The organism is Streptomyces sp. NBC_00620, assembly GCF_026341825.1.
In the GTDB taxonomy this organism is placed as follows: Bacteria; Actinomycetota; Actinomycetes; order Streptomycetales; family Streptomycetaceae; genus Streptomyces.
On the sequence record NZ_JAPENY010000003.1, the window covers coordinates 1,313,801 to 1,371,471 of the forward strand.

A 57,671-nucleotide genomic window follows, 5' to 3' on the forward strand; every position below is an offset into this window, starting at 1 on the left:
TGCGGTAGCCGCCCTCCTCGGTCATGTCGCTGGGCTCGACGATCGCTCCGTCCGCGAGCCCGTGCGCCCGCATCGTCGCCTCGAAGCTGGCCCGGCGCAGCTCGCCGACGGCGCCGTAGCCCGCGATGTGCGCGATCCGGCGGTGGCCGAGGCCGATGAGGTGCTCGGTGATCAGCCGTGCGCCCCGCTCGTCGTCACCCGCCACGACGTCGACGCCGGGCGGTACCGGCTCGCGGGCGCCCGCGACGACGACCGGGATGCTCTCGGCGACCCTGCCGAGCGCGGCCGGGTCGGGCAGGGTGCCGACCACGACCAGGCCGTCGACCCCGAGGTCGAGCAGTGGTCCGGCCGGGTCCTGGCCGGTGCGGCGGTTGAGGCGGGCGTCGGCCAGGAGCATGTGCAGGCCGTTGTCGTGCAGCAGCGGGTTCAGGCCGTCGAGGAGGTCCACGAACCACGGGTTGCGCAGGTCGTTCAGGAGGACGCCGACCGTGCGGGTGCGCTGTTCGCTGAGGCTGCGCGCGGCGGCGTTCGGCCGGTAGCCCAGTTCCCGTACGGCCCGCAGCACGGCCTCGCGCTTCTCGGGGCGCACCTGGTCGGAGCCGCGCAGCACCAGGGAGACCAGCGACTTGGAGACACCGGCCTGGTCGGCCACATCGCGGATCGTCGGCGGTCTGGTGTCCGGACTCGTCGGCGGTCGCATCTCTGGACCGTTCCATGCGTCACTCGCGCTTGTCAAAGGGTTGACACCAGGTAGAACCCCGCTCAGGGTGGCCTGGACAGATTATGGACCGGTCCAAAGAAGGGCTGTCATGGTGGATGCGCTCGGTGTCGCCGTCGTCGGATTCGGCTGGATGGGCCGGGTGCACACCCAGGCCTACTCCCGTGTCCGGCACCACTATCCGCAGTTGGCCCTGCGCCCGGAGCTGGTGACGGTCGCCGAGGAGGTCCCGGGCAGGGCCGAGGAGGCCGCCGCGCAGTTCGGGTTCGCCACCGCGGTCCGCGACTGGCGCGAGGTGGCCGCCGACCCGCGCATCGGGGCGGTGAGCATCACCGCCCCGAACTTCCTGCACCGCGAGATCGGCGTCGCGATGGCCGAGGCCGGCAAGCACATCTGGATCGAGAAGCCGGTGGGCCTGACGGCGGCGGACGCGGGCGCGGTGGCCGACGCGGTCGCCAAGGCCGGCGTCCAGGGGACGGTCGGTTTCAACTACCGCAACGCACCCGCCGTGGAGGCGGCCCGCGAGCTGATCGCCTCCGGTGAACTGGGCGCGGTCACGCATGTCCGCGTCCGCCTGTTCAGCGACTACGCGGCGCACCCCGAGGGCGCGCTGACCTGGCGGTACGAGCGGGAGCGCGGCGGCAGCGGAGTGCTGGGCGACCTGGCCTCGCACGGCGCGGACCTGGCCCGCTATCTGCTCGGCGACATCGAGTCGCTCACCGCCGACACCGCGATCTTCGTACCCGAGCGGGCCCGCCCGACCGGCGCGACCGCCGGCCACACCCGGGCCTCCGGCGGCGAACTGGGCCCGGTCGAGAACGAGGACTACGTCAACTGCCTGCTGCGCTTCGCCACCGGGGCCCGCGGTGTCCTGGAGGCCTGCCGGGTCTCGGTCGGCGAGCAGAACAACTACGGCTTCGAGGTGCACGGCACCAAGGGCGCGGTGTTCTGGGACTTCCGCCGGATGAACGAGCTGGGCGTCAGCCGCGGCACCGCGTACCAGGACCAGCCCGTCAGCACGGTGTATGTCGGCCCGGGCGACGGGGAGTTCGGCGCCTTCCAGCCGGGCGCCGCCAACGCCATGGGCTACGACGATCTGAAGGTGATCGAGGCGTACCGCTTCCTGCGTTCCGTCGCCGAGGGGAAACCGCACGGGGCCACCCTCCAGGACGCCGTGCACAGTGCGGCCGTACTCGATGCCATGGCGCGGTCGGCGGAGAGCGGCACGTGGGTCAACTTGGCGGTGTCGTAGGCGTGTTGTTCAACGCCGCGGTGTCGTAGGCATGTTGTAGGGCGTGACGATCTGGATCGCGGACGGCAGTGCCGGACCGGCGGGCGGCAGGGCGTCGTGGGCCCGCATGACAAGGCGGCAGGCTTCACGCATGTCCTGGCGCAGGTCGTGGTGGAGCACGGCCGACAGGCGCTGTTCGCGCAGCAGCCGGGTGTTGTCGTGGTCGAGGTCGTGGGCGATGAACACGGCGCACTCGCGGCCCAGGTCCGCGAAGGCGCGCAAGGTCGCGATGTTGCCGCCGCCGATCGAGTAGACCGCTCTGATGTCCGGGTCGCGCTTGAGCGCGGCCCGGACGAGGTCGTACTCGGTGGCGTCCAGGCCCTGTCCCTCGGCGATCTCGACGAGGGTCCGCTCCGGGTGCCGGGCGCGCATCGCGCCCCGGAAGCCCATCTCGCGCTCCTCCTCGTTGCGGAAGAAGCCGCTGCTGAGGCTGGTCAGCACATTGCCGGGCCGGTCGCCGAGCCACTGGCCCATGAGGTAGGCGGCCGTCGCGCCCGCCGCCCGGTTGTCTATACCGACGTAGGCGAGCCGGGCGCTGGCGGGCAGGTCGGTCACCAGGGTGACGACGGGTATGCCGGCGGCGACGAGCCTGCCGACGGCGGCGGTCACCTCGGGCACGTCCGGGGCCTTGAGGATCACGCCCTGCGAGCCGCGCCGGGCTATCCGGTCCAGTATCCCGACCAGCTCCTCCCCCTGCCCGGTCTCACGGAAGTGGAAGCGTGAGCGCACGACGGCCGGGTGCAGGTCGGGCAGCTCGGCCTCCAGCGCGGCCCGCACGGCGGTGGTGAACCTCTCCGGTGCCTGCATCACGATGTCGATCATGAACGTACGGCCGACCAGCCGGACCTGGGTGCGCTGCCGGTCCAGATCGGCGATGGCCAGGCGGACCTCACGCACGGTGCTGTCACGCACCCCGCCCCGGCCGTTCAGGACCCGGTCCACGGTGGCCTCGCTGAGACCCGCCTGACGTGCTATTTCCCGGATCGGGAAAGGGTGACCCATGCGGCGGCTCCCTGAGGGGTTTTTGATGGGTTGCTGCTGGTTGTTCGAAGGGTTTGTCATGACAAGAATGACAGAGCCGCACCACACCGTGATCCGAGGGGACGACGATGTCCTTCACTTCCGCAGAACGCCGCGCCTGGCTCTCCGAGCAGGACTGCGACCTCAGCGCCTTCCGTGCGCTGGTCGAGCGGCCGACCGACCTCTCCGAGTTCCCGTACGCCTCCTCCGTGGAGCGGAACGTCCTCGTCTACGACAGTGACCGGCTCCGCAAGGCCGTGGCCGCCGGAGAGCGCCGTGAGGTCCAGGCCGAGCTGGTCCGGGCGTTCGCCGAGGGGCCCGGCATCGCGGTCCTCCAGGGCGCCTTCCCGGACACGTCGGTCGTCGACCGTACGACCGCGGTGTTCGACGCCCTGATCGCCGAGCAGCGTGCCTCGGGCGCGGGCGCCGGGGACCACTTCGCCAAGCCGGGGGCCAACGACCGGGTGTGGAACGCCCTGGAGAAGGCCGCGCTCTACGACCCGGAGACGTTCGCCGACTACTACGCGAACGACATCCTGGCGCTGGTGTCGGCCGCCTGGCTCGGCCCCGGCTACCAGGTCACCTCGCAGATCAACGTGGTCCACCCGGGCGGCGCGGCCCAGACCGTGCACCGCGACTACCACCTAGGCTTCCTCAGCAACGAGGCCGCCGCCGGCTACCCCGCCCATGTGCACCGCCTCTCCCCCGTGCTCACGCTGCAGGGCGCGGTCGCGCACTGCGACATGCCGGTCGAGTCGGGGCCAACGATGTATCTGCCGCACTCGCAGAAGTACGAGCCTGGCTATCTGGCCTGGCGACTGCCCGCGTTCCAGGCCTACTTCGAGGCGCACCACATCCAGCTCCCCCTCGCCAAGGGCGATGCCGCCTTCTTCAACCCCGCGCTCTTCCACGCGGCCGGCACCAACCGCACGGCGGACGTCCGGCGCATGGCCAACCTGCTCCAGGTGTCCTCCGCGTTCGGGCGGGCGATGGAGACGGTCGACCGCGAGGCGGTGAGCAACGCGGTCTTCCCCGTGCTGCTCAAGCGCAAGTCCGAGGGCGCGGGCGAGGAGTGGCTGGACACGGTCGTCGCCGCCTGCGCCGAGGGCTACCCCTTCCCCACCAACCTCGACAGCGACCCGCCGCTCGACGGTCTGGCACCGCTCTCGCAGGCGGCTGTCGTACGCCGGGCGGTGCGCGAGGAATGGACCCCGGAGGCGCTCCGCGAGGAGCTGCGGGCCGGTACCGAACGACGCGAAAGCTGAGGAACAACATGGGACTTCTCGACGACAAGGTCGTCCTCGTCAATGGCGGCAGCCAGGGCGTGGGCGCCGCCATCGCTCGCGCCGCGGTGCGCGAGGGCGCGGTGGTGGCCGTCAGCGGCCGCCGACCCGAGCCCGGTGAGGCCCTGGTGGCCGAGCTGACCGGGGCGGGCGGCAAGGCGATGTTCGTACGCGCCGACCTGTCGGACGCCGAGCAGGCGAAGGCGGCCGTGGCCGAGGTGATCGCCGCGCACGGCCGCGTCGACTGCCTGGTGAACTCCGCCGGGCTCACCACCCGCGGCACCCTGCTCGCCACCACGCCGGAACTGTTCGACCAGCACATCGCGATCAACCTGAAGGCGCCGTTCTTCGCGATGCAGGCTGCGGTGGCCGACATGGTGGCGCGCAAGGCGCCGGGCACCATCGTCAACATCGGCTCCAACTGCGCACACGGCGGGCCGCCCCACCTGGCGGCGTACTCCGCGGCCAAGGCCGGTCTGGCGGGCCTGACGCGCAACGCCGCGCACGCCCACCGCTTCGACCGGGTCCGGATCAACGACCTGAACATCGGCTGGACCGCGACCGAGGGCGAGGACGCGACCCAGAAGGCCTTCCACGGCGCCGGGGACGACTGGCGGGAGGAAGCCGCCGCGAAGCTGCCGATGGGCAAGCTCGGCCAGCCGGACGAGATCGCCGACTTCGTCGTGTTCCTGCTGTCCGACCGGTCCGGGGTGGTCACCGGTTCGGTGATCGACTGGGACCAGAACGTCCTCGGCGCCCTCGGCTGACTCCCCCTCGCAAGACACCCGCACCTCCCAAGGAGCAACACCCTCATGCGTATCGGAATCCTCGGCCTCGGCCGCATCGGCGCCTTTCACGCCGAGACCCTCTCCGGACTCGACGTCGTCGAGTCGCTCGTCCTCACCGACCCCTTCGCTGACGCCGCCAAGACCGCCGCGGAGCGGTTCGGCGGCGAGGTCGTGGACTCGCCCGAGGCCCTGCTGGCCGCCGGCGTGGACGGCATCGTGATCGCCGCCGCCACGGACGCCCACCCCGGGCTGATCCTGGCCGGGGTCGAGGCCGGCATCCCCGTCTTCTGCGAGAAGCCCGTCGCCAAGACCATGAGCGAGGGCGTCCAGGTCCTCAAGGCCGTCCAGGGCAGCGACGTGCCGATCCAGATCGGCTACAACCGCCGCTTCGACGCCGGCTTCGTCGCCGCGCGCGCCGCCGTGCACTCCGGTGAGCTGGGCAAGCTGCACACCGTACGGTCGACCACGCTGGACCCGGCGCCGCCGCCCGCCGCGTACATCGCCGCCTCCGGAGGCATCTTCCGGGACTGCTCCGTGCACGACTTCGACATCATCCGCTGGGTGACCGGCCACGAGGTGACCGAGGTGTACGCGGTCGGCGGCAACCGGGGCGCCGACTACATCAAGGCGGCGGGCGACGCCGACACCACCGGCGCGATCCTCACCCTCGACGACGGCACCATCGCGGTGGTCTCCAACTCCCGCCACAACGCCCGGGGTTACGACGTCCGCATGGAGATCCACGGCTTCACGGACTCCATCGCGGTGGGCCTGGAGGACAAGCTGCCGCTGCGTTCCGTCGAGCCCGGCGTGACCTTCCCCGCGGGTACCCCGCACGACTTCTTCATGGACCGCTTCACGGCCGCCTACCAGGCCGAACTCACCGCGTTCACCGAGGTCGTGGCCGGCACCCGGCCCTCCCCGTGCACGGTCGCCGACGCCCTGGAGGCCGGCTGGATCGCCGATGCCTGCACACTGTCCCTGCACGAGCACCGCCCCGTCACGATCCAGGAGGTACGGGAAGCATGAGCGAACAGGGCCGGGAACCACTGCGCATCGGAGTGCTGGGAGCAGCACGGATCACCGAGAACTCGCTGATCGGCCCGGCCCGGTCGACCGGCCACCGCGTCGTCGCGGTGGCCGCGCGCGACCGCTCTCGCGCGCAGGCGTACGCCGCCGCGCACGGCGTCGAGCGGGTGGCGGACTCCTACGCCGACCTGCTCGCCGACCCGGAGGTGGAGGTCGTCTACAACCCCCTTGCGAACGGCCTGCACGGACCGTGGAACCTCGCCGCCCTGGCGGCGGGCAAGCACGTCCTGTCGGAGAAGCCCTCGGCGAGCAACGCCGAGGAGGCGGCCGAGGTACGGGAAGCGGCAGCCAAGGCCGGCACGGTCTTCATGGAGGCCTTCCACTACCTCTTCCACCCGGTCACCCGGCGCCTGCACGAAATCCTCGAGAGTGGTGAACTCGGCGAACTGCGGCGCGTGGAGACCGTGGTCGCGATCCCCGCCCCGCCGGACACCGACCCGCGCTGGTCGCTGGAACTGGCGGGCGGCGCCGTGATGGACCTGGGCTGCTACAGCCTGCACGCGGTGCGGATGCTGGCCCCCTGGGCGGGCGGCGCGCCACGGCTCGTATCCGCCCGGGGCGGCGAACGCGCCGGCGCGCCGGGTGTCGACGAGTGGCTGGACGCCGACCTGGCCTTCCCCGGCGGCGCCACCGGCTCCGCCCGCTGTCACATGGCGTACGACGAGCTGGAGATGAGCTGCCGGATCGTCGGCTCGCGGGGCGAGGCGACCGCGCCGAACTTCGTACTGCCGCACCGGGACGACCGGGTCGTCGTCCGCACCGGCGACGGCGAACGCACCGAGCGCCTGGGCACCCGCTCCTCGTACACCTACCAGTTGGATGCTTTCGCCGCCCGGGTGCGCGGGGGCGCCCCGCTGCCGCTGGACGCGGACGACGCGCTGGCGACGATGACGCTGATCGACGAGTGCTACCGCGCGGCGGGCTTGGAGCCCAGGCCGCGTGTTTCAGGGCTGCGGTAGACGAACGACGGACGGCTCCCTGGTCGCCTGCTGCCACGCCCGGACGGTCTCGTCCGGGCGTTCGGCATGGGCTTGAGCGAAGGCTCACGTCGGCCGGCAGCGGCCGGGCGAGTTGCGGTTCATGGGGCTCGGGATCGCGGGCCGCCAGGCGCCGGAGGACCGCCGGGCTGCGCTCCGTGGCCATCACGGCCTCGGGTCCGTCTCCGGCTCGCTGGTGGCAGCGGGCCCGGTCGTCCACGGCGTCGGCGAGAAGGACGTCGTAGGCCCCGGGTCGGTCGGCCGCGAGGTCGAAGCTCAGGCCCGCCGGTTTCCGCCTGGCTCTCAACTCCCCGTCCAGCGCCTCGATTTCGTCGAGGACGGAAGCCAGGCGGACCAGGGCCACGATCAGCCGACGCACCCCTTGGCACGGGTCTCGCTCGACCAGCCCACGGGCCTCGTCGGCCGCCGCTTCCCCGCGGGCCAGCCAGCCCGTGACAGTGGCCCAGGGACGCTCAACGCCGACGCCGAGGCCACATCCCCGGGTGAGCGGCCTTCCGCAGGATCAGGAGGCCGCACTCGAAGGCCGTGAAGAGGGCAGCCCCGGCCTTCCGGGTCCTCTCACGCGCCGCAGGACCGGAGGAACTTGCGGGTGCGCACTGCGATCGGCAGCGGCTTGTCCGGCTCGCACGGGTACATGTCCTGCTCGACGATCGCGAACAGCTCGACGCCCAGCCGCTGCGCCGCGACCAGCACCGGCTCCAACTCCGGTACGCCGGAAGGCGGTTCGCACATCACTCCGCGCTGTACGGCCGGACCGAAGGGAACCTCGTTCTTGACCACGTCGGCGAGGATCTCCGGGTCGACCTGCTTGAGGTGCAGATAGCCGATGCGTTCGCCGTACGTCTCGATCAGCTTGACGCTGTCGCCGCCGCAGTAGGCGTAGTGCCCCGTGTCCAGGCAGAGGTTGACGAGTTCGGAGTCGGTCGAGTCGAGGAAGCGCTCGACGTGATCCTCCGTGTCGATGTGGGTGTCCGCGTGCGGGTGGACGACGATGTCGAGACCGTACGTCTCCTTGACCTCGTGCCCGAGACGCTCCATGCCCTTGGTGAGGTGGGCCCACTGCTCGCCGGTCAGCTCCGGCGGCTCCAGGATCTCCGCGGTCTTGTCGTCCCGCCAGAAGGACGGGATGACGACCAGGTGCTTCGCGCCCATCGCCTGGGTGAGGGCGGCGACCTGGCTGACGTGCTCCCAGGTGGAGTCCCAGACGGAGTGGCCCCGGTGCAGGCCGGTGAAGACCGTGCCCGCGGAGACCTTCAGATCGCGCTTGCCGATCTCCTCGGTGAGCCGGGCCGGGTCGGTCGGCAGATAGCCGTACGGACCCAGCTCGATCCAGGGGTAGCCGGCCTCGGCAACCTCGTCCAAGAAGCGCTGCCACGGCACCTGTTGGGGATCGTCGGGGAACCAGACACCCCAGGAGTCCGGGGCGGAGCCGACCCGGATGCGGTCCAGAGAGGGACGGTCGGACATGTCAGGAGGTCCCTTCGGGGGAAGCGGTCGCCGGAGCCTTGAGGTCCTTCACCTCGGGCAGCTCCTCGACATCGACGCCGCGGACTTGGGCCAACTCGTGCTTGAGTGCGGCGAGTTCGGTGCCGCCGGCCATGTGGTTGGTGAGTTCTTCGAGGGTGATTTCGCTGCGTTCGGCGGAGAGTTCGAGGGTGCCCAGGCGCAGGACGCTGAAGTGGTCGCCGACCATGTAGGCGTGGTGGGGGTTGTGGGTGATGAAGATGACGCCGAGGCCGCGGTCGCGGGCGGCGGCGACGTACTTGAGGACCACGCCGGACTGCTTGACACCCAGCGCCGCGGTCGGCTCGTCGAGGATCAGCACGCGGGCGCCGAAGTAGACGGCGCGGGCGATGGCGACGCACTGGCGCTGGCCGCCGGAGAGGGTGCCGATGGGCTGTTCCAGGTTGTCCAGGATGATGCCCATGTTGCGGAGCTCCTGGTCCGCGGTCTTCTTCATCTTCTCGATGTCGAGACGGCGGACGGGCCAGGGGCCCTTGGTCATCTCGGAGCCGAGGAAGAAGTTCCGCCATACCGGCATCAGCGGGACGGTCGCGAGGTCCTGGTAGACGGTGGCGATGCCCTTGTCGAGGGCCTGGCGGGGGGTGGTGAAGTGCACCGGTTGGCCGTCGACGAGGAACTCGCCCTCGGTGTGCTGGTGCAGCCCGGAGATGATTTTGATCAGGGTGGACTTGCCGGCGCCGTTGTCGCCGAGCACGCAGGTGACCTGGCTGGGGCGGACGGCGAGGTCCACGCCGTGCAGGGCGCGGACGTTGCCGTAGGACTTGCCGGCGTTGCGCAGCTGGACGAGGGGGGCATCCCCGTCCTGGTCCTGGGGCGCGGTGTCCTGGAGGATGGCGCCGTGGGTGCCGGATCCGTTGGAGTTCGTCATTGCGGTTACCTCCGGGTCGCGGTGCGCTGGACCCACAAGTTGATGAGGACGGCGCCCAGCAGCATCACGCCGAGGAAGGCCTTGAACCAGTCGGGGTTCCAGCCGGCGTAGACGATGCCCTGCTGCACCATGCCGAACATGAAGGCGCCGAAGACCGGGCCGATCGCACTGCCCGCGCCGCCGGTCAGCAGGCAGCCGCCGATCACGGCCGCGGAGATGTAGATCAGCTCCTGGCCCACGCCCTCGCCGGACTGCACGGTGTTGAAGGAGAACAGTTGGTGCATGCCGATGAACCAGGCACCGAAGCCGACCAGCATGAACAGCGAGATCTTGGTGAAGGCGACCGGGACACCCACCGCGCGGGCGGAGTCCTTGTTGCCGCCGACCGCGAAGACCCAGTTGCCGTACTTGGTGCGCAGCAGCACCCAGGTCGCGATCGCGGCGAAGACCAGCCACCAGATGATGGTGATCTTCACCTGCACGCCGCCGACGTCGAAGGACGAGGCGAAGACCTTCTTGGCCTGGTCGAAGCCGTCCATGCTGCTGATGTCGTCGGTCGCCACGTTGCCGGTGACCAGCTTGGTGACGGCGAGGTTGACGCCCTGGAGGATCAGGAAGCTGCCCAGGGTGACCAGGAAGGACGGCAGGCCGGTCTTGACCACCAGCCAGCCGTTGAGGAACCCGATCCCCAGCGACACCACCAGGGCGGCGATCACACCGACCCACACGTTCATGCTCAGCTGGTAGGCAAGCATGCTCGCGGTGAGCGCCGAGGTGATCACCGCGACACCGGCGGACAGGTCGAACTCCCCGCCGATCATGAGCAGCGCGACGGGCAGGGCCATGATGCCGATGGTCGAGGACCCGTACAGGACGTTCGCCATCGAGCTGGCCTCACGCACCGGCGGCGCCGAGATCAGGAAGAACACATAGACCGCGGCCGCACCGAGGAAGACACCTATCTCGGGCCGCGCCAACAGCCGTATCGCCAGGGGACGTTCAGCGGTCCGGCCGTCGGTCTGCTTCGGGCCGGAGGCCGGCGGTGTGGTCACCGCCGGCTCGGCATGCTGGGTCATGCTCATCACCGGGTTCCGTTGGCCGCGAACTTGGCGACGCTTTCGACGTTGGTCTTGTCGACGAAGGCCGGTCCGGTCAGCACGGGCTGCTCACCGCCGCCGCTGTAGTTGCCGTTGTTCTTGTAGAGCCACAGCGAGTCGACCGCCAAGTAGCCCTGGAGGTAGGGCTGCTGGTCCACGGCGAAGTCGATGGTGCCCTTGCTGATGGCTCCCGTCAGGTCCTTGTTGAGGTCGAAGGTGGCGATCTTCGCGCTGCTGCCCGCGTCGGACACCGACTGCACGGCGGTCAGTGCGAACGGGGCGCCCAGGGTGACCACGTAGTCGATGGCCTTGTCCTGCGTGAGCTTGGCGGTGATCGTCGACTTCACGGACGGCATGTCGGTGCCGTTGACGTTCAGCGTCTCGACGGTGCCGTTGAACGTCTTCTTCACGCCGTCGCAACGCTGGGTCAGGCCGATGTTGCCCTGCTCCTGGATGACACAGACGGCCTTCTTGGAGCCGAGCGTGTTCAGCCTGTTGCCGAGCGCCTCGCCGGCGACGGTCTCGTCCTGGCCGAAGAACTCCAGCAGGCCGAGGCTCTTCCAGTCACTGAGACCGGAGTTGAGGCCGACCACGGGTATGTTCGCGGCCTTCGCCTTGCTCACGACGTCCTTCAGGGCGTCCGGCTTGGCGAGGGTGATCGCGATGCCGTCGACCTTCTGGTCGATCGCGTTCTGCACCAGGTTGGCCTGGTTGCCCGCGTTCGGGTCGGCGGAGTAGATGAGCTTGATGTTGTCCTTGGCCGCTGCGGCCTCGGCGCCCTTGCGGACGATGTCCCAGAACGTGTCGCCGGGCGCCTGGTGCGTGACCAGGGCGACCGTCATACGCGGGGTGGTGGCCTTGCCCGCGGAGGCGCCGTCGGCGCTTTCCTCGGACTTCTTGCCGCCCGAGCTGCTGGAGCAGCCAGCGAGGGTCAGGGCCGCTGCCGCGGCCACGGCTACGAAGGGGGCCATTCTGCGGGAGCGGGTCTGAGAAGAGCGGTCCATCTTTCCTGCACCTCACTGTGCTACGGGGGAAATGGAGCACGGATCACGAGGATCCGGGGGCCCGGGATCTGCGGAGATTCGGGTCGTGTGCGGCGAAAAAGAAGCTGTTGCGCTGGGACGGAATCCAATCCCTGGGCGCGCCCGCTGTCAATACTTTGTTAAGACATCATTTCACAAGCAGGTCCGAATGTAAGTACAAACTATTGACATCGTCGCCCTCCGAGACCTACACCTGAGAGGCGGCAAGCCCCCTGGGACCCGCACACCCCCAGCAGCCCGAGGAGCGTCGCGCATGGCCGAGTCAGCCCAGTCCTTCGATCTGATCACTATGGGCCGCATCGGGGTCGATCTCTACCCCCTCCAGGCCGGCGTGCCCCTGGAGCGGGTGGAGACCTTCGGTAAATTCCTCGGAGGTTCGGCCACCAACGTGGCGGTCGCGGCCGCCCGGCTCGGCCGCAGCACCGCGGTGATCACCCGCACCGGCGACGACCCCTTCGGCGTCTATCTGCACCAGGCGCTCAGGGAGTTCGGCGTGGACGACCGCTGGGTCACGCCGGTCGCCGAGTACCCGACCCCGGTCACGTTCTGCGAGATCTTCCCGCCGGACGACTTCCCGCTGTACTTCTACCGGCAGCCCAAGGCGCCCGACCTGGAGATCCGCACCGAGGAGCTGGACTACTTCGCGATCCGCACGGCCCGGGTCTTCTGGATCACCGGCACCGGCCTGAGCGAGGAGCCGAGCCGCTCCGCGACGCTCGCCGCCCTCAAGGCGCGCGACAAGGCAGGCATCACGGTCTTCGACCTCGACTGGCGCCCGATGTTCTGGAAGGACCCGGAGGAGGCCCGCCCGTACTACGCCGAAGCGCTGCGTCACGCGACAGTCGCGGTGGGCAACCTCGACGAGTGCGAGATCGCCACCGGCGTCCGCGAGCCCCGCGCCTGCGCCGAGGCGCTCCTTGACGCGGGCGTGGAACTCGCCGTCGTCAAACAGGGCCCCAAGGGCGTCCTGGCCATGCACCGCGACGGCAGGACCGCCGAGGTGCCGCCGGTCCCGGTCGAGGTGCTCAACGGCCTCGGTGCGGGCGACGCGTTCGGCGGCTCGCTGTGCCACGGACTGCTGTCCGGCTGGGAGTTGGAGAAAACCATGCGCTACGCCAACGCGGCCGGCGCCCTCGTCGCCTCCAGGCTCGCCTGCTCCTCCGCGATGCCGACCGAGTCCGAGGTCGAGGACCTGCTCGCAGGCGCCGCGGTGGGCGCCCGAGCGGCCGGCTGAGCACGCCGTGGAGTACGCGGCCGAACGAGCCACCCCTGAACGGAGTTTCTCTTGAGCATCAGCATCCCCGACCTGGTCACGGTCAGAGCCCGGCATCCGGAGGCCGTCGCCGAGGCGGCCGCCCGCCGGGTGCGCCGCCCGCTGCTCGGTGACAGCGGCCGGCTGATGATCGTGGCCGCCGACCATCCGGCGCGCGGCGCCCTCGGCGTCGGCGACCGCCGCACCGCCATGGCGAACCGGGCCGACCTGCTGGAGCGCCTGTGCATCGCGCTGTCCCGGCCGGGCGTCGACGGGGTGCTGGCGACCGCCGACATCCTGGAGGATCTTCTCCTGCTCGGGGTCCTCGACGGCAAGGTCGTGATGGGCTCGATGAACCGTGGCGGCCTGGCCGGCGCGTCCTTCGAGATGGACGACCGGTTCACCGGCCACCGCGCCGAGGACATCGCCCGGCTCCGCTTCGACGCGGGCAAGCTGCTGCTCCGTATCGACTACGACGACCCGGGCTCGCTGACCACCCTGGAGTCCACCGCCCGGGCCATCGACGACATGGCGGCACGCCAACTCCCGCTGTTCGTCGAACCGTTCATCTCCCGCCGGGTCGACGGCGCGGTCCGCAACGACCTGTCCGCCGAGGCCGTGATCCGCTCCATCGCCATCTCCTCGGGCCTGGGCGGCACCTCCGCCTACACCTGGCTGAAACTCCCCGTCACCCACGACCCGGACGACATGGCCGAGGTACTGGAGACGTCGACTCTGCCCACCGTCCTCCTCGGCGGCGAGGTCGGGGACGACCAGGAGGGCGCGTACGAGAAGTGGCGCAAGGCGCTGCGCCTGCCCACCGTCCAGGGCCTGGTCGTCGGCCGCTCCCTGCTGTACCCCGCCGAGGGCAGCGTGGCGACGGCGGTGGACACGGCCGTGGGTCTGTTGTGAACCGGAGGCACACGATGACCAGTGCGTATCACCTTCCCGCCGGCAAGGCCCTGGGCGGCCCCTACGTCGTGGACGTCACCCCCGAGTCCGCCGTCTGGGGCTACTCCAGCCTGCGGATCCTGGAGCTGCCGCCCGGCGGCGGGCACACCTTCGACACGGACGACAGCGAGTGGATCGTGCTGCCGCTGAGCGGTTCCTGCACCGTCGCCGCCGACGACGACCTCGGTCACGAGACCTTCCAACTGCGGGGCCGCGACAGCGTGTTCACCGGCGTCAGCGACTTCGCGTACGTCCCACGGGATTCCCGTACGACGATCTCGTCGACCGGCGGCGGACGCTTCGCCCTCACCGGCGCGCGCTGCACCCGCCGGCTGCCCGCCCGCTACGGCCCGGCCTCGTCGGTGCCGGTGGAGCTGCGCGGCACCGGCAACAGCTCCCGCCAGGTCAACAACTTCGGCGCGGCCGGGGTCTTCGAGTGCGACAAGCTCATCGCCGTCGAGGTGATCACCCCGGGCGGCAACTGGTCGTCCTTCCCGCCGCACAAGCACGACGAGCACCGGCCCGGCGAGGAGTCCGTCCTCGAGGAGATCTACTACTTCGAGTTCGCCGACCACGAGGGCACACCCGGCCTCGGCTATCAGCGCGTCTCCCCGTCCGGGCAGGGCCGTAACACCGATGTCCTGGCCGAAGTGCGGGGCGGCGACGTCGTGTTGATCCCCGACGGCTGGCACGGGCCCTCGATGGCCGTGCCGGGCCACCACATGTACTACCTCAACGTCATGGCGGGTCCCGAGGACGAACGCTCCTGGCTGATCTGCGACCACCCGGATCACGCCTGGGTCCGCGACACCTGGCCCGAGCAGCCCGTCGACCCCCGCCTCCCCCTCTACACGGCACCGGAGAAGTCCTGATGAGCACCCCCACCCGCCGTCTGACCGTCGCCCAAGCCCTGGTGCGCTTCCTGTCGGCGCAGTACAGCGAGCGCGACGGCGTGCGGCACCGGCTGATCGCCGGTACCTGGGGCATCTTCGGCCACGGCAATGTGGCGGGCATCGGCCAGGCGCTCCTGGAAGCGGGCGAGGAGACGATGCCGTTCCACCAAGGCCGCAACGAACAGGCCATGGTGCACGCGGCGGTCGGCTACGCCCGCCACCTCGACCGGCTGTCCGCGCAGGCGGTCACCACGTCCATCGGACCGGGCGCCACCAACCTCGTCACGGGGGCCGCGCTCGCCACGGTCAACCGGCTACCGGTGCTCCTGCTGCCCGGCGACTACTTCGCCACGCGCGCCGCCGACCCGCTCCTCCAGCAGCTGGAGCACCCGGTCGAGGCGGACCTGTCGGTCAACGACACGCTGCGTCCGGTGTCCCGCTACTACGACCGGATCACGCGCCCCGAGGCCCTGATCCCGTCCGCCCTGAACGCCATGCGCGTGCTGGCCGACCCCGTCGAGACCGGAGCCGTGACTCTCGCTCTGCCGCAGGACGTTCAGGCCGAGGCGTACGACTGGCCGGAGGAGTTCTTCGCCGACCGCGTGTGGCACGTACGACGTCCCGCGGCCGACCCGTTCGAGCTGGCGGAGGCGGTGGCGGCGATCCGGGCCGCCGAGCGCCCGCTGATCGTCGCGGGCGGCGGGATCCACCACAGCCGTGCCGAGGAGGCGCTGAAGGCCCTGGTGGACGCCACCGGCATCCCGGTCGCGTCGACCCAGGCGGGCAAGGGCTCACTGCGGTACGACGATCCGGCGGATCTGGGCGGTATCGGCCACACCGGTACGGCCGTCAGCGACGACATCGCGCGCACCGCGGACCTGGTCATCGGCGTCGGCACCCGCTACACGGACTTCACCACCGCGTCCAACACCCTCTTCCAGAGCCCGGACGCCCGGTTCGTCAACCTCAACATCGCCGCGTTCGACGCCCACAAGCTGTCGGCGCGTCCGCTCGTCTGCGACGCGAGGGCGGGGCTCACAGCGTTGACGGAGGCGCTGACCGGCCACCGTGTGAACTCGGCTTACGAGGCCGAGTACCGCACCGGCAAGGAACGTTGGGAGCAGGTTGTCGACGCCGCTTTCACCGCCGACGACGAGAACGCCGTACCGACCCAGACCCAGCTGCTCGGCGCCCTCGACTCGGTCGTGGGCGACGACGACGTGGTGATCAACGCCGCCGGTTCGCTCCCGGGCGACCTGCACAAGCTGTGGCGGGCGCGCAGCCGTCGCCAGTACCACCTGGAGTACGGCTACTCCTGCATGGGCTACGAGATCCCGGCCGGCATCGGCGTCCAGCAGGCCGCCCCGGGCACACCTGTCTGGTCGCTGGTCGGCGACGGCACCTACCTGATGATGCCGACCGAGATCGTCACCGCCGTCCAGGAGGGCCTGCCCGTCAACCTGGTGCTGATCCAGAACCATGGCTACGCCTCCATCGGCGGCCTCTCCGAGTCGGTCGGCGGCGAACGCTTCGGCACCGCCTACCGCTACCGCGCCGCCGACGGCACCTTCTCCGGCGCGCCGCTTCCGGTCGACCTCGCCGCCAACGCGGCCAGCCTCGGCATGGACGTCCTGCGCGCCAAGACCGTGCGCGAACTGCGCGAGGCGCTCGCCACGGCCCGCGCCTCCGACCGGCCGACCTGTGTCTACGTCGAGACCGACACCGTCACCCCGACCGCTCCCCCGGCCGAGGCCTGGTGGGACGTCCCGGTGGCCGAGGTGGCGTCCCGCGAGGCCGCGACGACCGCCCGCGAGACCTACGACCGCCAAGTGGCCGACCGCCGCCGGCACCTCTGAACTCCCCCTCCAGGAAGGCCCGCACCATGAAGACCATCACACACTGGATCGACGGCAAGCCCGTCGAAGGCACGTCCGGCCGCTTCGGACCCGTATACAACCCGGCCACCGGCGCGCAGGAGAAGCAGGCCGCCTTCGCTACCGTCGAGGACGTGGACGCCGCCGTGGCCTCCGCCAAGGCCGCGTTCGAGAGCTGGGGCACGGCCTCCCTCGCCAAGCGCACGGCGATCCTCTTCAAGTACCGCGAGCTGCTGGACGCGCACCGCGACGAGATCGCCGAGCTGATCACCGCCGAGCACGGCAAGGTGCACTCGGACGCGCTCGGCGAGGTCGCGCGCGGCATGGAGATCGTCGAGCTGGCCTGCGGGATCAGCGTCCAGCTGAAGGGCGAGCTGTCCACGCAGGTGTCGACCCGTGTCGATGTGGCCTCGATCCGCCAGCCGCTCGGCGTTGTCGCGGGCATCACGCCGTTCAACTTCCCGGCCATGGTGCCGATGTGGATGTTCCCGCTCGCCGTCGCGTGCGGCAACACCTTCATCCTCAAGCCCAGCGAGAAGGACCCGTCGGCCTCCTTCCGCCTCGCCGAACTGGCCACCGAGGCGGGTCTGCCCAACGGCGTGCTGAACGTCGTACAGGGCGACAAGGTGGCCGTCGACCGCCTCCTGGAGCACCCGGACATCGAGGCCGTCTCCTTCGTCGGCTCGACGCCGATCGCCAAGTACATCCAGCTCAAGGCAGTTGAGCACGGCAAGCGCGTGCAGGCCCTGGGCGGCGCCAAGAACCACATGCTCGTGCTGCCGGACGCGGACCTGGACTTCGCCGCCGACCAGGCGATCAACGCGGCGTACGGCTCGGCGGGCGAGCGCTGCATGGCCGTCTCCGTCGTGGTCGCGGTCGGTGACACCGGCGACGAGCTGGTCGCCAAGATCGCCGAGCGCGCCGGGAAGCTGCGCATCGGCCCCGGCAACGACCCGGCCTCCGAGATGGGCCCGCTGATCACGCGCGAGCACCGCGACAAGGTCGCCTCGTACGTCGCTTCGGCTGCCGAGCAGGGCGCGCAGGTCGTGGTCGACGGCACCGGCTTCTCGGTCGACGGCCACGAGGACGGCTTCTTCCTCGGCGTCTCCCTGCTCGACAAGGTGCCGCTGACGGCGGACGCCTACCGCGACGAGATCTTCGGCCCGGTCCTTGTCGTCGTCCGCGCGGAGTCGTACGACGAGGCCATCAAGCTGATCAACGACTCCCGTTGGGGCAACGGAACGGCGATCTTCACCCGGGACGGCGGCGCGGCCCGTCGCTTCCAGATGGAGGTCAAGGCGGGCATGGTCGGCGTGAACGTGCCGATCCCGGTCCCCGTCGGCTACCACTCGTTCGGTGGCTGGAAGGACTCCCTCTTCGGCGACCTGCATGTGTACGGCAACGACGGCGTCGCCTTCTACACCCAGGGCAAGGTGATCACCACGCGCTGGCCGGACCCGTCGGACGCCGGTATCAACCTCGGCTTCCCCAGCCACTCCTGACCCCTGCCGACGATCCGAGAGGAGGTGCCTCCGTGGCCGCGACCCGTGACCGCTCTCGCGCCGTGTCCGTCTCCGCGCTCGACGCCCTGAACTTCGCGCTGAACCGCAGCAGTCCGGTGCCGTTGTACTACCAGCTCGCGCAGCAATTGGAGGCGGCGATAGAGCACGGGTCGCTCGCCCCGGGGAACCTCCTGGGCAACGAGGTCGACCTGTCCGTGCGGCTCGGCCTGTCCCGGCCCACGGTCCGTCAGGCGATCCAGTCGCTCGTCGAGAAGGGCCTGTTGGTGCGCCGGCGCGGGGTCGGTACGCAAGTGGTACACAGCCAGGTCAAGCGGCCGCTGGAGCTCAGCAGTCTCTACGACGACCTGGAGTCGGCCGGACAGGGCCCCACCACGCAAGTGGTGCGCAACGAGGGCGTGCCCGCGACCCCCGATGTCGCGGCCGCCCTCGGCGTCGCGGAGGGCAGCGAGGTCACGCTCCTGGAGCGGCTGCGCTGCACGCACGGCCAGCCCGTGGCCTTCCTCTGCAACTACCTGCCCGCGAATCTGCTCGAACTCGACACCACCCAGCTGGAGTCGACCGGCCTGTACCGGATGATGCGCACCGCCGGCATCACCCTGCACAGTGCCCGCCAGACCATCGGCGCCCGCTCGGCCACCGCCGAGGAGGCCGCCCGCCTCGACGAGAACGAGGGGACGGCGCTGCTCACCATGCAGCGCACGGCGTACGACGACACGGGCCGTGCGGTCGAGTACGGGACGCACATCTACCGTGCGTCCCGATACGCCTTCGACTTCCAGTTGCTGGTCAGGCCCTGAGTCCCCGTCGGGAGGACGTCGAGGCTGCGCCGCTCCGCAGCCCGGCACTCCAGCCCCGTAAGTCCGAAAGGCGGACATTCCGGACGGGAATTCGACGGGCATCGATTTTGACAGGCCCTTGACAAATTCCGCGCGCTTCGCGAGCATGCAAAACATCTGCAGATGGCTGCAAATATTGATGTGCAGCATGCAATTACTGCTCGCGACCTCCACTTCGCATCCGAGTACCGCTGATGCACGCGGCAAGCGCGGCCGGCGCGCGCCTTTGCCTGACAACCCGCACCGTCAGGAAGGAAGCCCCCCATGTCTCGGCGCCCTCGCGCAGGGCTGAGAATGCTCACTGCGCTCGCGCTCATCCTGGCCGGAGCCGCCACGGCGACGCCCGCGGCCACCGCGTTACCGGCGGATCTGCCGCCGGCCGACTACCAGCAGGTCCAACTCGCCTCGGGAGCGGCCGAGATGGGCGAGCCGATGTCACTGACCGTGCTGCCCGACCGGTCGGTCCTGCACACCGCGCGCGACGGCACGATCCGCTACACCGACGCCGCGGGCAACACCAAGCAGGCCGCCAAGCTGAACGTCTACACGCATGACGAGGAAGGTCTGCAGGGCATCGCGGCCGACCCCGGATTCGCCTCCAACCGGTACGTCTACGTGTACTACTCGCCCGCGCTCAACACCCCGGCGGGCGACGCCCCGGCCACCGGAACCGCCGCCGACTTCGAGCCCTGGAAGGGGCACCTGAACCTGTCGCGGTTCACGCTGAAGACCGACGGCACCCTCGACACGGCCAGCGAGAAGGTCGTCCTGGAAGTCCCCAACGACCGCGGCCAGTGCTGCCACGTCGGCGGCGACATCGACTTCGACGCGGCCGGGAACCTCTACCTGACCACGGGCGACGACACCAACCCGTTCGACTCCTCCGGCTACGCGCCGCTCGACGAACGCACCGACCGCAACCCGCAGTTCGACGCGCAGCGCAGCTCCGGCAACACCAACGACCTGCGCGGCAAGCTGCTCCGTATCAAGCCGACCGCCGCCGGCGGCTACACCGTCCCGGCCGGCAACCTCTTCGCACCCGGCGCCTCGAACACCCGCCCCGAGATCTACGCGATGGGCTTCCGCAACCCGTTCCGGATGTCCGTCGACCGCGCCACCGGAGTCGTCTACCTCGGCGACTACGGCCCCGACGCGGGCGCCACCGACGCGAGCCGCGGCCCGGGCGGCCAGGTCGAGTTCGACCGCGTCACCGCGCCCGGCAACTTCGGCTGGCCGTACTGCACCGGCACCAACACCACCGGTGAGACGTACAACGAGTACACCTTCCCCAGCGGCCCCTCCGGCGCCAAGTACGACTGCGCAGGCGGTCCGGCCAACAACTCCTTCCGCAACACCGGGCAGTCCACGCTGCCCCCGGCGAAGCCGAGTTGGATCAAGTACGGTCTCGACGGCTCGCCTCCGGAGTTCGGCGGCGGCTCCGAGTCCCCGATGGGCGGCGAGGTCTACCGCTACGACCCGAACCTCAACTCATCGGTCAAGTTCCCGCAGTCCCTGGACGGCCGGTATTTCGCCGCTGAGTTCGGACGCCAGTGGATCAAGGCCATCGAGGTCAAGAGCGACGGTTCGTACGGCACGATCGAGGACGTTCCCTGGGACGGCACCCAGGTCATCGACACCGACTTCGGACCCGACGGCGCGCTGTACGTCCTGGACTACGGGAGCGGGAGCGACAACCAAGGCCTGTACCGCATCGAGTACATCGCGGGCAGCAACCGCAACCCGGTCGCCCAGGCGTCCGCCGACAAGACCTCCGGCGGGCTGCCGCTGACCGTGCAGTTCTCCTCGCAGGGCAGCTCCGACCCCGAGGGCCAACAGCTCACCTACTCCTGGGACTTCGGCGACGGCTCGACGTCCACCCAGGCCAACCCCGGTCACACGTACACCGCCGCGGGCACCTACCACCCCACCCTCACCGTCAAGGATCCCGAGGGTCTCACCGGCACCGCCAGCCTGGTGGTGACCGCCGGCAACACCGCCCCGAGCGTCACGCTGCAACAGCCCCTGGACGGGCAGCTGTTCTCCTTCGGTGACAGCGTCCCCTTCACCATCCAGGCCGCCGACCCCGAGGACGGCACGATCGACTGCTCCAAGGTGAAGCTCACCTATCTCCTCGGCCACGACAGCCACACCCACGCCATCACCTCCACCACCGGCTGCAGCGGCACCCTCACCGTCCCCGCCGACGGCGAACACGACAGCGCCGCCAACCTGTACGGCGTCTTCGACGCGGAGTACACCGACTCCGGCGGTCTGACCACCCACTCCGCGCACACCCTGCAACCCCGCCATCGCCAGGCGGAGCACTTCTCCGCCCAGTCGGGCATCCAGATCGCCGGGCACGGCGCGGCCGAGGGCGGCAACACGGTCGGCTTCACCGACGACGGCGACTGGATCTCCTTCGAGCCGTACGCACTCACCGGGGCCAACCGCTTCTCCGCCCGCGTCGCCTCCGGCGGGACCGGCGGCACCGTGGAGATCCGCGCCGGGTCCACGACCGGGACACTGCTCGGCAGCGTGACCGTGCCGGTGACCGGCGGCTGGGACACGTACACGGACGTCTCGACCTCGCTGTCCGCGGTCCCGTCCGGCAGCACCGAACTGTTCCTCGTCTTCCACGGTCCCACCGGCCAGGGAAACCTCTTCGACGTCGACGCGTTCACCTTCAGCGGCAGCACCCCCACCAACACGACGTGGGAGGGCGAGTCCTACAGCTCCGGCTCCGGCGTACAGGCCGCGGAGCACGGGACGGCCAGCGGCGGGCAGACGCTCGGCTACATCGAGAACGGCGACTGGGCCGGATACGCGTCCGTGCCCACCGCGGGCGCCACGTCCTTCGCCGCCAAGGTCTCCTCGGCGGGCGCGGGCGGCACCATCCAGGTCCGCTCCGGCTCTGCCACCGGCGCCCTGCTGGGCTCGGTGACGGTACCCGTGACCGGCGGCTGGGAGACCTTCAGCTCCGTGACCACCACGCTCAACGGCACCGGGTCAGGTCCGCTGTTCCTCACCTTCACCGGAAGCGGCGGATACCTCTTCGACATCGACACCTTCACACTCGGCGCCTCGGCGCTGAAGGGGCGCTGACCATGACCACCCTGATGCGGCGACTGCGCCGCGGCCCGGCCATCCTCGCCATGGCACTGACCTGCGCACTGCTGACCCCCTTCGGCCAGGCCGAGGCAGCCCCCGACCGGCAGGCCGCGGCCTTCGACGTCCTCGTGTTCTCCAAGACCGCCGGCTTCCGGCACGACGCGATCCCGGCCGGCATCAGCGCCCTGCAAACCCTGGGCCAGCAGAACGACTTCACCGTCACCGCCACCGAGGACGCCGCCGCCTTCACCACCGCCAACCTGTCCGGCTACGAGGCGGTGGTCTTCCTCAACACCACCGGCGACGTCCTCAACGCCTCCCAGCAGACCGCCTTCCAGACGTACGTCGACTCCGGCGGCGGCTACTTCGGCGTGCACGCGGCCGCCGACACCGAGTACGACTGGCCCTACTACGGCCAGCTCGTCGGCGCCTACTTCCAGAGTCACCCCGCGATCCAACAGGCCACGGTCAAGAACGAGGACCGCACCCATCCGGCGACCGCGCATCTGGGCGCCACCTGGACGCGCACCGACGAGTTGTACAACTACCGCACGAATCCACGCGCAGGCGTCCGCGTCCTGCAGACCCTGGACGAGACGACATACACCGGCGGCGAGATGGGCGCCGACCACCCCATCACCTGGTGCCACGGCCAGGGCGCGGGCCGCTCCTTCTACACCGGCCTCGGCCACACGATCGAGTCCTACAGCGACCCGGCCTTCCGTTCCCTGCTGCTCGGCGCCGTGCGCTACGCGGCCGGTCAGGTCTCGGCCGACTGCTCTCCGGCGGCCAGTACCGGACCGGTCGAGGCCGAGTCCTACACATCGGGCTCCGGCGTACAGGCCGCGGGCCACGCACCGGCCAGTGGTGGCCTGACCCTGGGCTACATCGACAACGGCGACTGGGCCGGGTATGCCTCCGTGTCCACCGCGGGTGCCTCGTCCTTCTCCGCCAAGGTCTCCTCGGCGGGCGCGGGCGGCACCATCGAGATCCGCTCGGGCTCGGCCACCGGCACCCTGCTCGGCTCGGTGGCGGTACCGGTGACCGGCGGCTGGGAGACCTTCACGACGGTCTCGACGACACTGACCGCCACCGCCTCCGGCCCGCTGTTCCTGAGATTCACCGGCGGGAGCGGATCCCTGTTCGACATCGACACCTTCACCCTCGGCACCGAGCCTCCTGCCTCCAGCGACCTGTCCCCGAACGTGCACCTCTTCTATTACCCCTGGTACGGCAGCCCGGCGGTCAACGGCAGTTGGCGGCACTGGCAGCAGGGCGGCCGCACACCGCCCGAGGACATCGGCGCCGACCTCTACCCGGCACTGGGCACCTACGACTCCGCCGACTACGCGGGCGCCGTCGCTCAGCACATGAAGTGGGTCGCCCGGTCCGGCGCCGGAGTCATCGTCTACAGCTGGTGGGGCCAGGGCGGTTACGAGGACCAGCTCGCCCGGGGTGTGCTCGACGCGGCGCAGAAGGAAGGCGTCAAGGTCGCCTGGCACCTGGAGCCGTACACCGGCCGCACCGCCGCCTCGACCGTCGCCGACATCCAGTACATCAACAGCACCTACGGGGGCCATCCGGCCTTCTACCGGGACGCCGAACACGCCGAAAAGGGCGCGTTCTACGTCTTCGAGAGCCTGAAGATCACCGACTGGGCGGCCCTCGACCAGGTGACCGGCACCAGCATCGTGCTCGCGCAGACCACCGACACCACCAAGATCGCGCACTTCTCCGGCCTGTACACCTACGACGGAATCGCGGGCGCCACCGCTCCCGGCTGGAAGCAGGCGGGCGACTACGCCCGCGCCAACAACCTGATCTGGGCCCCGTCCGTCGCTCCCGGCTACCTCGACGACCGTGCGGTGCCGGGCAATACGACACCCACCGTCGACCGGGCCGGCGGCGCGGCCTACGACAGGCAGTGGAACAACGCCCTCGACCCCGCGATCGGCGGCTCGCCGACCTGGGTGTCGGTCACGTCCTTCAACGAATGGCACGAAGGGAGTTCGATCGAACCGGCCGACTCCACCCCGCCCGCGGGCCACGGCTACCTGACGTACGAAGGCGCCTACGGCCTGACCGGTGAGGCGGCACAGACGGCCTACCTGGACCGCACCGCGTACTGGGTCGGCCTCTTCCGGACGGCGCTGCGCGACTGAGACGGAACGCCTCCGACAGAGGCGTTCGGAGAAGGGCGCCCGACCCCGGCACAGTCCGGGATCGGGCGTCCTTCGACATGTGTGGCGGCCATCCTGTTCGACGCCGGCACCATCGTGTTCGGCGGCCCGCTGTGGCCGCCGATGGCTGAGCCGTTCCTCGCCGTGATCGGGCGGATGGTCGCCTCCTCCCCCTTCGTGAAGGCAGGTCGCAGCGGTCGGCGCCACCTGCCGCGTACTGCACCGAGTCCCCCGGTCGAGCCGTTCGGATCCGGTGGCCTCTGGCCTGGTCAGCGGCCGACGGCGGCGTCCCCGCTGAAGGCCCCGGCCACCACGGAGACCAGCTGCCGCTCGATCTGCTCGGCGGACAGGGCGGCCAGCTCGGCGCCGATGGGGGCCAGCGCGAGCCAGTTCAGCAGGCCGGCTGCGCATCGCGTACGGAAGATCAGTTCCTGCTCGTCGACTCCGGGAAGGTTCGCCGTCAGCACCCGGAGGGCCTCCCGGCGACTCTGGTCGAACTTGCCGGTCAGCCGCTCCCACCCCTGGGGCGGATCGATGCTGACGCGCGCCACAGTCCGCATCACGGCCAGGTCCTGTCCACCGGCCGCCAGTGCGCGCACCATCGGCCGGGCGAAGGCTGCCGCCACCTCGTGGAGTGTGGAAGTGGAGCCAAGGGAGCCGAGTGCCAGGATCTGCGCGTCCAGATACCGTTCCAACGCGTGCTCGATCGCCGAGTCGCACAGCGCTTTCAGCGACCCGAAGTGGTAACTCACCGCGGCGACGTTGGCTCCGGCGCGAGCTGTGATCTCGCGGAGTGTCACGCCCTCCTGGCCTCGTTGCGCGAGCAGCTCCAGGGCGGCCGTCTGCAGGCCGTCCCTCGTGCGCTGACCGGCCTCTCGGCGCAGGTCCGTCTTTTCCTCCCGGGTCACAGCATGAACTCAAGCAGATGCTTGAGTTCATTGTCAAACAGTCGCCTCGCGGATCGAGGCGGAACTCGAGCGGAACCGGACCAGCACCCAGCTGAGCCGCGCCCACGCGGCCACCCTCGCGGCGACGCCGGCCGCGCGACCAAACAACTCAAACATCTGCTTGACAGGTCGCCATCGGCGTCCATAAATTAAAGCGAGCGTTTGATTTATCAAGAACGCACGAGAGACCGGCGACCGATCTCGGATCCCGAGAATCAATCTGGAGGAACACGCCATGAAGTTGCTCAGCCGGAAGACGATCACCGCCACGGCCGCGATAGCGATCCTGGGTGGTCTTTCCATCGCCGCTGCACCGACACAGGCCGCAAGCCCTGTCGCCGGCAGCGTGGCGGACCGCGCGGACCTGAGTCCTGGCGCGCTGTCGAAGCTGCCGCTCACGGACCGCCACCTGACCAAGCACGAGAGGGCCAATCTCGCGGTCGTCCTGCGCGCGTACCACGTGGCCGAGGGCGACAGCCTGGACGTCAACGCCTTCGTCAACAGCTTCACCAAGGACGGCGTCTTCAACGACGTGGTCGCCGGCCAGTCCTATCAGGGCGAGGCGCTCGGGGGCGTTCCGACCTACATGGCCAACCTCTTCCCCGATGTCCACCGCGAACTCAAGCGCATCACCGTGAACGGCGACGTGGTCAGCATCGAGCTGGCGATCCAGGGCACGTTCAAGGGACCGCTGCAGTCACCCGCAGGCACCGTCAAGCCGACCGGCGCGAAGGTCGACGTGCCGACCGCCGACTTCTGGTACCTGCACAACGGCAAGGTCGAGAAGTTCAACTGCTTCGTCGGGTACTCGAAGATGTACTCCGACATGGGCGTGAACTTCGACTGGGCCTCGGCGGTCAACAAGCCCTGAGCTGTTCCCCGGCGGGTGACGCCCGGCGCTACGGGCCGCGCATCACCCGCCGACCGCTACGGGCCGGGCCGCGCATCACGCGACCGAGCCTGACTGCCGGCACGCCGTTGCCGACAACACCGCAAGCCAGTACACACCCACAGGTTCATCCTGTGGCTACGAGCATTCGCTGCCCTACTCCGGCAAAGTGACCGCGCCCAGCTCGATCAGGGCCTCCGCGGTTGCCACGATGGTGTCCCTGACGTCCAAAGGCTCCCAGCCAAGGACGGAACTGGCCTTCTCGTGGCTGATGTCGGGGATCCGGCCCTCCAGAACGGCGGCGTCCTTCAGCGCGGGCTCGGTCTTCGCACCCTCGCGCACCTGCTCGATGGTCAGTTCCGTCGCGGGCAGCCGGTCGGCCACGGCGGGGAATTGCTCACGAAGGGTGTTCGCGATCTTGAACAGGCTCGATGATCCGCTGTTGGCGAGGAATCGCTCGCCCGCCGCCTTCGGGTGCAGCATCGCGCGCAGATGCAGGTCCACGACGTCACGCACGTCGACGACGCCGAAGTTCCAGACGGGCACCACGGACAGCGCGCCGGCCATGAGGGCCTTGACCAGTCCGATGGAGCCCGAGGGCCGGTCCACGAGCTGGGGGCCGAAGATGCCCGTGGGATTGACGACCGCCAGCTCAATGCCCCCGTTGGTCTTGACGTAGTCCCACGCGGCAGTCTCGGCCAGCACCTTCGACTTGTGGTAGGCGGGCAGCCCGGGGGTGTCCGGGTCGGTCCAGTTCTCCTCCGTGTAGTGGTTGTCGGGCGTCAGGGTGTACCCGACCGCGGCGAAGGAGGACGTCATCACGACCCGAGGGATCCCGGCGTCGCGGGCGGCGGCGATCACCCGCAGTGCGCCGTCGCGGGCGGGGAGGATGACCTCGTCCTCCGTCTCGGGCGGAGTGGGCGGGAAGGGCGACGCGTGGTGCAGGACGTGCGCGATCCCGTCCATGGCCTGCGCCCAGCCGTCGTCGGCGCTGAGGTCCGCGACCGCGAACTCCAGCAGGTCCGACCGATCGACTCCGGCCTGCCGGAGCGCCTCCAGCACTTGAGCCTCCTGCGCTGGCCCCCGGACCGCCGCCCGGATGCGATGCCCCTCGCGCAACAGGCGGACGACCGTGTGGGAGCCGACGAAACCGCTGCCGCCGGTGACCAGCACCTTCTCGTCTTCGGGGAATGAGAGGTCTTCTGTGTTCATTGCGCTCAGTCCTTCACAGTGGAGTGGTGCCCGCCCGCGCCGGACGGCTGCTGGTTCAGCCTTGCCCGTCGGGCGTCAGAAGGTTGTTTTCGGGGTTCGGCTCCGCCTCGGCGGACAGTCGGCGCACCACGGCGAACAGCCACGGGGTGCCCTGGAAGCTGTCGCGGGGCCATATCGTTATCCGGAATACGTTCCGGTAAGACCAAGTTAACCGGAATGCGTTCCGGATGCAAGCGGGACTCGACAGGGCCGCGAATGGAAGTCCGGGCGCGGGCAGGGCACACCCCGCACCGCGGGAGCCGACACCCGGCCGCCCGACCTGCGGCCCTGGCCCACGCCCGTCCGCCTGGGAGTTAGCATGCAAATGGAATAGATTCCGCTTCCTAGGGGTGACTGTGACCGGAACCGAGACGACGCAGCGCAGACCTCGCGCGGACGGGCAGCGCAATCGCGCCCGCATCCTCGATGCGGCACTGCGCCTGTTCGTCGAGCGGGGTCCCGACGTCCCCTTCACCGAGATCGCCAAGCAGGCAGGCGTCGGTGTCGGCACCGTCTACCGCCACTTCCCGGCCCGCGAAGACCTCATCGAGGCGGCCTACCGCTCGGAACTGGATGCCGTCTGCGCCGGGGCCGCGGAACTGCTGGAACAGGTGCCGCCCCAAGACGCCCTGCGGATCTGGATGGACCGATTCGTCGACTACTGGGCCACCAAGATCGGCCTGACGGAGGCGCTCGAAGCCGTCGTGGCCGCGGGCAGGGACCCGTTCGCACAGAGCCGCGGGCTGGTCGACGAAGCCGTCAGCACGCTGCTGGCGGCAACCGCGGCGGCGGGGGCCACGCGTCCCGAGATCGAAGCGGACGATGTGGTGGTGGCCCTCAGCGGTATCGCCATGGTCGCGCCTGTGCTCGAGGACCACGATCAGGTGAGCCGGGTGCTAGACCTCCTTTACGAGGGAATCCGCGCCCGGCCCTGAGCGGCAGGGGTGAGGATCGGTGAAGTCCAGGGATCCTCACTGCGGTTGTCGTCCTCGTCCAGGCCGGGCGCGTCCGGGTGGTCAGCGTGGCGGCGGCGAAGTCGCCCCAGTCGAAGTCGTCCTGGTGGGTGAGGGCGTGGACGCCGCCGCTGAGGACGGTTCCGATGCCTGTGCCGATGCACATCGGACAGTTGCCGGAGAGGTTGGTGGGGTCGTACCTTCACAGCAGTCGGACGCGCAGTACGCCGGTCAGCACCGGGAGAGTGAACGCACCGGCGGCGGTCTCAGGTCTGCTCGCGAGGAAAGCGCGGATCCGGCCCAGTGTGGCTTCTTGTTCCTGTTCTGGCATGACCAGTACCCCCGCACGCGTTGCGATGGTCGCGACGAGAGAGTCGGCGGTGCGGCGCTGCCCGTGCGCGAACTCGGCCTGCTCCGGCGAGCCGAACCGGGCGGCCACGCCAGTCTTTGGAAGGTGCATGTCCGCCGTCTCGGCGCGCCAACTGGTGGGCGTGTCACGCGGGCCGATGGCCGCGCTCCCGCTGACCCGCGCGAGCCCGGCAACCCACTCAACCCCGTCGTCCATGACGTTCCACAGTCCGGCCAGGATCCCGCCGGGGGCGAGGACCCTGGCGATCTCGGGTCCCGCGACGGCCATGTCGAACCAATGCATGGCGTTGCCGGCCAGCACGGCATCGACGGAGGCGTCCGGCAGCGGTATCTCCTCGGCGCTACCCGGCAGGGCACGGACAGCCGGCAGCGAGCGGCGCAGCTCGGTCAGCATCGCCGGGTCGGGCTCGACCGCGATGACTTCGGCACCAAGCGCGACCAGCGTGGCGGTTAGCTTGCCGGTTCCGGCGCCGAGGTCGAGCACGCGCGGGCCGGGCGCGGGCTCCAGCACCCAACGCACCGCGGCCTGCGCGTAGTCCGGACGATGCTCGGCGTATTCGACTGCCGCTGCGCCGAACGACGAAGCGTGAAGAAGCCGTTCGTCCTGATCCATCCGGATACGCTATCGGCGCTGTTGACGGTCGACCAGCCCTCCTCACCACGTAGGCGGCGGCCACCCGATAGCGCTGCTAAAGGGTGTGTTGCATGGGCGGAGACCACAAGGACCTGCTGGACCGTGCCCGACAGCGTCGCCGCTCTGAGTACCTGCTGTCTCTCCGCTTCCCCCGGTCAGGCATGAACTCCGCGGCGTCGAGGAGGAGTTGGACCGTCGCCTGGGTCCGGGATAACACGGAGGTGGTCGGTGGCGCCGGTCATGGGCTTGCCGAAGGCTCGGGAGGCAGCCGCGCAGGTGCGGATCGTCGATCTGAACGGGGAGGCGGAGGCCGAGGCGACGCTCGCCAGCCCCCCCTCGCCTGACAGCCTTCCCCTCAGGCGCAGCCCCCGCACGGTCCGAGCATCCCGCCCAGACGCTGTCCGGCCCGCTGCGGGGCGCCGCCGCCTGGGGGCCGCCGTCTTCTCCCCAGTTGGCGCGGCGCCATTCGCCGCCTCTCGTAGTGGGGCAGAGACCCTCAGGGAGCAATTCCGACGCCGTCGATGCGGCTCCAGTTTTTCTCCTGGGCCGCGGTCATGGCCGGCCAGACGAGCCCGCCCGGCCGTGCGTTGACGCGTGAGGCGTACGAGCCCGGGTGGAAGCCCGGATCGTAGAAGCAGCCGGTGCCGTACGTATCGTCGAATGCCGCGCAGGATGCCGCGATCGACTGGGGCGTCGGCTTCTTTCCGGTGCGCACCCACGTGTTCAGGGCGGAGATGGAGTTGGCGTACTCGGAGTTGCTCAGCCCGCTGTGCTCGCTCTCTCCGGTGAACGTCTGCACCAAGTACCTTTCCCGGTGCGCGCCTTGGAGGGCGGCTCGGTAGGCCGCCTCGTGTTCGACGAATGCCGTTGGGTCGTCGATGGCGTGGAGGGTGAGGACCGGGATGGAGACCTTGCCGGTGAGGTCGCTGTCGTAGGACAGGTCCCGTACGGCGGTCGGGTCGGCGGAGAACCGCTCTACGCCGGCGTTGAGCGCCTTGTCGTCATGTGAACCGGAGTACCGCACACCCTGGTTGCTGAACGGATTGCGGTCGCCCAGCCGGTTGTGCACGATGTCGCGGAAGGTGAAGGTCGCGAACCGCAGGTGCGACTCCAGGGTGCGCTCGGGGATCTTTGTGACGGCGAGGATGTCGTCGAGGTTCCGCTGCTGCAGCGCGGTCCGCTCCTGTGGGGCGGAAGCGAATCCCGTGCATTCCTGCAGGCGGGCGCGGAGCCCGGCGGCTGTCATGGTCGAGTCGGCGCGCAGCCCTTGCCACAGCGGGTACTGAGGCTCGCTGGGACGTGGGTGGTTCTGGCAGTAGTACTGGTAGACCACGCGCAGGTCGACCCGGTAGTCGTATCCGCGTGAGCCGCCGCCCAGGACGCCGTTGGTGAGCAGGGCTCCGTCGTACGGGCCGTTCTTCTTGCCGTAGGTCTCCACGACCTTGGCGGCTACGTTCCCGCCCCAGGACTGGCCGTGCACGTAGGTCCGCTTCGGTTTGCCGAACTCCTGGACGAACAGGCGGCGCAGATTCTCGGTGTCGGCGGCCGCCATCCGGGTGCCGTAGCCACCGCGACGATAGGACGAGCCGGCCCAGGCGTAGCCCTCGTCCACCATGACCGACCAGCGGTCCAGATCGTCGACGCTGCGGCCGGGGTCAGAGCCTTCACCGAGGTCGGGACCGCCGTGGGCGTGCACGACGAGCGAGCCGTTCCATGTCTTGGGGATGGCTATCGCGTAGTAGGCCCCGTTGGCATCCTGGCCGGTGTAGCACGTTGCCTTTTCCGCCAGGCTTGACGGGCATGCGGTGGATACCGGCCCGCCCGCATCCGCGTGAGCCGAAGGTGTGCTCGTGAGTGCGCCGATGACCACCCCCGCAAGGCAGGCTGCCAGCCCCACCCGGCGCTGCCTACCGGACCGGAACCAACTGGGGATACGTGCGAGCGTTCTGGACCTGTCCAAGGTGCGGCTCCCTGTCCTCGCGGGCGCACCGTTGCGCCGCGAGTCGTGATGCTAAGGAGGCTGCGGCCGAGGAACCACGTTCTTGATCATTATGTTCATAGTGTTCGCACAGCACTGCGCCGTCCCACGGGCCGAATATGGACCGGCCGCGGCGCCGTCCGAGGGGTGCCCGCGAAGGACCACCGCAACTACTTCGACTTCCACATCAACCACGTAAGGATCTCGCGGTGGAGCCGGTACTGATTGACCGCTCGTCCTGGCCGCAGGACGGCAGGATCGGCCGTATCACCGCAGGCGAGTACGCAGGGTCATATCTGCTCCTCGCCGCGGAGATCAATGACGCATGGGCCTTCTACATCAGTGAAGACCCGAGAACCGGAAAAGCCGACGAGCTCGCAGCCGACGACTTCTGGGCAACAGAGGAGGACACACCTCGTCTTGTCGAGGAGATGGCGGTTGACTGGGCCGACGAGTCGCAGGACGCGGCACTGGAGAAGGAGATCTTCGACATCCGCAGCGAATGGCACAAACGGCGCCGTAGAGGCTCCATGATCCAGTCACTGTTCCGACGTCCGGAACAGTCCGGCTGATTCACCTTGAGGCCACCGGCCGGAGCGGGCTTCCGGCCGGTGGCCCCACTCGCAGCAGCGGCCGCACAACCAGCCGTACCAGGCACCCCGGCGGCACCCTCGTCAGCAGCCGGATCCCGTCGCAGCCGAACACTCCTCCTGCAAGCTGCTACGAACCCTTCAACTCCTCGATGTGCTGAGCGAGTTCGGGCGCAAGGCTCTGAATCTCCGCCCTGTCCTTGCCATCGGCCGCCACGCGGAGCTTCCCCAGGTCCGTGTCCACCGACGCGGGATCCTGAGCCAGGGTGTCCTTCGTGTGTGTTCAACCGGGTTGCGCCGTAGTGCTACCCGATGGCGTAGCCGGTGATCTCGCCCATCCACTTGATCAGGTCGCCCGCGTCCTCGTTGGCGCCGTGGCCGCCGTCCCAGTACATCTTGAGGCTGACGTCGTCGCCGAGGTTCTGCGTCTTGAGGGCGAGGTTGGTGATCGCGGTCAGGGAGTGCGTGGTGTCGCTGGTGCCGATCCGCAGCCACCAATGCCTTGCCCGCCGAGGGTTGCGCTCCTCCAGGTAGGTCATCGGGTTGGTCAGCTTGATCTTGTGAGGGATGTCGCGATCGATCGTGGCGGTTTTGTCGCCGGTCGCGTACCGCAGGCCGAAGTTGGTGAAGTGCCGGGAGTTGTGGGTCTCGTCGCCGAAGTAGCCAGGCTCCGGCTGTGCCATGGCCTTGTCGTCGAAGGCGGGCACGGAACGGGACCGGGCGATGTGCGCGATGTATCCGTCCCAGGAGAAGGACGCCTTGTCGCCCGCCCACTTGATGAAGGGGTTGGCGGTCAGGTAGGTCGTCCTGTCGGCCTCGGAGAGGGCCCGCAGATGGCTGGTCGCGGCCGGCTGTACGTAGTTCTCCAGCAGGTACCGGTCGTAGTTGGCGGCCGTCACCCGGCCGAACCGGCCCACGCCGTGGAGGCCGAGGGACGCCTGGTACTCCGCGAACTGTGCGGTGAGCTGCTTCGAGGCGGTCTGGTCGACCAGCTCGCCGTTCAGCTTGGCCGCGCTGAACATCCACTCGTAGGCCTTGTCGGCGTTGCCGAGGTCGATGATGGGGCAGAAGACGGCGGAGGCGAACACCGCGTCGCTCGCCTCGGCCGCGCCGATCTCCCGGAGGTAGGAGTCGAACAGCGGGCTCCCTACTGAAGCGCCCATCATCGAGGAGAAGTTGCCGCCGGCGCTGCCGCCGTTGGTGATGATCTTGCTGGGGTTGCCGGGCAGCACGCCCCTGTTCTTGTGGACGTACCGAAGTGCGGCTTTCAGGTCTACGAGGGCGGCGGGAGCCTTGCCGTAGTACTTGCCGTCCTTGACGTTCTCCCGTCCACGCGCGCCCGAGGTGACCACGACGTAGCCGGCCGCGAGGGCCAGCGCCGAATTGTCACCCTGGTCGCCCGCCCCGGGGGGAAGCGGCGGCCTGGTCGTGGGCGTCGCGGTCGGGGTGGCGCTGGGGTCGGCCGAGGAACTGTCGCTCGGGGACGGGCTGGACCCGCCGCCGGGGTTCGTACGGCCGGCGGGCGTGCCGGAGAGGAAGCCGCCGAGCGGGATGGAGAAGAAGATCGGAGCGTGGGAGGCGTCGACGGCCTGCCCGTCGATCTCGACCGGCTGCTCGACGTTGAGGCACTGGTAGGTCGGGTCCACGGGATTGGCGACGTAGACGATGTTCTCCCAGAACCGGTACGTGATGCTCTTAGTGGCACCGTCGGCTGTCGTGACGGTCTTGACCTTCGTTGTGTAGGAGTCCTTGGGGAACGTCAGCGTGCCTACGGTCGCAGCCGCCGCGCCCTGCGTTCCGCCGTAGTACATGGCGGCGGTCGCTCCTGCAGCGGTGGCTGCCATGCCGGAAAGGAAAATTCGGCGCTTCACATCAACATCCTTCACGGAGTGCGGGTTTGTGTGACGTCATGGACAACGGGCGACACTCCTTGACACGAACAAGCAGCTGATGCTGTGCTTTTCCTGAGAAAGAGCGTCACGCCGGGTCGATATCGGGCAATTCCGTCGCAGTTTCCCCGGCACGGTTGGGTGAGGCCGAAGGAGACGCAATGGTCTCGTCGCGTGGGGGGAAGCCATGGATTCAAACTGCCTTCTGAAAACCGGTTCCCGCGTCCCCTGAATGCCGTCTCTCGCGCATACCGTGCCTGCCGTATCGTGCCCCGCGGTATACGTGGGTCGGCGTAGGGCGAACCGTCGACCGGATCCCTTGAACACCGCGAAGGCGCAGGTGGATCCGTGTGCGCGAAGAGTCGCCGCGGATGGGGTGACCGCGGTGCCGTACGACGGTGCGGTACGACGGGTGGGGTGTCCCGGCCGGTTGTGGCGCGTACCGTGAACGGCGTCAACTGTGTGGACGCGCCCTGTCGCGAGAAAAGACCGGCCGGACTCCGGAGAGGGTGAGTGTGCTGGAAGGAATCCGCCGCCGGACGCTCGGCAATCCGTTCCTGGTCGATGGGTTGCTCGCCATTGTCGGGGTCGCCCTCATTCTCCCGGGATTCTTTCGGGCGGGCGTCTCGGTGTGGCCCGCGATGCTGTTCTCCCTGTTCTCGGCAGGGCCGCTGACGGTGCGACGGAGTATGCCGGCGGCCGCGCTCGCGGGGACGACCGTCGGCTACCTTCTCGCCCTGCTCTGGATGAGGGAGCCGGGCCCGGGAATCGTGTGCTGTCTGGTGGCCCTGTATTCCGAGGCCGTGGCGGCCCCGCGTACCCGCGCTCTGATCACCGGCGCGATCGCCGGGACCATGATCCAGCTCTTCACATCGATCGTGACAGGGGTTCACATCTTCGCCCCGGCCAACCTCATGCTGATCGCATGGCTCGGCGCGGCCACCGCCATCGGTGACGCCACCAGGAACCGCCGCGCCTACATCCAGGCCATCAAGGACCGCGCCCTGCGCGCCGAACGGACCCGGGAGGTGGAGGCGTCCCAGCGGGTCGCCGAGGAGCGCCTACGGCTCGCCCGCGACCTGCACGACATCGTGGCCCACAGCATCACTGTGATCAACTTCCAGGCCGGGGCGGCCGCCCACCTGCTGCGACGGGAGCCCGACGCGGCCGAGGCGGCCATCGAGCACGTCATCACGGCGAGTGGCACCACCCTCGCCGAGCTCGGCACCATGCTGACCGTTCTGCGCCAACCCGGCGGCGAGCCACCCCTGTCGGAGCCCATACCCGCTCTCGACCGCCTCGACGATCTGCTCGACGGCTTCCGGGCCGCCGGCCTGGTGATCGACATACAGCGCGGCGGAAGGGCTTTCACCCTGAGCCCGGCCGTCAGCATGGCCGGCTACCGCATCATCCAGGAGTCACTGACCAACGCGCTCAAGTACGCCACGCCCCGGTCCGCGACGATCCGTCTGTCCTTCGCCGCCCACCGGCTTCGGATCACGGTGGTCAACCCGGTGACCCGCACCGAGGACGGGCGGCATTCCTCTTGGGGCACCGGTCGCGGCCTGCTGGGTCTGCGCGAGCGAGCCGCCTCCGTCGGCGGTCGCCTCGACATCACGGAGGGCCGCGAGGAGTTCAGCGTGGACGCCTTCCTTCCCGCGCTCCCCACGAAGCCCTGAACCCCGGCTCCGGCCGGCGCCCTTCGGACTCGGTACCGGGCTAGCGCCCCGCGGCCGCGGGGCGGACGAGCCCTGCCTGGTAGGCGCTCACCACGAGCTGTGCCCGGTCCCGAGCCCCGATCTTGGCCATGGCCCGGTGCACATGGGTGCGGACGGTCTGACGAGAGATGATCAGGTACTCGGCGATCGCCTGGTTGGACAGTCCCTCGGCCACCAGCGCCACGATCTCCCGCTCGCGGTCGGTGAGTTCGGCCAGTTCTCCGGAGAGGGCGGCCGGCGGTCCGTCGGGCAGCGAAAGGTACTTCGTGATCAAGGTCTGAGTGGCCTTGGGCGACAGCAGTGCCTCGCCGCGCGCCGCAACTCGGATGGCCTCCGGCAGTTCCGCGGGGCGCATGCCCTTCCCCAGAAAGCCGCACGCCCCGGCCCGCAGGGCCTGCAGGACGTACTCGTCCACCTCGTAGGTGGTGAGGATCACGATGCGGACGCTGTCCAGATCCGGATCCGCGGTGATCTCCCGCGTGGCCGCCAGACCGTCCAACTCCGGCATACGGATGTCCATCAGCACAATGTCCGGTGTGGTGCGGCGGACGACTTCGATGGCCTCGTGGCCAGTCTCAGCCTCTCCCACCACCTCCAGGTCGTCGGCCGAGTCGATCAGAATGCGGAATCCACCCCGCAGCAGAGCTTGATCGTCGGCGATGACCACCCGGATCATGGCGTCCTTCATGCCGTCACCCTACGACAGAGCGGAGAGTTCGTCTCCGGCTACGGCGATGGAGATCGCCGCCGCCCGTCACTCTCCCCGTGAAGGCCAAGGGCCGGGACGGTGACGGCAGCGGCGATCGGGAGGCCGGCCGGTGCTCAGCCGGTCGGATGCCCGCCAGTTGCGGACGCGGTCGACACAGGCGACGTCGTGGACGTGTCCGTCCGGACGGCTCGCTTCGCCGCCTGGATCTGCTCGTAGACGTGGGTTCGCAGTTCGGTGAAGCGAGGGGCGACCCGGGTGTGCAGTTGATCCCGTTCGTCGGGCAGGTCGATGTGGAGCTCGTCCTGCACGATGGTCGGCGAGGCGGAGAGGACGATTACCCGCTCGCCGAGGTAGACCGCCTCGTCGATGTCGTGGGTGACGAAGAGGATGGTGATCCCGCGCTCGTGCCACAGGACCCGTACCAGGTCCTCCAAGTCGGCGCGGGTCTGCGCGTCGACCGCCGCGAACGGCTCGTCCATCAGGAGGACTTGGGGCTCGTAGGCGAGCGCGCGGGCGATCGCCACGCGCTGCTGCATCCCCCCGGACAACTGCCAGGGGTAGGCGTCGGCGGCGTCCGGGAGTCCCACCGACCGCAGTGCGTCGGTGACCAGCTCCCGGCGTTTCGCCTTCGGTATCCCCTTCTCCTTCAGGGGGAGTTCGACGTTGCCGGCGACCTTCATCCAGGGGAAGAGGCTGCGCCCGTACTCCTGGAAGACGATCGCCATTCCGGGCGGCGGGCCGGTCACCGGTACGCCGTCGAGGAGCACCTGTCCCGAGGTCGGGCTGAGCAGGCCGCCCATGCACTTCAGCAGGGTCGTCTTGCCGCAGCCCGACGGTCCCACCAGACAGACGAGTTCACCGGCCTTCACGGTGAAGGTGAGGTCGCGGACCGCCTCCACCTGCCGGCCGGACCCTTGGTAGGTCTTCCGGAGGCCACGTACGTCGAGCATGGTTCGCCCTTTCGGAATGTTCACTCACGACCGCCGGGTGGACGCGCGCAGGCCGTGGTACCAGCCGAGCACCCGGCGCTCAGCGAAAGAGAAGGCAAGGGAGAGCAGGAATCCGAGCAGGCTCAGGAGCAGGATTCCGGTCCACATGTCGGGGATGGCGAAACTGCGCTGAAACTGGACCACGGTGAAGCCGATGCCGTTGTTCGCCGCGAACATCTCGCTGATGACCATGAGGATGATGCCGATCGAGAGGGCCTGGCGCAGACCGGCGACGATCTGCGGACTCGCCGAGGGCAGCACCAAGTTGCGCAGCCGCCCGACACCGCGGACGTGATAGGAACGCGCCGTCTCCAGCATGACCGAGTCGACCGCGCGCACGCCCTCCACCGTGTTCAGCAGGACCGGCCAGACACACCCGCTGGCGATCACCACGATCTTCATCGTGTCGCCGATGCCCGCGAACAGCATGATCACCGGCACCAGCACCGGGGGCGGCACTGCCCGCAGAAACTCCAGTACGGGCTCGCAGAAGGCGCGCATCCCACGGTAGGAACCGATGACGGTGCCCAGGCCGATGCCCACGACGCCCGCGAGCGTGTAGCCGCCGGCCAGACGCAGCACACTGGGCAGCAGCTCTGCGCGCAGGCGTTCGCCGGTCCACACCGAGGGGAAGATCTGAAGGATCGTGCGCAGCGGCGGCCAGAACGGGTCGGTGCTCCCGTCCGACGCGGCCCACCACAGTCCCAGCAGCACCGCAGGCAGGCCGACCGCGAACAGCACCTGTCGTGTCAGCGCCCTCACAGTACGGTCTCCCCCCGTACGGACTGGTGCCATGCCAGGGCTCGCCGCTCCACCGCTCGGGCCCCCAGGTTGATCAGGAGCCCCAGGGCTCCGGTCACCGTGATCAGCGCGTACATGTCGGGCACGGCCTGCGACGCCTGGGCGACCGCGATCAGCGACCCCAGTCCGGGTGCTCCGATGACCAGTTCCGCAGTGATGGCGAGCACCAGGGCAACCGCCGCGGCGAGCCGGATTCCGGTCATGACGTAGGGCAGTGCCGTCGGCCACGTCACATGCCTGATGCGTGCCCAGGTCCCGAGCCCGTACGACCGTGCCGTCTCGTCGGCGACGGGGTCCACGTCCTGGACGCCGTACAGCACCTGGATGAGCACCTGCCAGAACGACGCGTAGACCACCAGCAGAAGCACCGAGCGCAGTTCGGAGCCGTACAGCAGTACGGCCAGCGGGATCAGTGCCACGGACGGGATGGGACGCAGGAACTCGATCGTCGACGCCGTCACTTGGCGCAGAAATGGCACAACGGTGATGAGCAGGCCACAGAGGACGGCCGCGCCCGACGCGATCCCCAGGCCGATGACCCAGCCTGTCAGCGTGTCCCCGAGTGCCGACCAGAAGGCGGCATCGCCGAGTTCCTCGCGCAGCGCGCCGACGATCCTGCTCGGGGGCGAGAAGTAGTCGGCGTCGACCAGGCCGAGCCGCGGCACAGCCTCGCCGAGGGCGAGGAAGGTCGCGAGCCCTGCCGCTCCGAGTGCGATGTTCGGAATCCTCACGGCAGCAGCTCATCCAGGTCCGGCGCGGTCTTGAACAGGCCGTCCTGCTCGCCGAGTTTCTCCAGGGTCTCCACCGAGGACCGGCTGATGTCCTCGGGCCACTTCGGCAGCGTCACTTTCGACAGGACGGAGGCGGGGATCTCCGTGTACGTGGCGACGATGTCGCGGACCTCGTCCGGGTGGCTGTTCGCGTAGTTCAGCGCCTCCGCGGTGGCCTGCTGGAACTTGTTCACCACATCGGGGTTCTTCGTCGCATACGACTGCGAGGTGAAGTACATGGCGACGGTGAGATCCTTGGCCACGTCCACGTAGGGTGACGCGATCTCCACACCCCCCTGGTTCAGGATGGTGGTCAGTGCGGGCTCGACCGCCATCGCGGCGTCCACTTGGCCCTTCTCCAGAGCGGCGGGCATCTGGTCGAAGGCCAGCTCCACGAACTTCACCTTCGACGGGTCACCCCCGGCCTTGCGCACGGACTCGCGGACCGAGGTGTCGAGGATGTTCTTCAGCGTGTTGACTGCAACCGTCTTGCCCTCCAAGTCCTTCGCGGACTTGAGAGAGCTGCCCTTCTTGACGACGAGCGCGCCATAGTCGTCGCCGTCCACGCCGGTGGTCGCCGCACCGTTGGAGACCGCCTTCACCTGTATGCCGTTGCTCTGAGCGACCATCAGCGACGTCGTGTTGCTGAAACCGAACTGGAACTGGCCGCTGACCACGCCCGGCACGATGGCCGAGCCGCCCTGCGCCGTGGTCATCGAGACATCGAGACCGTACTTCTTGTAGATCCCCTGCTTTTGGCCGAGATAGATGGGGGCCACGTCGACGATCGGAATGACCCCGACCTTGACCTTGGTGGTACCCCCGCTTTCCGACGCGGCGTCGCCGGAATCTCCGGACGATCCACAGGCCGTGGCCACGAGCAGAAGTGAGGCGGCGGCGATGCCGGCGAATAGGCGTTGCATGGTCTGTCCTCCCGCGGACCGCGCCGAAATGCTCCGGCCGGTTCGCGCGCAATGGGGTGTGGCAGGGCGAGAGACGAAGAGTCAAGACATGGCGTCGAGTTCGTCGTGCCAAAGGTGTCGTCCGCGGCTCATCCGCACATCCCCCGGGCACCGTCACTGGCCCGTACAACGTCTGCCGTACGACGGGTGAGGGATACGGTCACAGCCGTACCGGGCCAAGCCTGCGGATCGCTGTGCGCGCAAAGCCCGCTTCCACATGCTGTTGCCCGGCGACCACGGGAATGACGGTTTGAATGACGTCGGTGGCTCCGCCGCAACTATTGGAAAGACCGGATGCGCTCTCGCCGGCCGTTGCTACGCGGCGGGACAGCTTCCCGCGCTCCTACCGGTGGAATCGCTGCGTCTGGCGGACGCGGATCTGGACCGGCTCACCGAGGCGTCGGCCTGACCACACGACGCGTCGGGAACGGGAGGCGAGTTCGGGCCAGGCGAGACAACAAGGCACAAAAAGCCTCGGCCACCGCGACATCATGCGCGGGAACACCCCCGCCGACTGGATCATCTCCACCGCGCCCGCGCACCTCGCCCTGGCCAGCCAGGCCGACTTCATCACCGTCCAACACCTCCGCGCCGACCCGCCCACCGCCCCAGGCCGGACATACCTCCTGGCAGGACTACTGCGCTACGGCGCCTGCAAGCGCCGGATGGAATCCTGCCGGGCCCGCCGACCCGCCTACCGGTGCCGCCACGGACACTCCAGCGCCACCCCGTCCACGTCTCGTCGGAAACCCAACGCTACCTGCGTGAGGACCGCGTCCTGCCCCACCTGCCCGCACTACTCCTCCATAGAACACCTCCGGACCGAGTCCATCTCGCTGACCTTCAACCCGAGACCCCGGACCCTGACCGCGGACACTCCTCACGGAGAAAGGATCACGACCGGCTGACCACACCCCCAGCTCACCGACTCAAGGAAGGCAGGAGAGGCCAGAAGACCGCCGGAACGACAAAGCGCCCGCGCCCGGCCGGGAGCCGGAGGCGAGTGCCAGTTTCCCCTGCCCGCGGAACGGGGCCTGTGGGGCAAAGATGTGTCCGAGGTCGGAGTCGAACCGAAAGCCCAATCGGTCGTGCTACGCGCCGACCTGGAGATTCAGGTCGACCCACGCGCCAGCCGAGGGCGGTCGGGATCTGCTACTTCGGATGATGCGCCGTGAGGGCCGCCTCGACAAGGGTGGACGCCGATGTTCGCTCGACCGGGATATTCGAGCAGGGCCGCACCCTGCGCGCGGTAACGATGACCATGGCCACCGTCATCGGCCTGACCTTCCTCTTCGGCTTCGGCAACGTATGGACCCTGGCCCTGCGCCTCGGCGTGCCAGCCTGGGTCGCACCCCTGGTAGCCCCCGCGGTGGACCTGTCGGTACTCGGACTACTCCTGGGCATCCGCCACCTCGCCCTGCACGGCGCAACCCCGAGCAACTGCGCCCGGCCCGGCGACTGCTGATCTTCTCCAGCGTGATGACCCTGGCCCTGAACGTCACCGATCCGCTGCTCTCCGGGGACATCGGCAAGGCCGCATTCGACGCGGTTGGACCACTGCTTCTGATCGGCTGGGCGGAGGTCGGTCCCGGTCTTCTGCGGGCCATCAGCGACATCCAGAGCCGGGACGAACAGCCGACATGGACCACAGCCGGAGCGCACGCCAACGGTTCGACGATGGATGCAGACGCAGCCGCTGGGAGGCAGCCTGCGTACGACGACCTCCTGGAGCGGGCCCGGCGAGAGGACACCCGCCACCGGGAACTACACCAACGCCCAATTTCCGCCGAGACACTGCGCAAACAACTCCGCATCGGCGCGGCAAGATCCAGGGTCCTAGTGGCCGTGATCCGCGACAACAGCAGCGAAGGACCGGCCATCGAGACGGGCCGACCCAGGCGCCAGGCCGGATCGAGGAGGTGGCACACCCCGGCAGTAGCAGCGCACAAGGAGACGGCGGAGGCGTGGACTGAGCCCAGCCCTAAGGCACTGCGACTAGGGCCGGCAGACCGGCAGCGACCATTGTGGACCGTGGCGTTGCCGCCCCATCTCGGGGTCATGCCCCACAGTTCCCCGAACTCGACGATGGCCCTGACGTTGTCCACACGGTGGGTCGACGAGGCGAGCCGGTGGAACGGGCCGTACAGGGTCGCCGGACCCTCCGGCAGGCTCTTGCCCGCGGTCAGCATCTTGGTGCCGGCCGCGACGGTCGCGGCGCCCACGACCGCGTTTCCGCCGGAGGCGCGGCCTATCGCCATCTCCGCGATTTCCGCAGCGCATACCGCGGCTGTGGCCAGGCAGCCCCACCCAGGGCGACGGCCACCGGGGCGGCGACCACGACTGCTGCTACGCCTATGACGACGCCCAGCACTACCTTCTGGGGCTTTGGGTCAGGCCCCTTCATGAACGTCACCTGCGCCGTTTCGTGGCCTCCGTCCGTGCGGGCCGGGACGGTCATGGTGCCGCTTCCGGTGCCGCCGCCCGCCTTCTGGTACCGGAAGGTCTTGGTGGAGTGGTCGACCCAGGTCCCGTTGGGACCCAGCGTCATGTGGTCACGGTAGCGGCCGTCACTGCACCCGTGCTCGCAGTCCGTGATCGGCCGCAGGCCAGTGGAGTCGGACTTGGTGACGGTGATGTTGTTGGCGTATCCGTTGAGGGAATCATGGTCGTCGCGGGCGAGGACGGGGTTGACGGAGAGGATGGGACCGATCGGGGGGCGCGTCACCGAGTGGGACAAGACAGGTGCGGCGGCTTCGAGAGGACAAAGACCCTCTGAAGCCGCCGCATCTTTTGTCTGACTGGATCAGGCGACCGGATCCTCAGCCAGGATCGCGTCGCGTGTCACCTCAAAGGCAGCCTCCGCTTCCGGGTCACGTTCCATCATTCGCTCCCAGAAATCTCCTGCGATCCATTCCTTTGGCCCCATGCTCAGCCCACCTCGCCGATAGATCTCCACCCTCCACTGGGAAGGGATGGCGTCCGACACCTGCTCAAAGTACTTCCCGCTGTACAGGCCAGCGAGGTCGCCTGGCGAGTGCTCGATTCGCAGGGAGGAAGAACCGTCACTCCGTACATGCAGTTCGAGTACGACGTATTCTTGCCCCGGAATGAAGTGGTAACTGCCATCGACAGGGTTGGGAAGCGCGTCCGGGGCGCCCAGATAGCGAACTCTCACCTTCTCTCCCCTCCGCCCAGCTTCACCTTGTAATCGTAGTAGTACATTTCTCCACTCACTTCATTTCTGTAGGAATGAAGTGAAAACGTCCCTTCGCGTCCCGGGGTGTTGAGTCGCGGAATAGCATACTTTCGGGGATTTGGGTGTGCGGGCTGCGTACCGGTTACTCCACGGATCTGTCTGATGCGGAGCGGGAGATCCTCCGTCCGTTGGATCCGGCGGTCAAGCCCGGTGGACGACCGGCGAAACACATGCGGCGGGAGATCCTCAACGCGTTGGCGTACTAACTGCGGGCCGGCTGTGCCTGGAGACTGCTGCCGCACGACCTGCCGCCGTGGCAGACCGTCTACCACTACTGACCGCGATGGCAGCAAGAAGGCGTGTGGGAGCGGATGTTGACGGCGCTGCGTGAACGCAAGCGGGTGCAGCTCGGCCGTGATCCCACTCCCAGTACGGCCATTATGGACAGCCAGAGCGTGCGGGCCAGTGAGCGCGGTGGCCCGCATGGGTACGACGGCGGCAACAAGGTCAGCGGCATCAGGCGTCTGGGTTGACGGTAGGCAGCCGCTCGGCTCCGCGCTCTCATCGGTGCCCATGGTGGCGCCCGCTGTGCACGGTGCGAGTCGCTCGCCCTCGCGGACGTAGTGGACGTGGACCACGTGCAGCCGCTCGCTCTGGGTGGCGACGACATAGACGAGAACGTGCAGCCGACGTGTAAGAACTGCCACAACCTCAAGACCCGCGAGGACTTTGGGGCGATCGTGCCCCCGTTCTAGTTGGTGGCCGTTCGCTCAGCATGGGTCAGGTGGTAGACGCCTCCCGCGACACCAACCCCCGCCACGAAGACGGACGGGTTAATAGGAACCATGCTCCTTCCCCCCTTCCTGATGTGCCCCTTTACCCAACGGCGTGCCTTCTTGGTGAGGACGTGCCAGGCGAGTTCGGACGTGTGCAGAACGAGCAAGAGGGCAGAGACCGTGACGGCCGGACTCGAACCGGCTGCCTGATCCCAAGCTGAACGAACGGACAGTCAGACGGTACAGAGGAGTACCCGAGGTGACGAACGGGGGCGAGTGAACCTCATCGATTCGTGATCCACGCTGCGAACCCCGAGCACGCACTAGCAGAGAGCAACGTCAAGAACTTCACGGGGATGCGCTGCATGGTCATGCGGAATCCGCCAATACGGATGTCCAGGACCGGGGCGTTCTGCTCGGGCTCCATTCGCTGACCCTCCATCAAGTCACTTGCAGAGCTGGATGCGCCTACACCCCTCTACCATCCCCAATTCGGCTTTCAGAGAGTGCACTCGGGGTCACCGATTGAGCCCGCACCTGGCACTGAGTGTCACCCACCCCCCTCCCTTTCTCACCTTTTGTCATGATTTCGGAATCACCGTGTGGCCTTTGTGGCGCTTTTTGATCGCGCACTCGTCGGTCAAAGCTAGAACGTCATCCACAGGAAGTTCTCCGCATAGCCCCATGCCTCGCAAGCCCCGCCCCCCCTTGCTCGGTACCCGGCTGCCCCGAGCGTCACCATCGGGACGTAAGCCACGCCGCGAGCCCACTTCCCGTGGTCGTGGCGAGTGCTACCACCACCCCATCCAGGGACGCATTGAATCGTCACGTGCAGCCCGCCGCAGCGGAGTTCGAAAGCGGCTACACGATGCTCGGGCTGATTAGTCGATGCCATGCCCCAAGCGCATCATGCATGATCGGTGAGCACCACGGTTCGGCGGTAGTCCCGCAGTAGTCCCACCCCGTGCCTGTAGCCGCAAGGATTCCTAGTCAGGGTTCTCGTCGTCGCCGGGCGGAGAGACTTCGCCGCGCACGCTCACGTTGCCACTCCTGCAACAGCTCTTTTCGATCTTTGGAATCCTGGGGCCAGATGCCCCGGACGATGGCCATGCACGCGAACAGAAGCAATCCGAGCAAGCTGAAGACCAGCACGGCACCCCACGGGGCTCCGTCCGGAAGTTGAAACACGGTGTTGAGCCTTCCGACCTTAAATGGTCGGCGGGTCATTCAGGCAGCAAGTACGGCGCTCCCCAGCGCACTGCTGCGATGCCCGCCCCGGTGAATTGTCACGGGGAAGGAGGAGTTCGGGCCGCGGGGATTGACCTGTGGCGACGCGTTAAGCGGGTCGAGAGTCCACGCAGGCACATCGTTCCGCACCATGCTGCCCAGCAATAGGGAAAGCAGCAGCATCAGGACTCGCCCGAGGTAGCGCAGGAGACAGGAAATCATCTCTGCCAGAGAAGCAAGAAATTCTCGCACGGCAATACGTCGCTCGTTGGCCGTGGACGCCGAACGCAGATTTTCAGCTAGTACCCTGAGACGTTCACGAGCGTCGCGCCTGTTTTCAGGCGACCACGGGGCGAGAGACCAATGAGAACCATTGAAGTATGGGTCCTCATCGAGAGATGAAACTGTCGCTTCTAGGTCCGCTGCGTGATCGACAACGTTCCAACCCCTGCTGGGTTCCAATACAGGTACGTCGAGAATTGCGTTCGGGCCTAGCCCATGCCACTCATCTCTACGAACGGAACGCCCAATACATTGAATGGCGGTTGCGATTTCTTCAATCGATCGCTGCCCCTTAAGCGTCTTGATTTGTATGGCCCAGTGTTGGCCATAGATCAGATCAAGTCCCGTATCGATCGTGGGTTCAGTCTCTTCCATCTCACCCCCTGAGCTAGTGCGTTGCCGCCAACAGCTTAGCGGCTCGTGCCTACAGACCCGTCCCTGCACCGGAGTTGCCCCAAGCCCCGTAAACCCGCCCCCTTGCTCTGACCCCGACTGCCCCGAACTGACCACGGGCGGACACTGCCCGACACATGAGCGGGAAGCCACAGCGCAGCGGGAGACACCGGGCACCAGCTCGTATGGACGGCGGTGACCGAACATCCGTAAGCGCTACCTGTACGCACATCCGTGGTGCGTGCTCGACACCAAAGCAGCAACCGTTGCTGACCACTTCCCCGAGTCACGGCGTGCGCTGGTCGCTCGGGGTGTCGCCGATCCGGGCGCGTGGTCTCTCTGCATCCGCTCTGCACGTCGTGCCACAACCGCGAGACCGCGAAGCACCAGCCAGGCGGTTGGGCTGCCGAGCGCATGAAGCCTCACCCAGTCGTAACCGACCAGGCGGGGACCCCCTCGCCCGGCCGAGATTGCACGGCAGGGAGGGGAAAGAATAAGAGGCCGCGCAGGTAGGCGTGGGGTCATGGTCGCCGGGTGGGGCGTTCGGCCCAGCGGTGAGTCGTCCATGCCTGACGGATCAGACTACGTACGGTGATGATGGTGTCGGTGAGGTCGAAGAAGGGCGTCGATGACGGTGGTACGGCGTTCGTAGCAGCGGGCGAGGCGGTGGAAGGCGTTCTGCCAGGCGTGGGTGCGTTCTACGTGCCACCTCTGGCTTGCCTGGATCGGCGCCTTCTCTCCCTTGTGCGAGATGCGGCCGTGCAGGCCGCGTTCGCTGAGCAGGGTGCGGGTGGTGTCCGAGTCGTAGCCGGCGTCCAGGTGGACGGTGATGTCGTCGGGCAGCGGTGCCAGGTCGTCCAGGCGGTCCAGGGTCGGGGCGAGCAGCGGGGAGTCGTGGTGGTTGGCCCCGGCCAGGACTCGGCCCAGCGGGATTCCGTAACCGTCCGTCATGTCCGAGCGTTTCAGGCCCTGTTTGCCGCGATCGACCGGTGACCGTCCGGTGGCCTCGCCGCCGGGGGCCTTGGTGATGGAGCCGTCGACGGCGATCTGGTCGAGGACGAGGCCGACGATCCGGTCGTAGGAGTCCAGCGCGATCTGCTTGAGTCTGGCGAAGACGCCGAGCTGGATCCACTCGTCGCGCCGGTTGCGGATCGTGGTGGCTGAGCAGGTCGTGTCGGCGATCGCCTGGTAGGAGCAGCCGAACCGCAGGAGTTGCAGCAGCTTGTCGAAGACGATCCGGTCACTGATCCGCGGGCGGTGGCAGCCCAGCGGGTGGGCCGGATCGTAGGCCGGCCGCTGTGGCAACAGCGCCGCGAATTGGTCCCAGAGGGGTTCGGTCAGCCATGACGGCAGTGCAGGCACAGGTCTCCCAGTGATCACAGAGCGTCGCAACTCCATGATCGCTAGGCCCTGTGCCTGTTCTACTATCTGCGCGAGCTCTTATGACGAAACTCGCGAGTTCTTGCACATTCCTCTCGGTCCTAAAGGTCACCGCGGGTCATGTGCTGCAATTGAGATATGTCTCTGGGCGAACTTCGCGACCTGCTGGAACGGCATGCGCGGCCCGATCCGACCACTGCCATCGACGGCGTCCGGATCTGCAAGGCCGACCACGCCGTGCCGCCGGAGTCCGCGATGTCTGGCACGGTCCTGGCGGTGATCGCTCAGGGCCGCAAGCGTCTGGCACTGGGAGACCGCGTCTACGAGTACGGCGCCGGTCAGTACCTCATCGCCTCGGTCGACCTCCCGGTGACGGGGCATTTCATCGACGCCGCCCCGGGTCCCCCCACGCTCGGTTTGGGGATGACTCTGGAACCTGCCGCCATAGCGGAGCTGCTGCTACGAGCAGGGCCGGGGGATCTGCCTGGGCGCCCCGGCACCGTACGCCCGGGAATCGCAGTCAGTGACGCCCCCGACGAGTTGCTCGACGCTGTCGTACGGCTGGTGCGCCTGCTCGACCGGCCACAGGACCGGAAGGCGCTGGCCCCGCTGGTCAAGCGCGAAATTCTCTGGCGATTGATGACCGGGGAACAAGGCGACGTCGTTCGCCAGCTCGGCCTGGCCGACAGCAGCCTGACGCACATCAGACGTGCGGTGCAGTGGATCCGGGAGAACTACACCCAGCCGTTCCGGGTCGAGGAGGTAGCGCAGCTTTCCGGCATGAGCGTCTCTGCTTTCCACCGGAATTTTCAGACGGTAACGGCGATGACCCCGATCCAGTTCCAGAAACAAATCCGGCTGCAGGCGGCGAGATTGCTGCTGGTGAATCGTCCCAACGACATCACCGGCGTCGGACACCGCGTCGGATACGACAATCCCTCCCAGTTCAGCCGGGAGTACCGGCGCCAGTTCGGTGTCCCGCCCAGCATTGATGCGGAGCGAATGCGTAGCGGAGCCGTTCCCGCTGGTGCGGCGCTGCCGTGAAAGCCGACCGAGCGAAGAGGATTGTGCAACGAAGCGAGAGGATCTTGCTGGCGCAGAGTCCGTGACGTTGTTTCCATGGAGGTACCGGAGTTGTCCACCAATTCCGGGATGAAGCAGGAGGCGGGTAATGAAGGTCGCCGACCGCTCACCGAATGCGCTCCGATCACCTCCGATGGAGAGAATCATGAAGTACCGCACGCTGGGCCGATCCCAAATCGAGGACTGCGACGCGCTCCTCGGCGATGAAGAGCGGGCCGGGCGGTGACTGTGGACGACGCCGTCGCCCGCGCCCTTGCCATCGGGCCGGACTCTTCGGCGGCCGAGCGCACGATCGACGTCACGACGCTGGGTGCACGCAGCGGCATCGCGCGGCGCATCGAGATCTGGTTCCACCGCATCGACGGCCGCTGGTACCTGACTGGCATGCCCGGACCTCGTAACTGGTACGCGAACCTGCAGGCCAATCCACGGTTCGTCGTACATCTCAAACACGGGGTCACGGCCGACCTGCCCGCGACCGCGGCGCCGGTTGACGAGCCGACACGGCGGCGAGTGATCACCGCGGTCCTCGACCTGCAGAACCGGCCCGAGATTGCGGCGCGGGTCAGCCGACGCCAGAACTTCGACGAGTGGTTCGCATACAGCCCGCTGGTCGAGATCGTCTTCGACGACGTGACGGTGCGGACAGCGTCTTCGACGCAACCCGCCTAATCCGAACCTTCAGCCACGCCGTGGCAGCCAACCATGCTGCATCGATTGGGCCTTGGCATGCGCCCAACCGGGCACGGCGGCCGCAATACCGACAACCGCCGGTCCACTTTGTGGGTTTGTGCGGCGAACAACCCCAGGAGACCACCATGCAAGAGAACCTGATCAACAAGATCTACATAGACGGTGAGTTCGTCACCCCGCACGGCACGGAACTCGCCGACCTGTTCAATCCCACCACCGGGAAAGTGATCGGACAGGTCCAGCTCGCCGACGAGGTCGATACAGCGGCGGCTGTTGCAGCGGCGAAGCGTGCACTGCCGGCTTGGTCCGCGACATCGAAGGAAGAGCGGCTGGACGCACTGCGCCGGCTTCAGGCCGCGGTCGCCGCGCGAAGGAACGAAATTGCGGACGCCGTCCTCATGGAGTACGGCGCGCCGGTGCGCAACGCATGGATGGTCGATTCGGCTCCCGGTGCGATCGCCGACATGATCACGACGTTGGAGGGATTCGACTTCGCACGGCATGTCGGCAACGCAACGGTGGAGATGGTGCCGATCGGCGTCGCCGGCCTGATCACGCCGTGGAATTCCGATCCGTTCATCATCTGCGACAAGCTCGCGACCGCTCTGGCGGCCGGCTGCACCGTCGTCATCAAGCCGAGCGAGATGAGCGCGACACAGACCCATGTCGTGACCCAGGCACTCCACGAGGCCGGACTGCCCCGAGGCGTCTTCAACATCGTGACGGGGCGCGGCGATGTCGTCGGATCCGCGATCACCCGCCACCCTGACGTCGCCAAGATCTCCTTCACCGGCTCGACCGCAGTCGGCAAGATCATCTTCCGCGAGGCGGCCGAGACGATGAAGAGCCTGACGCTCGAACTCGGCGGGAAGTCTCCGTCGATCATCCTCGACGACGCCGATCTCGAGGAAGCCGTCACAGGCGCGTTGATGGCCGGGTTCGCCAACAGCAGCCAGGCGTGCGTCGCCGGCACCCGCATCCTCGTCCCGGAGAACCGACTGGACGAGATGCTCGCTGTCGCCACGGCGAAGATGGCAGACTTTCCCGTCGGCGACCCGGGCGACCAGGCGACCGTCATCGGTCCGATGGTGAGCGAACGGCAGTGGGAGCGCGTCCAGGGCTACATCCGTCGTGGTGCCGAGGAAGGCGCCCGGATCGTCGTCGGCGGACCCGGCCGCCCGGAGGGCCTCGCGGACGGATACTTCGTACGACCGACCCTGTTCGCGGACGTCACCAACCACATGACGATCGCACGCGAGGAGATCTTCGGGCCGGTGCTGTCGATCATCACCTACCGCGACGAGGACCACGCCGTCGAGATCGCCAACGACACCGAATACGGCCTGCACGCCTACGTGTTCTCGTCGGATCCCGCGCGAGCGCATCGCATCGCGTCGCGGCTGGAGGCGGGCCGGGTGGCGATCAACGGTGGCTACGAGCCGCTGTCCCCGTTCGGGGGGTTCAAGCAGTCGGGCATCGGGCGGGAATACGGCACCTTCGGTCTTGAGGGCTTCCTCGAACCGCGGTCTGTGATGGCCTGACCGACATGTCCGGGCCTCGTGACTGATTCGCGAACCCCTGGCCCATCGGCGGCCCCGCAGCACTTCGGTCAGCCATGACGGCAGCGCGGGCGCAGCCCCAGTGATCACAGAGCGTCGCAACTCAATGATCATCGAGACCTGTGCCCGTTCTGTTGCCAAGACCGCCACCCCGCCTATCTGCGCTACCTCTCAGAGGGTGCTGTCTCTCGCTGTTTCATCCCGGATTGCCAGATTGATGCTGGTTCGAGTGCCGCGCCAGCTCGGGGTGGATTCCGCGGTCAGTCGACGTGTCATGAGGTTGATCATCGCGAGGTGGATCATGGCTTCGGAGCGGTGCGGGTGTGCGTCGTAGTCACGGGCCAGGCGCCGGTGGTTCATGAGCCAGCCCAGCGTTCTTTCGACCGTCCAGCGACGTGGCAGGACGGTGAAACCACTGGTGGTGGGGTTGCGGCGGACGATGTGCATGTCGATGCCGAGGGTGGCGGCATGTTCGACGAGGTGCTGGCGGTAGCCGCCGTCGACCCAGGTCTTGCGAACGGTTGGGTGCTCGGCGGCGACCTTCTCGATCAGGCTCTGGCCCGCGATGGAGTCCTGCACGCTCGCAGCGGTGTCCAGGACTCCGAGGAGAAGTCCGACGGTGTCGATGACGATGCTGCGCTTACGGCCCACGATCTTCTTGCCGGCGTCGATACCCTGCCCGTGGGCGGGAACATTGGTGGAGGTCTTGATGCTCTGCGAGTCGATGACGCAGGCGGTCGGTTCTTCCTCGCGGCCTTCCTGCCTGCGCACTTGGCGACGCAGCAGGCTGTTGAGCTGGTCGAAGACGCCTTCTTCCTGCCAGCGGGCGAAGTAGGCATAGACGGTGTTCCAGTGCGGATAGTCGTGCGGCAGATAACGCCACGGGATCCCGGTCCGGTTCACATGGAGGACCGCGTCCAGGAGGCTGCGCAGGTCATGGTCAGGGGGCCGGCCGATGTCTAGGCCGTGGCCTCGACGCTCGGACCGCCAGGCGGTCAGGACCGGTTCGACCAACTCCCACCGGGCATCGGACAGATCGCTGGGATAACGGCGACGTTCGGACACGGTCTCGGACTACCCGCCAAGCCCGGGCGCTCAGACCAGCGCCCGAAGCAGACGGCGCACCACGCGACGTGTTGGGATGAAACAGGAGCAGCCAGGCCAAGACCCTCTCAAAAGCGTGACTGTTGCACCGAGGACCCCACCAACCTCAACCGCCCCTTTTACTCCGCAGCCGATAACTACTGAAACAACCAGCAATAAGGCCTAAACACCCTCTAAAAGAGCGTTTTGCCCCGGCGAGGTTGTTTGGTGGCGCTTCGCAGACCGAGCCGGTATGGGGCTCTCGGGGCAGACGTGTCTGATACGGGGCAAGGGATTCGTGTCGCCGTTCGGCAACCCGTTTCGTTCCGTTCGCTCCTGTCTGATCCCAACACGCCCCCGGTTGACCTCGTTTGCGCCCTGGGGAGGCGGCCTGCTCGACGGTACTACCGAAACATGACGCGACAGCGCCCGTATCCCAGCGACCTCTCCGATGCGCGCTGGGAACTGATCGGGCCCACGCTCACCACCTGGCGGGCTGAGCGCAGAGGCAAGGGTCTCGACATCGGTCGCCCGCCTGAGCATGACCTGCACCGCATCTTGGACGCCATCCTCTACGTCGACCGCACCGGCATTGCCTGGCCGTTACCTGCCCCACGACTTCCCGCCGTGGGAGACGGTCTACGGCTACTTCGCCGCCTGGCAAAAAGAAGGCGTCTTCGACCAACTCAACGGCCTCCTGCGGCGCCTGCTCCGGGAGGCCGAAGGCCGCGACGGCGAACCAACCGCCTGCGTGCTGGACGCGCAGAGCGTGAAGACCTCCGCGAACGTGCCCGCGACCAGCCAGGGCATCGATGCCGGCAAGAAGATCGCAGGTCGCAAGCGCCATATCGGGGTGGACACCCTCGGCCTGCTCCTGGCTGTCTGGGTCACGGCGGCGAGCGTTTCCGACAACATCGGCGGCATGCACCTGATGTCCCACATCGCCGCCACTCGCCCGCTCGTGACCAAAGCATGGGCCGACACCGGCTACCGCACCAAAGTCATTGAACACGGCGCCCGCCTCGGCATCGACGTAGAAGTCGTCCAACGCGTCCCGGGCGTCAAAGGCTTCAAGGTGATCCCGCGACGCTGGGTCGTCGAGCGGACCTCCGGCTGGCTGATGCACCACCGCCGACTGGCCCGCGACTACGAAACCCACCCACACCGTTCCGAAGCCATAATCCACGTCGCGATGATCGACCTCATAAGCCGCAGACTCACTCGCGAATCCACCCTGAACTGGCGCGACACCTGAACCTCGAACCAAACAACCTCGCCGGGACAAAACGCTCTTTTAGCGGCCTTCAGACTGGATCCGAGGCAATCAGGCCATCGAGGTACAGCTGCAGAATGCGCGGGCTGAACTGGTCCGTGGTTGACCAACTGGCGCCTGGCAGCGGGCGGCTGAGCTGGGCGACGGCCACAATGATCCCTTCCAGGGACACGTCCGCACGCACCTGTCCCGCCTGCTGCGCACGGGTCAGCAACAGCTGCGCTGAATGAACCAGCCGATCCTTCTGCTGAGCCAACTCCGGGCGCAAACAGACGAGTTCCTCTGACAAAGCAGCACAGGGCAGCCAGCCGCTTGCGGGCCACGGTCTGCACGAAATGGCTCAGCGCGACGAAGGGATCGTCTTCCTGCACTGCGGCCTCGTCCGCCGCATCAGCGGCGATCACGGCTATCCGCTCGATGACTTCGGCCAGGAGGGCGTCTCGCCCCGGGAAGTGATGGTAGAGGGTGGCGTTGCCGACCCCTGAACGGCGCGCGATTTCATCCAAGGGTGCGTCCAGCTCCTGCTCAACGAATATCTCTTGAGCCGCGGCGAGGATCCCGGCCCGGTTGCGCACAGCATCTGTCCGCCGCCCCCGGCAGCGTCGGGCCCCGCTGTCCGTCCCCCACTCTCCAACGCCCATACTCCCCACCTTCTCAACACCCGTACTCCCAGCCTAAATAGCGGCATCACGTTGAGCTGCCCGAGATTCGTAGAGACCGAGGACAGTTCCAAGTCGGGTGGTAGCAGGCAGGGTCAGCAGATGACGGCGCACCGCTTCAGGGCATCGGCCTGCGTAGAAGAATACGCCGCTGCCTCTGTCCAAATTGACCGCTCCTCAGCGCCTTTTCGGTTGCACCTGCCAGTTCTACTGCGCCGAGAGGGAAGAGCCATGACACTCCGTCAGGGTGCCTGGTCAGCGCGAGAGGGACAGCACGTCCTCAGTTCTGTTGCCCTGCTGTGCGGTAATCGCACAGCTCCCAGGCCACACCACATGATCGAGGGGAGCAGGAGGCACAGGTACTCCAACCCCAGCCAACTTCCTTACAGCAGAGGCAATCCAGCCGGGTCTGTCCAGAGAACCTGCACGAGATCACGGACCAAATTGGTCCCGCCACCTTCACGCGGCTGGCGCTATAGTTTCAACCCTGGTAACAAGCCTGGCCAGTTGCACGGTCCCGGCCTGGCGTTCCGGTGGGCTGCTGTCTCGCGGCCCGCGGTCGGCGTTATCGGCAATCGGGGCTCGGGGAAATCAAGGCACTCCGATGGGTGAGCCCGACGGACCCCGCGCATGCTCTTCACCAGCACCTGGGCGGGACCGAACTCCAGAACCGGAGTTCACCGTTGCGGCGCCGCCCGAACCCCCAGTGCTCACTCCGCTCGGCGCGGCAGCGCTACTCCGACTGCTTCAGAACGTCCATCACAAACGCGTGGACGCCGCTGACGGCACAGGTACCGAGGAGAGCCGTGGCGGCGCGGCAGACAACGAAGAGAGATCGGCATGACGACACGTTTTGCCTTCGCCGGGCGGGTATCGACCGAAGACCAGCAGGATCCCGAGACATCCCGCAACTGGCAGATCTTGCGCGCGGAATCCCTCATCGCGACGCACGGCGTCATCGTGCAGGAATTCTTCGACATCGGACACTCACGGTCGATTCCATGGCCGCGCAGGCCCCGCGCCGCAGCACTGCTCCAAGCCCTCAAGGACCCCGACCGCGGGTTCGAGGCGGTGGTGATCGGCGAGCCCCAGCGCGCCTTCTACGGCAACCAGTTCGGACTGACCTTTCCTGTCTTCGCCCACTACGGCGTCCAGCTCTGGGTGCCCGAGGCCGGAGGTCCGATCGACCCCGAGTCCGAGGCGCACGACCTGGTGATGTCGGTCTTCGGCGGGATGAGCAAGGGCGAACGCAACCGCATCAAGATCCGCGTGCGTAGCGCGATGGCCGCCCAAGCCAAGATCGAGGGCCGCTTTCTCGGCGGCCGACCGCCCTACGGATACCGGCTGGTGGACGCCGGCCCCCATCCCAACCCCAGCAAGGCTGCAGACGGACGCCGCCTGCAACGTCTGGAGCCCGACCCCATCGTCACGCCGGTCGTGCAGTACATCTTCCGCGAGTACCTGACCGGACGCGGCATCTTCGCCATCGCTGAGAGCCTCACGCGTGCAGACATCCCGTCGCCGTCCGCGTACGACCCGGACCGCAACCCGCATCGCTGCGGTGTCGCCTGGTCCAAGGGCGCGGTGCGTTCGATCCTCTCGAACCCGCGTTACACGGGCCGCCAGGTCTGGAGCAAGCAGCGCAAGGAAGAGATCCTCATTGACGTCGAGAATGTCGCCCTCGGCCACGAGACCCGCATGCGGTGGAACAGACCCGAGACCTGGGTCTGGTCCAACGAGATCGTCCATACTCCACTCGTCAGTGCCGAGGTCTTCCAAGAGGTCCAGGAGCTACGCGCCCGCAAGCACGGAGCCAGGTCCTTCCGTGAGCGCCGTCGCACCACCCACTCCTACGTGTTCCGTGGACTGCCACCGCTGCCGCTTCCCCAACGAATACGGGCTGGCCAACAAGATCGCCCACCCCCGCAAGGTCTACCTCCCCGAGCAGGCACTCCTCCCACCGCTCGACCGCTGGCTCTCCACGGCCTTCGCTCCTCACCGGCTCGAGGAAACAATCGCTCTCATGCATGCCGCGCAATCCGACAGCATCCCCACTCCCACCAAAGAGGAAACGGCTCGCGTGATCGCCGACAGCGACGCCAAGCTGGCCCGCTACCGCGAAGCCCTGGAAGCCGGCACCGACCCGAAGCTGATCGCCCGCTGGACCGCCGAGGTCCAAGCCCGCCGCGCCGAAGCACAAGCCCAGTCGCGCCGGGCCATCAAGGGCCTTGGGATGACGAAGGACGAGATCCACTCCATGATCAAATCACTCGGGCCTCTCCGCGAGGTCATCGAGGACGCTGAACCGCGGGACAAGGCCGAGGTCTACCAGAACCTGGGACTCAAACTGACCTACGAGCCCGGAAAACAGCTTGTGCGAGCCGAGGCTACGCTCGACCCGCACAAGTTGGGGATATGGTCTGTGTCCGAGGGGGGACTTGAACCCCCACGCCCGTTAAAGGGCACTAGCACCTCAAGCTAGCGCGTCTGCCATTCCGCCACCCGGACTAGGTGTCTGCCGCCTGGACGGGGGTGTTCCCCGCGGCGACATGGACAACAATACCAATGTTTCGGAGTGCCTTTCACCTGCATATCCGGGCTGTCGGGGCGGATACGAGGGTCCGGGTGGGGGTGCCCGTGGAGTCTCACCATGGGTGACGCGGGGGCTACCCAGGGGACACGATCCGGTTCGCCGACGGTAAGGGCTCCGCGATCACGCGGTGACAGGTGGATCGGCCACGAGCACCCGCAGTGATCTCAGGAGAGAGCTCGCCCCTTCCTCCCCGAACGGGGCCAGGAAGCGGCGCTCCATTTCGTGGCGTGCCCCCTCCGCGCGGTGCAGGCAGTCGGCGGTCGACGCCGAGGCGGCCGGCGACCTCGACCTGCGGGAGCGGGTGGCCGGCGGCGAATACGGCTAGGGCCGCGAGTTCCTGGCCGTCGATCCCGAACGGCGCGAGCGCCTCGGCACTGGCTCGGACCAGTCGCCGCTGTATGTGCTTGAGGAGGTGGCCGAGCACGGATTCGAGGGGCGCGGGAAGCTGCTCACTGGGCACGCCCAAGACGTACCCAGCCGGGACCGAGTGGCAGCAGCGCCGATGGCCAACGCGGGGCGGCGCTCAACGACTGGTGGCCGGGAAGCCACGACGGGGTTCAGTGGCGGCGAGTGCAGGAGCGCGGCCGGCGCGGGCGCGGCGAAGCGCCCCGTCGCCGGGCACAGCAAGGGACAACGAGGGGCAGCGAGAGGCAGGCGGGCGGCGCCCGAAGATCACCGACGCCGCCCGCCTCGCCCTCACCTCACGGCATGAGGTGGTAGTCGGGGAAGTTGCCCGGCAGCCTCTCCCCCGCCGGCCCCTGCGTCACCGCGCGCACCAGCAGTTCCCCGCCCACGAACGCGCCGCGCCACGACGCGCCGAAGCCGCCGAAGAGTTCGTCGCGGTCGCCGCGGGAGCGGGGCTTGCCGTGGCCGACCTTGAAGGCACGGATCTGCGGTGCCAGGCGGTCGTACGTCGACTTGTCGTCCGTGGACAGCGTGGCGACGAGCGCGCCGTTGGAGGCGTTCATGGCGGCGAGCAGCTCGGCCTCGGTGTCGACCAGGACGATGGTGTCGACCGGGCCGAAGGGCTCCGCGTGGTGCAGCGGTGAGGACGGGGGCGGGTTGAGGATCGTGACGGGGTGGACGTACGCCGATGTGTCCTGGCCGGGCAGGAAGCGCGCGTCCGCCAGGTTGCCGCGGTGCAGTGGGACGGCGCCCCGGTCGATGGCCTCGGCGACCTGGTCGTGGAGGTCCTTGGCCTTGGCCGCGTTGATCACCGGGCCGAAGTCGAGGGCCGGGTACGGGTCGTCGGGGTGCTCGACCGCGAGCGGGTGACCGATGCGCAGGGTGCGGACCGCCGGGAGGTAGGCCGCCAGGAACTCGTCGAACAGGGCGCGCTGGACGACGAAGCGCGGGTAGGCGGTGCAGCGCTGCTTGCCGTAGTCGAAGAGCTTGGGGATGACCGCGGTCAGCGCGTCCCAGTCCGTGCAGTTCCAGATGCCCCAGGTGTTCAGGCCCTCCTGTTCCAGTACGTGTCGCTTGCCGAGGTCGGCGACGGCGGTTGCCACCGCGGCGCCTGTGTCGCGGCCGCCGACGAAGGAGACGCAGCCGATCTCGGGCGCGCGTACGAGCGCTTCCGACAGCTCGCGTCCGCTGCCGCTGACGAGGGTGACGGGGATCCCCTCGCGTGCGGCGAGCGCGCTGGCCAGGGTGAGGCAGGCGACGCCGCCGTCGGTCGGGGTCTTGGCG

49 protein-coding genes, 1 tRNA gene and 3 pseudogenes (2 of these 53 running past the window's edge) are annotated in these 57,671 nt (G+C 68.2%); 28 read left to right on the forward strand and 25 right to left on the reverse strand.

Features of this window, described 5'->3' with window-relative positions:
• Positions 1–700, reverse strand: partial view of a LacI family DNA-binding transcriptional regulator gene (locus tag OG246_RS37105; protein ID WP_266473229.1) — the 5' portion only. Its footprint begins 326 nt before the window's first position; the window shows 700 of its 1,026 coding nt (coding positions 1–700); it begins with the start codon at positions 698–700; its stop codon lies beyond the left edge, outside the window.
• Positions 701–809: 109 nt separating this feature from the next.
• Here OG246_RS37105 and OG246_RS37110 point away from each other — a divergent pair, with 109 nt between their 5' ends.
• Complete coding sequence (locus OG246_RS37110; protein ID WP_266473230.1) at positions 810–1,970, forward strand: Gfo/Idh/MocA family protein; 1,161 nt, start codon at positions 810–812, stop codon at positions 1,968–1,970.
• Between the two features lie 9 nt (positions 1,971–1,979).
• Here OG246_RS37110 and OG246_RS37115 read toward each other — a convergent pair whose 3' ends face one another.
• Positions 1,980–3,011: a LacI family DNA-binding transcriptional regulator gene (locus tag OG246_RS37115; RefSeq protein WP_266473232.1), complete on the reverse strand. Its 1,032-nt coding sequence runs from the start codon at positions 3,009–3,011 to the stop codon at positions 1,980–1,982.
• Between the two features lie 107 nt (positions 3,012–3,118).
• Between OG246_RS37115 and OG246_RS37120 the strand changes: the two genes are divergently transcribed.
• The 5 genes from OG246_RS37120 (at position 3,119) to OG246_RS37140 (ending at position 7,716) form a co-directional block, all read left to right on the forward strand.
• Positions 3,119–4,294: a phytanoyl-CoA dioxygenase family protein gene (locus OG246_RS37120; RefSeq protein ID WP_266473234.1), complete on the forward strand. Its 1,176-nt coding sequence runs from the start codon at positions 3,119–3,121 to the stop codon at positions 4,292–4,294.
• Positions 4,295–4,302: 8 nt separating this feature from the next.
• Complete coding sequence (locus tag OG246_RS37125; protein ID WP_266473239.1) at positions 4,303–5,079, forward strand: SDR family oxidoreductase; 777 nt, start codon at positions 4,303–4,305, stop codon at positions 5,077–5,079.
• A 45-nt stretch (positions 5,080–5,124) separates the two neighbouring features.
• On the forward strand, positions 5,125–6,129 hold the full coding sequence (locus OG246_RS37130) for a Gfo/Idh/MocA family oxidoreductase (protein WP_266473240.1): 1,005 nt from the start codon (positions 5,125–5,127) through the stop codon (positions 6,127–6,129).
• Positions 6,126–7,148 (forward strand): Gfo/Idh/MocA family protein, encoded by a 1,023-nt coding sequence (locus tag OG246_RS37135; RefSeq protein WP_266473242.1) that lies wholly within the window; start codon positions 6,126–6,128, stop codon positions 7,146–7,148. Before OG246_RS37130 ends, OG246_RS37135 begins: the two co-directional genes overlap by 4 nt.
• Positions 7,149–7,269: 121 nt before the next feature.
• Complete coding sequence (locus tag OG246_RS37140) at positions 7,270–7,716, forward strand: hypothetical protein (protein ID WP_266473243.1); 447 nt, start codon at positions 7,270–7,272, stop codon at positions 7,714–7,716.
• A gap of 29 nt (positions 7,717–7,745) precedes the next feature.
• On the opposite strand, the gene OG246_RS37145 is transcribed toward OG246_RS37140, so the two are convergent.
• From OG246_RS37145 to OG246_RS37160, 4 genes are read right to left on the reverse strand one after another with little or no spacing between them, the layout of a single operon-like run.
• Positions 7,746–8,654 (reverse strand): sugar phosphate isomerase/epimerase, encoded by a 909-nt coding sequence (locus OG246_RS37145; RefSeq protein WP_266473244.1) that lies wholly within the window; start codon positions 8,652–8,654, stop codon positions 7,746–7,748.
• A gap of 1 nt (position 8,655) precedes the next feature.
• Positions 8,656–9,579, reverse strand: coding sequence for an ATP-binding cassette domain-containing protein (locus tag OG246_RS37150; RefSeq protein ID WP_266473245.1), 924 nt, complete (start codon positions 9,577–9,579; stop codon positions 8,656–8,658).
• A gap of 5 nt (positions 9,580–9,584) precedes the next feature.
• On the reverse strand, positions 9,585–10,661 hold the full coding sequence (locus tag OG246_RS37155; RefSeq protein ID WP_266473247.1) for an ABC transporter permease: 1,077 nt from the start codon (positions 10,659–10,661) through the stop codon (positions 9,585–9,587).
• Positions 10,661–11,680, reverse strand: a complete 1,020-nt coding sequence (locus OG246_RS37160) for a sugar ABC transporter substrate-binding protein (RefSeq protein ID WP_266473249.1) — start codon at positions 11,678–11,680, stop codon at positions 10,661–10,663. The genes OG246_RS37155 and OG246_RS37160 overlap by 1 nt, the downstream gene beginning before the upstream one ends.
• 292 nt (positions 11,681–11,972) lie before the next feature.
• On the opposite strand from OG246_RS37160, the gene iolC reads away from it, so the two are divergent.
• The 8 genes from iolC to OG246_RS37200 all read left to right on the forward strand — a co-directional run bounded on the left by iolC (position 11,973) and on the right by OG246_RS37200 (position 24,318).
• Entirely contained in the window at positions 11,973–12,953 is a 981-nt protein-coding gene (gene iolC / locus OG246_RS37165; RefSeq protein WP_266473251.1) for a 5-dehydro-2-deoxygluconokinase, read from the forward strand.
• 51 nt (positions 12,954–13,004) lie between these two features.
• The gene (locus OG246_RS37170) at positions 13,005–13,883 is read left to right on the forward strand and encodes a deoxyribose-phosphate aldolase (protein ID WP_266473253.1); all 879 of its coding nucleotides are present in this window, start codon (positions 13,005–13,007) and stop codon (positions 13,881–13,883) included.
• 14 nt (positions 13,884–13,897) lie between these two features.
• Positions 13,898–14,794, forward strand: coding sequence for a 5-deoxy-glucuronate isomerase (gene iolB / locus OG246_RS37175; protein WP_266473255.1), 897 nt, complete (start codon positions 13,898–13,900; stop codon positions 14,792–14,794).
• Complete coding sequence (gene iolD, locus OG246_RS37180) at positions 14,794–16,671, forward strand: 3D-(3,5/4)-trihydroxycyclohexane-1,2-dione acylhydrolase (decyclizing) (protein ID WP_266473257.1); 1,878 nt, start codon at positions 14,794–14,796, stop codon at positions 16,669–16,671. Before iolB ends, iolD begins: the two co-directional genes overlap by 1 nt.
• 26 nt (positions 16,672–16,697) lie before the next feature.
• Positions 16,698–18,191 carry a CoA-acylating methylmalonate-semialdehyde dehydrogenase gene (locus tag OG246_RS37185; protein ID WP_266473258.1) on the forward strand — a complete coding sequence of 498 codons (1,494 nt, stop codon included), beginning with the start codon at positions 16,698–16,700 and terminating at the stop codon, positions 18,189–18,191.
• 32 nt (positions 18,192–18,223) lie between these two features.
• Positions 18,224–19,009, forward strand: a complete 786-nt coding sequence (locus OG246_RS37190) for a GntR family transcriptional regulator (RefSeq protein ID WP_266473259.1) — start codon at positions 18,224–18,226, stop codon at positions 19,007–19,009.
• A gap of 333 nt (positions 19,010–19,342) precedes the next feature.
• Entirely contained in the window at positions 19,343–22,150 is a 2,808-nt protein-coding gene (locus OG246_RS37195; protein ID WP_323178365.1) for a carbohydrate-binding protein, read from the forward strand.
• 14 nt (positions 22,151–22,164) lie between these two features.
• On the forward strand, positions 22,165–24,318 hold the full coding sequence (locus OG246_RS37200) for a ThuA domain-containing protein (protein WP_266474976.1): 2,154 nt from the start codon (positions 22,165–22,167) through the stop codon (positions 24,316–24,318).
• 287 nt (positions 24,319–24,605) lie between these two features.
• Here the strand turns inward: OG246_RS37200 and OG246_RS37205 are convergent, their stop codons facing one another.
• Positions 24,606–25,244 carry a TetR/AcrR family transcriptional regulator gene (locus OG246_RS37205; RefSeq protein ID WP_266473262.1) on the reverse strand — a complete coding sequence of 213 codons (639 nt, stop codon included), beginning with the start codon at positions 25,242–25,244 and terminating at the stop codon, positions 24,606–24,608.
• 274 nt (positions 25,245–25,518) lie between these two features.
• Between OG246_RS37205 and OG246_RS37210 the strand changes: the two genes are divergently transcribed.
• Complete coding sequence (locus tag OG246_RS37210; protein WP_266473263.1) at positions 25,519–26,154, forward strand: nuclear transport factor 2 family protein; 636 nt, start codon at positions 25,519–25,521, stop codon at positions 26,152–26,154.
• A gap of 174 nt (positions 26,155–26,328) precedes the next feature.
• Here OG246_RS37210 and OG246_RS37215 read toward each other — a convergent pair whose 3' ends face one another.
• On the reverse strand, positions 26,329–27,384 hold the full coding sequence (locus OG246_RS37215) for an NAD-dependent epimerase/dehydratase family protein (RefSeq protein ID WP_266473265.1): 1,056 nt from the start codon (positions 27,382–27,384) through the stop codon (positions 26,329–26,331).
• 395 nt (positions 27,385–27,779) lie between these two features.
• Between OG246_RS37215 and OG246_RS37220 the strand changes: the two genes are divergently transcribed.
• Positions 27,780–28,358, forward strand: coding sequence for a TetR/AcrR family transcriptional regulator (locus tag OG246_RS37220; RefSeq protein WP_266473267.1), 579 nt, complete (start codon positions 27,780–27,782; stop codon positions 28,356–28,358).
• A gap of 220 nt (positions 28,359–28,578) precedes the next feature.
• Here OG246_RS37220 and OG246_RS37225 read toward each other — a convergent pair whose 3' ends face one another.
• Positions 28,579–29,358, reverse strand: a complete 780-nt coding sequence (locus OG246_RS37225) for a class I SAM-dependent methyltransferase (protein WP_266473268.1) — start codon at positions 29,356–29,358, stop codon at positions 28,579–28,581.
• Between the two features lie 517 nt (positions 29,359–29,875).
• Positions 29,876–31,339, reverse strand: coding sequence for a hypothetical protein (locus tag OG246_RS37230; protein WP_266473270.1), 1,464 nt, complete (start codon positions 31,337–31,339; stop codon positions 29,876–29,878).
• Positions 31,340–31,566: 227 nt separating this feature from the next.
• Between OG246_RS37230 and OG246_RS37235 the strand changes: the two genes are divergently transcribed.
• Complete coding sequence (locus OG246_RS37235; RefSeq protein WP_266473272.1) at positions 31,567–31,929, forward strand: hypothetical protein; 363 nt, start codon at positions 31,567–31,569, stop codon at positions 31,927–31,929.
• A gap of 323 nt (positions 31,930–32,252) precedes the next feature.
• Here the strand turns inward: OG246_RS37235 and OG246_RS37240 are convergent, their stop codons facing one another.
• Positions 32,253–33,791, reverse strand: a complete 1,539-nt coding sequence (locus OG246_RS37240; RefSeq protein ID WP_266473274.1) for a subtype B tannase — start codon at positions 33,789–33,791, stop codon at positions 32,253–32,255.
• A 560-nt stretch (positions 33,792–34,351) separates the two neighbouring features.
• Here OG246_RS37240 and OG246_RS37245 point away from each other — a divergent pair.
• Positions 34,352–35,515 carry a sensor histidine kinase gene (locus tag OG246_RS37245; RefSeq protein WP_266473276.1) on the forward strand — a complete coding sequence of 388 codons (1,164 nt, stop codon included), beginning with the start codon at positions 34,352–34,354 and terminating at the stop codon, positions 35,513–35,515.
• A gap of 40 nt (positions 35,516–35,555) precedes the next feature.
• Here the strand turns inward: OG246_RS37245 and OG246_RS37250 are convergent, their stop codons facing one another.
• The 5 genes from OG246_RS37250 to OG246_RS37270 all read right to left on the reverse strand — a co-directional run bounded on the left by OG246_RS37250 (position 35,556) and on the right by OG246_RS37270 (position 39,746).
• Entirely contained in the window at positions 35,556–36,242 is a 687-nt protein-coding gene (locus OG246_RS37250; RefSeq protein ID WP_266473277.1) for a response regulator transcription factor, read from the reverse strand.
• 134 nt (positions 36,243–36,376) lie between these two features.
• Positions 36,377–37,213, reverse strand: a complete 837-nt coding sequence (locus OG246_RS37255; RefSeq protein WP_266473278.1) for an ABC transporter ATP-binding protein — start codon at positions 37,211–37,213, stop codon at positions 36,377–36,379.
• A gap of 24 nt (positions 37,214–37,237) precedes the next feature.
• The gene (locus OG246_RS37260) at positions 37,238–38,047 is read right to left on the reverse strand and encodes an ABC transporter permease (RefSeq protein ID WP_266473280.1); all 810 of its coding nucleotides are present in this window, start codon (positions 38,045–38,047) and stop codon (positions 37,238–37,240) included.
• Complete coding sequence (locus OG246_RS37265; RefSeq protein ID WP_266473281.1) at positions 38,011–38,784, reverse strand: ABC transporter permease; 774 nt, start codon at positions 38,782–38,784, stop codon at positions 38,011–38,013. The genes OG246_RS37260 and OG246_RS37265 overlap by 37 nt, the downstream gene beginning before the upstream one ends.
• Complete coding sequence (locus tag OG246_RS37270; RefSeq protein WP_266473282.1) at positions 38,781–39,746, reverse strand: ABC transporter substrate-binding protein; 966 nt, start codon at positions 39,744–39,746, stop codon at positions 38,781–38,783. Before OG246_RS37270 ends, OG246_RS37265 begins: the two co-directional genes overlap by 4 nt.
• A 530-nt stretch (positions 39,747–40,276) precedes the next feature.
• Here OG246_RS37270 and OG246_RS37275 point away from each other — a divergent pair.
• Together OG246_RS37275 and OG246_RS37280 are read left to right on the forward strand one after the other, a co-directional pair.
• A complete protein-coding gene (locus tag OG246_RS37275) occupies positions 40,277–40,693 on the forward strand; it encodes a hypothetical protein (protein ID WP_266473284.1) in 417 nt (138 codons plus the stop codon).
• A gap of 263 nt (positions 40,694–40,956) precedes the next feature.
• Positions 40,957–41,250: a hypothetical protein gene (locus tag OG246_RS37280; protein ID WP_266473286.1), complete on the forward strand. Its 294-nt coding sequence runs from the start codon at positions 40,957–40,959 to the stop codon at positions 41,248–41,250.
• A 783-nt stretch (positions 41,251–42,033) separates the two neighbouring features.
• Here the strand turns inward: OG246_RS37280 and OG246_RS37285 are convergent.
• Positions 42,034–42,510, reverse strand: a complete 477-nt coding sequence (locus OG246_RS37285) for a hypothetical protein (protein WP_266473288.1) — start codon at positions 42,508–42,510, stop codon at positions 42,034–42,036.
• A gap of 78 nt (positions 42,511–42,588) precedes the next feature.
• On the reverse strand, positions 42,589–42,960 hold the full coding sequence (locus OG246_RS37290; RefSeq protein ID WP_266473290.1) for a hypothetical protein: 372 nt from the start codon (positions 42,958–42,960) through the stop codon (positions 42,589–42,591).
• A gap of 380 nt (positions 42,961–43,340) precedes the next feature.
• On the opposite strand from OG246_RS37290, the gene OG246_RS37295 reads away from it, so the two are divergent.
• Positions 43,341–43,514 carry a hypothetical protein gene (locus OG246_RS37295; protein WP_266473292.1) on the forward strand — a complete coding sequence of 58 codons (174 nt, stop codon included), beginning with the start codon at positions 43,341–43,343 and terminating at the stop codon, positions 43,512–43,514.
• 30 nt (positions 43,515–43,544) lie between these two features.
• The gene (locus OG246_RS37300) at positions 43,545–43,736 is read left to right on the forward strand and encodes an HNH endonuclease (protein WP_266474977.1); all 192 of its coding nucleotides are present in this window, start codon (positions 43,545–43,547) and stop codon (positions 43,734–43,736) included.
• Positions 43,737–44,984: 1,248 nt separating this feature from the next.
• On the opposite strand, the gene OG246_RS37305 is transcribed toward OG246_RS37300, so the two are convergent.
• Together OG246_RS37305 and OG246_RS37310 are read right to left on the reverse strand one after the other, a co-directional pair.
• Positions 44,985–45,641, reverse strand: a complete 657-nt coding sequence (locus OG246_RS37305) for a hypothetical protein (protein ID WP_266473294.1) — start codon at positions 45,639–45,641, stop codon at positions 44,985–44,987.
• 539 nt (positions 45,642–46,180) lie between these two features.
• Positions 46,181–47,021 (reverse strand): annotated as a pseudogene (locus OG246_RS37310) (IS5 family transposase).
• Between the two features lie 156 nt (positions 47,022–47,177).
• Here OG246_RS37310 and OG246_RS37315 point away from each other — a divergent pair.
• The 3 genes from OG246_RS37315 (at position 47,178) to OG246_RS37325 (ending at position 50,356) form a co-directional block, all read left to right on the forward strand.
• On the forward strand, positions 47,178–48,083 hold the full coding sequence (locus OG246_RS37315; RefSeq protein ID WP_266473296.1) for an AraC family transcriptional regulator: 906 nt from the start codon (positions 47,178–47,180) through the stop codon (positions 48,081–48,083).
• 267 nt (positions 48,084–48,350) lie between these two features.
• Positions 48,351–48,794, forward strand: coding sequence for a nitroreductase/quinone reductase family protein (locus OG246_RS37320; protein WP_266473298.1), 444 nt, complete (start codon positions 48,351–48,353; stop codon positions 48,792–48,794).
• Positions 48,795–48,940: 146 nt separating this feature from the next.
• Positions 48,941–50,356, forward strand: coding sequence for an aldehyde dehydrogenase family protein (locus OG246_RS37325; RefSeq protein WP_266473300.1), 1,416 nt, complete (start codon positions 48,941–48,943; stop codon positions 50,354–50,356).
• Positions 50,357–50,545: 189 nt separating this feature from the next.
• Here the strand turns inward: OG246_RS37325 and OG246_RS37330 are convergent, their stop codons facing one another.
• Positions 50,546–51,439 carry an IS5 family transposase gene (locus OG246_RS37330; protein WP_266473302.1) on the reverse strand — a complete coding sequence of 298 codons (894 nt, stop codon included), beginning with the start codon at positions 51,437–51,439 and terminating at the stop codon, positions 50,546–50,548.
• 432 nt (positions 51,440–51,871) lie between these two features.
• Here OG246_RS37330 and OG246_RS37335 point away from each other — a divergent pair.
• Positions 51,872–52,712: pseudogene (locus OG246_RS37335) on the forward strand (IS5 family transposase).
• Between the two features lie 49 nt (positions 52,713–52,761).
• Here OG246_RS37335 and OG246_RS37340 read toward each other — a convergent pair.
• On the reverse strand, positions 52,762–53,019 hold the full coding sequence (locus OG246_RS37340; protein WP_266473304.1) for a hypothetical protein: 258 nt from the start codon (positions 53,017–53,019) through the stop codon (positions 52,762–52,764).
• Positions 53,020–53,065: 46 nt separating this feature from the next.
• On the opposite strand from OG246_RS37340, the gene OG246_RS37345 reads away from it, so the two are divergent.
• Positions 53,066–53,215, forward strand: a complete 150-nt coding sequence (locus tag OG246_RS37345; protein ID WP_266473305.1) for a hypothetical protein — start codon at positions 53,066–53,068, stop codon at positions 53,213–53,215.
• Here OG246_RS37345 and OG246_RS42935 read toward each other — a convergent pair.
• Positions 53,210–53,371 (reverse strand): annotated as a pseudogene (locus OG246_RS42935) (TetR/AcrR family transcriptional regulator); the annotation flags it as partial. The gene OG246_RS37345 and the pseudogene OG246_RS42935 overlap by 6 nt on opposite strands.
• Before the next feature lie 858 nt (positions 53,372–54,229).
• On the opposite strand from OG246_RS42935, the gene OG246_RS37350 reads away from it, so the two are divergent.
• The gene (locus OG246_RS37350) at positions 54,230–55,693 is read left to right on the forward strand and encodes a recombinase family protein (protein WP_266473306.1); all 1,464 of its coding nucleotides are present in this window, start codon (positions 54,230–54,232) and stop codon (positions 55,691–55,693) included.
• A gap of 119 nt (positions 55,694–55,812) precedes the next feature.
• Here the strand turns inward: OG246_RS37350 and OG246_RS37355 are convergent.
• Positions 55,813–55,897: transfer RNA gene (locus tag OG246_RS37355), tRNA-Leu, on the reverse strand.
• Between the two features lie 786 nt (positions 55,898–56,683).
• Positions 56,684–57,671: the 3' portion of an aldehyde dehydrogenase family protein gene (locus OG246_RS37360; protein ID WP_266473307.1), read on the reverse strand. It continues 569 nt past the right edge of the window; only the last 988 of its 1,557 coding nucleotides appear in the window; the start codon falls outside the window, past its right edge; it ends in the stop codon at positions 56,684–56,686.

Bases quoted from the DNA above. Each gene is read 5' to 3' on its own strand.
- OG246_RS37160 (WP_266473249.1), bottom strand. From the start codon at position 11,680: ATGGACCGCTCTTCTCAGACCCGCTCCCGCAGAATGGCCCCCTTCGTA.
- OG246_RS37130 (WP_266473240.1), top strand. From the start codon at position 5,125: ATGCGTATCGGAATCCTCGGCCTCGGCCGCATCGGCGCCTTTCACGCC.
- OG246_RS37155 (WP_266473247.1), bottom strand. From the start codon at position 10,661: ATGAGCATGACCCAGCATGCCGAGCCGGCGGTGACCACACCGCCGGCC.
- OG246_RS37270 (WP_266473282.1), bottom strand. From the start codon at position 39,746: ATGCAACGCCTATTCGCCGGCATCGCCGCCGCCTCACTTCTGCTCGTG.
- OG246_RS37350 (WP_266473306.1), top strand. From the start codon at position 54,230: ATGACGACACGTTTTGCCTTCGCCGGGCGGGTATCGACCGAAGACCAG.
- OG246_RS37145 (WP_266473244.1), bottom strand. From the start codon at position 8,654: ATGTCCGACCGTCCCTCTCTGGACCGCATCCGGGTCGGCTCCGCCCCG.
- OG246_RS37250 (WP_266473277.1), bottom strand. From the start codon at position 36,242: ATGAAGGACGCCATGATCCGGGTGGTCATCGCCGACGATCAAGCTCTG.
- OG246_RS37120 (WP_266473234.1), top strand. From the start codon at position 3,119: ATGTCCTTCACTTCCGCAGAACGCCGCGCCTGGCTCTCCGAGCAGGAC.
- OG246_RS37275 (WP_266473284.1), top strand. From the start codon at position 40,277: ATGCGCGGGAACACCCCCGCCGACTGGATCATCTCCACCGCGCCCGCG.
- OG246_RS37185 (WP_266473258.1), top strand. From the start codon at position 16,698: ATGAAGACCATCACACACTGGATCGACGGCAAGCCCGTCGAAGGCACG.
- OG246_RS37215 (WP_266473265.1), bottom strand. From the start codon at position 27,384: ATGAACACAGAAGACCTCTCATTCCCCGAAGACGAGAAGGTGCTGGTC.
- OG246_RS37115 (WP_266473232.1), bottom strand. From the start codon at position 3,011: ATGGGTCACCCTTTCCCGATCCGGGAAATAGCACGTCAGGCGGGTCTC.
- OG246_RS37150 (WP_266473245.1), bottom strand. From the start codon at position 9,579: ATGACGAACTCCAACGGATCCGGCACCCACGGCGCCATCCTCCAGGAC.
- OG246_RS37195 (WP_323178365.1), top strand. From the start codon at position 19,343: ATGCTCACTGCGCTCGCGCTCATCCTGGCCGGAGCCGCCACGGCGACG.
- iolC (WP_266473251.1), top strand. From the start codon at position 11,973: ATGGCCGAGTCAGCCCAGTCCTTCGATCTGATCACTATGGGCCGCATC.
- OG246_RS37210 (WP_266473263.1), top strand. From the start codon at position 25,519: ATGAAGTTGCTCAGCCGGAAGACGATCACCGCCACGGCCGCGATAGCG.
- OG246_RS37260 (WP_266473280.1), bottom strand. From the start codon at position 38,047: ATGGCACCAGTCCGTACGGGGGGAGACCGTACTGTGAGGGCGCTGACA.
- OG246_RS37225 (WP_266473268.1), bottom strand. From the start codon at position 29,358: ATGGATCAGGACGAACGGCTTCTTCACGCTTCGTCGTTCGGCGCAGCG.
- OG246_RS37110 (WP_266473230.1), top strand. From the start codon at position 810: ATGGTGGATGCGCTCGGTGTCGCCGTCGTCGGATTCGGCTGGATGGGC.
- OG246_RS37200 (WP_266474976.1), top strand. From the start codon at position 22,165: ATGCGGCGACTGCGCCGCGGCCCGGCCATCCTCGCCATGGCACTGACC.
- OG246_RS37240 (WP_266473274.1), bottom strand. From the start codon at position 33,791: ATGGCAGCCACCGCTGCAGGAGCGACCGCCGCCATGTACTACGGCGGA.
- OG246_RS37125 (WP_266473239.1), top strand. From the start codon at position 4,303: ATGGGACTTCTCGACGACAAGGTCGTCCTCGTCAATGGCGGCAGCCAG.
- OG246_RS37135 (WP_266473242.1), top strand. From the start codon at position 6,126: ATGAGCGAACAGGGCCGGGAACCACTGCGCATCGGAGTGCTGGGAGCA.
- iolB (WP_266473255.1), top strand. From the start codon at position 13,898: ATGACCAGTGCGTATCACCTTCCCGCCGGCAAGGCCCTGGGCGGCCCC.
- OG246_RS37305 (WP_266473294.1), bottom strand. From the start codon at position 45,641: ATGGAAGAGACTGAACCCACGATCGATACGGGACTTGATCTGATCTAT.
- iolD (WP_266473257.1), top strand. From the start codon at position 14,794: ATGAGCACCCCCACCCGCCGTCTGACCGTCGCCCAAGCCCTGGTGCGC.
- OG246_RS37255 (WP_266473278.1), bottom strand. From the start codon at position 37,213: ATGCTCGACGTACGTGGCCTCCGGAAGACCTACCAAGGGTCCGGCCGG.
- OG246_RS37325 (WP_266473300.1), top strand. From the start codon at position 48,941: ATGCAAGAGAACCTGATCAACAAGATCTACATAGACGGTGAGTTCGTC.
- OG246_RS37315 (WP_266473296.1), top strand. From the start codon at position 47,178: ATGTCTCTGGGCGAACTTCGCGACCTGCTGGAACGGCATGCGCGGCCC.
- OG246_RS37140 (WP_266473243.1), top strand. From the start codon at position 7,270: ATGGGGCTCGGGATCGCGGGCCGCCAGGCGCCGGAGGACCGCCGGGCT.
- OG246_RS37345 (WP_266473305.1), top strand. From the start codon at position 53,066: ATGGCTCAGCGCGACGAAGGGATCGTCTTCCTGCACTGCGGCCTCGTC.